39 protein-coding genes and 2 pseudogenes are annotated in these 57,671 nt (G+C 72.5%); 17 read left to right on the plus strand and 24 right to left on the minus strand.

Going from position 1 to position 57,671, the window contains the following annotated elements; all coding sequences use genetic code 11:
• Nucleotides 1–3,294: hypothetical protein (locus A3IC_RS0123235; RefSeq protein WP_020552459.1), on the minus strand; the 3,294-nt coding region annotated here is incomplete at its 3' end.
• 180 nt (nt 3,295–3,474) lie between these two features.
• On the opposite strand from A3IC_RS0123235, the gene A3IC_RS0123240 reads away from it, so the two are divergent.
• On the plus strand, nt 3,475–4,320 hold the full coding sequence (locus A3IC_RS0123240) for a hypothetical protein (RefSeq protein ID WP_020552460.1): 846 nt from the start codon (nt 3,475–3,477) through the stop codon (nt 4,318–4,320).
• A gap of 102 nt (nt 4,321–4,422) precedes the next feature.
• A complete protein-coding gene (locus A3IC_RS0123245; protein ID WP_020552461.1) occupies nt 4,423–4,725 on the plus strand; it encodes a hypothetical protein in 303 nt (100 codons plus the stop codon).
• Between the two features lie 82 nt (nt 4,726–4,807).
• Here A3IC_RS0123245 and A3IC_RS0123250 read toward each other — a convergent pair whose 3' ends face one another.
• The 4 genes and pseudogenes from A3IC_RS0123250 to A3IC_RS56085 form a co-directional block, all read right to left on the minus strand.
• Nucleotides 4,808–9,466, minus strand: a complete 4,659-nt coding sequence (locus A3IC_RS0123250) for an FtsK/SpoIIIE domain-containing protein (RefSeq protein WP_020552462.1) — start codon at nt 9,464–9,466, stop codon at nt 4,808–4,810.
• A 206-nt stretch (nt 9,467–9,672) separates the two neighbouring features.
• Nucleotides 9,673–10,806 carry a hypothetical protein gene (locus A3IC_RS56080; RefSeq protein ID WP_020552463.1) on the minus strand — a complete coding sequence of 378 codons (1,134 nt, stop codon included), beginning with the start codon at nt 10,804–10,806 and terminating at the stop codon, nt 9,673–9,675.
• Nucleotides 10,803–11,330, minus strand: coding sequence for a sigma-70 family RNA polymerase sigma factor (locus A3IC_RS0123260; protein ID WP_020552464.1), 528 nt, complete (start codon nt 11,328–11,330; stop codon nt 10,803–10,805). Before A3IC_RS0123260 ends, A3IC_RS56080 begins: the two co-directional genes overlap by 4 nt.
• 206 nt (nt 11,331–11,536) lie before the next feature.
• A pseudogene (locus A3IC_RS56085) lies at nt 11,537–11,889 on the minus strand (winged helix-turn-helix transcriptional regulator).
• A gap of 184 nt (nt 11,890–12,073) precedes the next feature.
• On the opposite strand from A3IC_RS56085, the gene A3IC_RS0123270 reads away from it, so the two are divergent.
• Nucleotides 12,074–13,003 carry an alcohol dehydrogenase catalytic domain-containing protein gene (locus tag A3IC_RS0123270; protein ID WP_020552466.1) on the plus strand — a complete coding sequence of 310 codons (930 nt, stop codon included), beginning with the start codon at nt 12,074–12,076 and terminating at the stop codon, nt 13,001–13,003.
• A gap of 75 nt (nt 13,004–13,078) precedes the next feature.
• On the opposite strand, the gene A3IC_RS0123275 is transcribed toward A3IC_RS0123270, so the two are convergent.
• Both A3IC_RS0123275 and A3IC_RS0123280 read right to left on the minus strand, forming a co-directional pair.
• Nucleotides 13,079–13,897: a DUF2127 domain-containing protein gene (locus tag A3IC_RS0123275; RefSeq protein WP_020552467.1), complete on the minus strand. Its 819-nt coding sequence runs from the start codon at nt 13,895–13,897 to the stop codon at nt 13,079–13,081.
• Nucleotides 13,898–14,010: 113 nt separating this feature from the next.
• The gene (locus tag A3IC_RS0123280) at nt 14,011–14,628 is read right to left on the minus strand and encodes a TetR family transcriptional regulator (RefSeq protein ID WP_020552468.1); all 618 of its coding nucleotides are present in this window, start codon (nt 14,626–14,628) and stop codon (nt 14,011–14,013) included.
• Between the two features lie 133 nt (nt 14,629–14,761).
• Between A3IC_RS0123280 and A3IC_RS0123285 the strand changes: the two genes are divergently transcribed.
• Together A3IC_RS0123285 and A3IC_RS0123290 are read left to right on the plus strand one after the other, a co-directional pair.
• Nucleotides 14,762–15,940 (plus strand): thiolase family protein, encoded by a 1,179-nt coding sequence (locus A3IC_RS0123285; RefSeq protein ID WP_020552469.1) that lies wholly within the window; start codon nt 14,762–14,764, stop codon nt 15,938–15,940.
• A 115-nt stretch (nt 15,941–16,055) separates the two neighbouring features.
• Nucleotides 16,056–16,817 (plus strand): 3-hydroxyacyl-CoA dehydrogenase, encoded by a 762-nt coding sequence (locus A3IC_RS0123290; RefSeq protein ID WP_020552470.1) that lies wholly within the window; start codon nt 16,056–16,058, stop codon nt 16,815–16,817.
• A 122-nt stretch (nt 16,818–16,939) separates the two neighbouring features.
• Here A3IC_RS0123290 and A3IC_RS0123295 read toward each other — a convergent pair whose 3' ends face one another.
• Nucleotides 16,940–17,602 carry a TetR/AcrR family transcriptional regulator gene (locus tag A3IC_RS0123295; RefSeq protein ID WP_020552471.1) on the minus strand — a complete coding sequence of 221 codons (663 nt, stop codon included), beginning with the start codon at nt 17,600–17,602 and terminating at the stop codon, nt 16,940–16,942.
• A 190-nt stretch (nt 17,603–17,792) separates the two neighbouring features.
• The gene (locus A3IC_RS62550; RefSeq protein ID WP_026218626.1) at nt 17,793–19,805 is read right to left on the minus strand and encodes a hypothetical protein; all 2,013 of its coding nucleotides are present in this window, start codon (nt 19,803–19,805) and stop codon (nt 17,793–17,795) included.
• A gap of 470 nt (nt 19,806–20,275) precedes the next feature.
• Between A3IC_RS62550 and A3IC_RS62555 the strand changes: the two genes are divergently transcribed.
• A complete protein-coding gene (locus A3IC_RS62555) occupies nt 20,276–21,259 on the plus strand; it encodes a GntR family transcriptional regulator (RefSeq protein WP_158696068.1) in 984 nt (327 codons plus the stop codon).
• An 83-nt stretch (nt 21,260–21,342) separates the two neighbouring features.
• Here the strand turns inward: A3IC_RS62555 and A3IC_RS62560 are convergent, their stop codons facing one another.
• Together A3IC_RS62560 and A3IC_RS0123320 are read right to left on the minus strand one after the other, a co-directional pair.
• Entirely contained in the window at nt 21,343–22,074 is a 732-nt protein-coding gene (locus A3IC_RS62560) for a GntR family transcriptional regulator (RefSeq protein ID WP_020552474.1), read from the minus strand.
• Between the two features lie 119 nt (nt 22,075–22,193).
• The gene (locus A3IC_RS0123320; protein WP_052173735.1) at nt 22,194–23,726 is read right to left on the minus strand and encodes an ArnT family glycosyltransferase; all 1,533 of its coding nucleotides are present in this window, start codon (nt 23,724–23,726) and stop codon (nt 22,194–22,196) included.
• 136 nt (nt 23,727–23,862) lie between these two features.
• Between A3IC_RS0123320 and A3IC_RS71235 the strand changes: the two genes are divergently transcribed.
• The gene (locus A3IC_RS71235; RefSeq protein ID WP_020552476.1) at nt 23,863–24,201 is read left to right on the plus strand and encodes a DUF5360 family protein; all 339 of its coding nucleotides are present in this window, start codon (nt 23,863–23,865) and stop codon (nt 24,199–24,201) included.
• 92 nt (nt 24,202–24,293) lie between these two features.
• Nucleotides 24,294–24,776 carry a peroxiredoxin gene (locus tag A3IC_RS0123330; protein ID WP_020552477.1) on the plus strand — a complete coding sequence of 161 codons (483 nt, stop codon included), beginning with the start codon at nt 24,294–24,296 and terminating at the stop codon, nt 24,774–24,776.
• 21 nt (nt 24,777–24,797) lie between these two features.
• On the opposite strand, the gene A3IC_RS62565 is transcribed toward A3IC_RS0123330, so the two are convergent.
• Nucleotides 24,798–25,718, minus strand: a complete 921-nt coding sequence (locus A3IC_RS62565) for a S1 family peptidase (protein WP_158696070.1) — start codon at nt 25,716–25,718, stop codon at nt 24,798–24,800.
• Between the two features lie 300 nt (nt 25,719–26,018).
• On the opposite strand from A3IC_RS62565, the gene A3IC_RS0123340 reads away from it, so the two are divergent.
• Together A3IC_RS0123340 and fes are read left to right on the plus strand one after the other, a co-directional pair.
• On the plus strand, nt 26,019–27,050 hold the full coding sequence (locus A3IC_RS0123340; protein ID WP_026218629.1) for an ABC transporter substrate-binding protein: 1,032 nt from the start codon (nt 26,019–26,021) through the stop codon (nt 27,048–27,050).
• A gap of 188 nt (nt 27,051–27,238) precedes the next feature.
• Nucleotides 27,239–28,462 carry an enterochelin esterase gene (fes, locus tag A3IC_RS0123345; RefSeq protein WP_020552480.1) on the plus strand — a complete coding sequence of 408 codons (1,224 nt, stop codon included), beginning with the start codon at nt 27,239–27,241 and terminating at the stop codon, nt 28,460–28,462.
• Here the strand turns inward: fes and A3IC_RS0123350 are convergent.
• The 3 genes from A3IC_RS0123350 to A3IC_RS71240 are packed head-to-tail and all read right to left on the minus strand — an operon-like array spanning nt 28,442 to nt 37,669.
• Complete coding sequence (locus A3IC_RS0123350) at nt 28,442–29,965, minus strand: DHA2 family efflux MFS transporter permease subunit (protein WP_052173743.1); 1,524 nt, start codon at nt 29,963–29,965, stop codon at nt 28,442–28,444. The genes fes and A3IC_RS0123350 overlap by 21 nt on opposite strands.
• 56 nt (nt 29,966–30,021) lie before the next feature.
• On the minus strand, nt 30,022–30,237 hold the full coding sequence (locus tag A3IC_RS0123355; RefSeq protein ID WP_020552482.1) for an MbtH family protein: 216 nt from the start codon (nt 30,235–30,237) through the stop codon (nt 30,022–30,024).
• Complete coding sequence (locus tag A3IC_RS71240; RefSeq protein WP_020552483.1) at nt 30,224–37,669, minus strand: amino acid adenylation domain-containing protein; 7,446 nt, start codon at nt 37,667–37,669, stop codon at nt 30,224–30,226. The genes A3IC_RS0123355 and A3IC_RS71240 overlap by 14 nt, the downstream gene beginning before the upstream one ends.
• Nucleotides 37,670–37,811: 142 nt before the next feature.
• On the opposite strand from A3IC_RS71240, the gene A3IC_RS0123365 reads away from it, so the two are divergent.
• The 3 genes from A3IC_RS0123365 (at nt 37,812) to A3IC_RS0123375 (ending at nt 41,751) form a co-directional block, all read left to right on the plus strand.
• The gene (locus A3IC_RS0123365; protein ID WP_020552484.1) at nt 37,812–38,993 is read left to right on the plus strand and encodes an amidohydrolase; all 1,182 of its coding nucleotides are present in this window, start codon (nt 37,812–37,814) and stop codon (nt 38,991–38,993) included.
• A 274-nt stretch (nt 38,994–39,267) separates the two neighbouring features.
• Nucleotides 39,268–40,500 carry a serine hydrolase domain-containing protein gene (locus A3IC_RS0123370; RefSeq protein ID WP_245599380.1) on the plus strand — a complete coding sequence of 411 codons (1,233 nt, stop codon included), beginning with the start codon at nt 39,268–39,270 and terminating at the stop codon, nt 40,498–40,500.
• A gap of 51 nt (nt 40,501–40,551) precedes the next feature.
• Nucleotides 40,552–41,751 carry a serine hydrolase domain-containing protein gene (locus A3IC_RS0123375; protein ID WP_026218632.1) on the plus strand — a complete coding sequence of 400 codons (1,200 nt, stop codon included), beginning with the start codon at nt 40,552–40,554 and terminating at the stop codon, nt 41,749–41,751.
• A 99-nt stretch (nt 41,752–41,850) separates the two neighbouring features.
• Here the strand turns inward: A3IC_RS0123375 and A3IC_RS72630 are convergent, their stop codons facing one another.
• From A3IC_RS72630 to A3IC_RS0123395, 5 genes and pseudogenes are all read right to left on the minus strand, one after another.
• Nucleotides 41,851–42,081 carry a phosphopantetheine-binding protein gene (locus A3IC_RS72630; protein WP_281174508.1) on the minus strand — a complete coding sequence of 77 codons (231 nt, stop codon included), beginning with the start codon at nt 42,079–42,081 and terminating at the stop codon, nt 41,851–41,853.
• A gap of 9 nt (nt 42,082–42,090) precedes the next feature.
• Nucleotides 42,091–42,720, minus strand: a pseudogene (locus A3IC_RS0123380) (isochorismatase family protein); the annotation flags it as partial.
• Between the two features lie 41 nt (nt 42,721–42,761).
• On the minus strand, nt 42,762–44,399 hold the full coding sequence (locus tag A3IC_RS0123385; protein ID WP_020552488.1) for a (2,3-dihydroxybenzoyl)adenylate synthase: 1,638 nt from the start codon (nt 44,397–44,399) through the stop codon (nt 42,762–42,764).
• The gene (gene dhbC / locus A3IC_RS0123390) at nt 44,396–45,583 is read right to left on the minus strand and encodes an isochorismate synthase DhbC (RefSeq protein ID WP_026218633.1); all 1,188 of its coding nucleotides are present in this window, start codon (nt 45,581–45,583) and stop codon (nt 44,396–44,398) included. Before dhbC ends, A3IC_RS0123385 begins: the two co-directional genes overlap by 4 nt.
• A gap of 152 nt (nt 45,584–45,735) precedes the next feature.
• Entirely contained in the window at nt 45,736–46,515 is a 780-nt protein-coding gene (locus tag A3IC_RS0123395; RefSeq protein WP_106668989.1) for a 2,3-dihydro-2,3-dihydroxybenzoate dehydrogenase, read from the minus strand.
• A 249-nt stretch (nt 46,516–46,764) separates the two neighbouring features.
• Between A3IC_RS0123395 and fhuB the strand changes: the two genes are divergently transcribed.
• Nucleotides 46,765–49,032 carry a Fe(3+)-hydroxamate ABC transporter permease FhuB gene (gene fhuB / locus A3IC_RS0123400; protein ID WP_020552491.1) on the plus strand — a complete coding sequence of 756 codons (2,268 nt, stop codon included), beginning with the start codon at nt 46,765–46,767 and terminating at the stop codon, nt 49,030–49,032.
• 196 nt (nt 49,033–49,228) lie between these two features.
• On the plus strand, nt 49,229–50,122 hold the full coding sequence (locus tag A3IC_RS0123405) for a SigB/SigF/SigG family RNA polymerase sigma factor (RefSeq protein WP_020552492.1): 894 nt from the start codon (nt 49,229–49,231) through the stop codon (nt 50,120–50,122).
• 127 nt (nt 50,123–50,249) lie between these two features.
• On the opposite strand, the gene A3IC_RS0123410 is transcribed toward A3IC_RS0123405, so the two are convergent.
• On the minus strand, nt 50,250–50,684 hold the full coding sequence (locus A3IC_RS0123410) for an SRPBCC family protein (RefSeq protein WP_020552493.1): 435 nt from the start codon (nt 50,682–50,684) through the stop codon (nt 50,250–50,252).
• 420 nt (nt 50,685–51,104) lie between these two features.
• Here A3IC_RS0123410 and secA2 point away from each other — a divergent pair, with 420 nt between their 5' ends.
• The gene (gene secA2, locus A3IC_RS56125; RefSeq protein ID WP_020552494.1) at nt 51,105–53,453 is read left to right on the plus strand and encodes an accessory Sec system translocase SecA2; all 2,349 of its coding nucleotides are present in this window, start codon (nt 51,105–51,107) and stop codon (nt 53,451–53,453) included.
• 164 nt (nt 53,454–53,617) lie between these two features.
• The gene (locus A3IC_RS0123420) at nt 53,618–53,995 is read left to right on the plus strand and encodes an RNA-binding S4 domain-containing protein (protein WP_020552495.1); all 378 of its coding nucleotides are present in this window, start codon (nt 53,618–53,620) and stop codon (nt 53,993–53,995) included.
• 51 nt (nt 53,996–54,046) lie between these two features.
• On the opposite strand, the gene A3IC_RS0123425 is transcribed toward A3IC_RS0123420, so the two are convergent.
• The 3 genes from A3IC_RS0123425 to A3IC_RS56135 all read right to left on the minus strand — a co-directional run bounded on the left by A3IC_RS0123425 (nt 54,047) and on the right by A3IC_RS56135 (nt 57,528).
• On the minus strand, nt 54,047–55,669 hold the full coding sequence (locus A3IC_RS0123425; protein ID WP_020552496.1) for an APC family permease: 1,623 nt from the start codon (nt 55,667–55,669) through the stop codon (nt 54,047–54,049).
• Between the two features lie 419 nt (nt 55,670–56,088).
• Entirely contained in the window at nt 56,089–56,853 is a 765-nt protein-coding gene (locus A3IC_RS56130) for a TetR/AcrR family transcriptional regulator (RefSeq protein WP_020552497.1), read from the minus strand.
• A 12-nt stretch (nt 56,854–56,865) separates the two neighbouring features.
• Nucleotides 56,866–57,528, minus strand: coding sequence for a GNAT family N-acetyltransferase (locus A3IC_RS56135; protein ID WP_052173737.1), 663 nt, complete (start codon nt 57,526–57,528; stop codon nt 56,866–56,868).
• Nucleotides 57,529–57,671: the final 143 nt, after the last annotated feature.

Genomic DNA, 57,671 nt, shown 5'->3' on the forward strand with positions numbered 1-57,671 from the left:
GATCGCGGTGACGTCGACGCCGGCGACGGGGTTGCCGTGCAGGTCGGTCAGGAGGGGGCCGTGCTCGCCGGGGACGACGAAGTGGGCTTCGCCGGCGCCCTGGAGGGCGAGGCCGTGTTCGGCGACGCCGCCGTCGGCGCCGTACCGGATGGACCGGCCGGTGGCCGGATCGGTGACCCGGTAGCCGTTCTCGATCGTGACGAGGGTGCGGTCGGTGATCGGCTTGCCGTGGGCGTTGGTCAGGACCGGGGGTCGGAGGTCGCCGTGCGCCACCACGAAGTGCGGTGCGCCGGTCCCGCCCAGGGCGATGCCCTGCTCGGCGATCGCCCCGTTGGCGCGGTAGCGGATGGTGTGGCCGCCGGCGGTGTCGGTGACCCGGTAGCCGCCCCGCACCACGGTGACGTCCATACCGGCGACGGGGTTGCCGTGTACGTCGGTGAGGGTGGGGCCGGTGCCGTTGTCGACGACGAATCGGGGCTCGCCGGGTGAGCGGAGCGCGAGACCTTCGTCGGCGATGCTCCCGTTGTGGTCGTATCGGATGGAGCGGCCGGTCGCGGGATCGGTGACCCGGTGGCCGTCGTTCACCGTCGTGCGGATGGCCGCACCGTCGAGCCCGGTCGAGTCGAGGCCGACATGCATGACGGTGACCGCGGTCGGCGGCGGGATGCTCCCGGCGACCGAAGTCGTCGGCAGCGACTGGGCCCCGCCGCCCACCTCGTGCCCACTGCCGCCGACCAGCCTCGGGCGCTCCAACAAGCTCTCCGCCTGCGCCTGGGCCAGGCCGCGGTCGATCCGGGCCGGGTCCACGCCGAGTCGGTCGAGCCGGGTGAGCGCCGTCTCCACCTTGGTCGAGGCGTGGTCCACCGCGAGCCGGGCGTCGCGCTCGAACGGGGACGGCTTGGAGGACCCGCCCGGACGGACCTCGAGGTCGTGCAACACCTGCTGGGCCCGGCCCAGTTCGGTCCGCGCCGAGGCCAGGTCGCGCCAGGCCTCGACGCGGCCGGTCCGCAGCGGATCGTCGGCTTTGCCGAAGAGCGCGCCGATCCGGTCCGCGTCGCGCTGCCACAGCTGTTCGAGCTGGGTCGGGGAGAGCCGGTTGGCCGGGCCGGTCAGGCCGCCGCCGTGGGTCGGGGGCGACGGCGCGACGGCGACCTGGTTCGCGGTCGGCGTGCCGGGCCGCAGGTCGCCGCCGCCGGGGCCGTGCGGCGGCGGGGCGGGGGGCAGTGCACCGGCGTTGGCGGGCGAGTCCAGGCGCAGCGGCGTCTTCGGGCCGTGGTCGAGCAGGTTGAGCGCGTTGCCTGCGTGGTCCGGGACCAGGGCGGCGGGCGGCGGGCCGCCCGCCAGGGCCGTCGGGGACGGCGCGGACTGGCCCGTCGACGTGCCGAACTCGGTCGGCTTGAGCTCCACGTGCGGGCCGGGCGTGCCGTGACCGGGCAGGCCCGGTGCGGTCAGGCCGTGGTTGGTCAGGCCCGAGCCGGGCAGGCCCGGTGCGGTCAGGCCGTGGTTGGTCAGGCTCGGGTTGGCGAGGTGCCCGATGCCGGATCCGCCGCCCGGGCCGCCGCCGGTGAGCAGGCTGGGCGTGTTCGGGCGGTGGCCGGCGCCGGTCTGCACCAGGTCGAGCGCGGACAGCGAGGTCAGGCTCGGGGTGTGGGCGACCGACGGCAGCGCGCCGTTGGCGGGCAGCGCGTGCAGCGTGGTCGCGGGCGCGTTGTTCGGGGTGAACCGGCCGATCGAGTCGACCCCGGGCAGGTGGTCCACCTTGCCGGCCATCGCGGGTGTGGGCAGCTTGGCCCAGTCTCCGATCTGCGTCAGCTTCATGTCGCGCATGCCGATGTCCACGAGGGCGTCCATCCGGCGTACCGCGTCCGGCGCGAACTGCATCACCTCACCGAAGGAGGTGGGGATGTGCAGGCCGGCGGGGGAGGTGACGGTCAGGTTCGTCGTCGGCAGGTCCAGGGCGTGCATCCGGAGTTCGTCGGCGCCGAACCCGGACCAGTCGCCGGCCCGGATCCGGGCCAGGTCGTCCACCGGCATCGCGGGCAGCGCGCCCGCGCCGTGCAGTGGCGGCGGGGTCGGGATCTGGCTCAGGCCGCGGCCGCCCGCGGCAAGAAGCGGCCCGCCGTAGCGGAACCTGCCCAGCACGCCGCGCTCGTAGAAGCCGATCTGCAACGCGCGCTTGAGCCCGAAGCGACTGATCTCGGCCGCGTCCACCGGCAGGATCAGCCGCAGCCACTTACCGCCGCCCAGTTCGGACTTGAGGAACTTCCAGGTGCTACCCGCGGCTCCCTTGATCAGGCCCGGCAGTCCGCGGAACAGGGCAGGTATCGCCTTGAAGCCGTTGATCACCGCCAGGCCGCCCTTGCCGAGCGTGGAGCCGACCCAGGACGGCAGCTTCAGCGCGGCCGCGCCCACCCACAGGGCGCCCGTCTTGACCCAGCCGCCCGCGAGTCGGGCGAAGTCCTTCAGACCCGGGATGAACGCGAACGAGCGGAACGCACCCGCCCCGAAAGCGCCCTTGAGGGCACCCCACGCGCCCTTGCCGAAGGTCTTGAGGCCGTTCCAGAGGAACTTCGCGCCGTCCTTGAACAGCTTGAGCAGGTTGAGGCCCTTGGTGGTCGGCGCGATGATCCCCAGCCCGGCCAGGAACAGGTCGAGCAGCCCGGCCTTGCCCTGCGCGACGTCCACCGCGGTCTTGACGAACAGGGCCAGGTTGACCCCGATCGCGAGCAGCGCGAGCGGGCCGCCCAACAGCAGCGCGGGCAGGATCAGGATGATCGCCAGCCAGTTGAACGCCTCCCAGAACAGGTCGCAGTTCGACACCGGCTGCTTGATTCCGGCGGCCGCGCTGTTGACCACCTTCGCGGTGGCCTCGGCCTGGGTGCGCTGGGTGGTGCCCGCGGTGCGCGCGGTCGTTCCGTAGGTGGCCCGCCGCGGATCCTCCAGGGGCAGGTCCCGACCGTGCGACAACGCCGTGTCGGCGACCTGCTGTTGGGCCTCCATCACGCCCAGGTACGCGCGCATCGACTTGGCCGAGTTCTCGAACGCGTCGGCGATGCTCTGCACGAACTCGCGGAGCGGGCCGCTGATCTTTTCCCGTAGCGCGTCGGCGGTCTGCCCGACGAAGGCGCCGTCGCCGGTCTTGTCCAGGACCGCGTCCAACGCGTCGTCGATCTCCCGGGCGACCCGACCCAGACTGTCCATCGAGGTGATCAGCGTGCGTAGCCGGACGGGATCGCCTGGCGTGGGATCGGTGCTCAGGCCGATCGCGTTCCAGTCGGTGGGGCGATTGCCCATGACCCGTCTTCTCCTCGCCATGCTCGCCGGACCTCGCCCGGACCACGCCCGGACCACGCCCGGGCCACCCGGTCGGTTCACCGAAGGCGGGGATTGCCTCGGTGAACCGACCGGGTGGCCCGGGCGTGGTCACGGCGACGGATCCGGTCGGGGGGTCCGCGATGCCCGACGGGAGCGGACGTGATCGAATTCGCGCTGGATTACAGCACGCTGAGCGAGGCCAAGAAGGACATGCACGACCTCGCCGATCGGATCTCGCCCACCCTCAAGTCCAGCGACTTCGCGACCCTGGGCCAGGGCGGCTACACCGACGCCCAGGCGGTGTTCGGCGACCAGACGCTGACCGGTGCGTTCCGCAGCCTGTACCGGCTGTCCGCGGGCCCGATGACCCGCGCCGAGGATCTGCTCAAGAAGCTCGGCGACTGCTTCGGCACGGTCGGCGACGCCTACTTCAACGCCGACGCGCAGATCACCGAGGGCCTGGGCGTGATGGGCGCGACGATGGGCCTGGAGGAGTGGCGGAACAAGGTCGCTGCCTGGAAGTACAAGCAGGACCACATCGACGAGTGCGGCAAGCCCGGCCCGGACGGCAGTCTCCCGGAGTTCTGCAAGGCCCAGGACCCCGGCGACAAGCCGCCGCTGGACCAGGTGATCACCACGCCCAACGGCGGTCGGATCGAGACCCACCTGACCCTGGACGAGCACGGGAATGTGATCAAGGAGGAGACCAAGGTCGTCAGCAACGGCCAGACCTACACCTCGGTCACCACCTACGACTCCAGCCGGTTGAACTACACCACCGTCTCCACCGCGGCCGACGGCGGTGTGACCACCACCGAGACGCACCTGAACGCGGACGGCGGCGGTACGCAGAAGGTGGTCGACTCCGAGGGCAAGACGCACACCTACACGCGCACCGACGGCAAGCACGAGTGGGTGGACACCACACCCAAGCCGCCGGAGAAGCCCGTCCCGCCCGGTGGCGGCGGTGGCGGTGGCGGCGGGCGCGTCCCGCGCCGCGACTGAGCCGCCCGGGTAACCCCTGAACCGCCCCCGAAACCCCCACAGCACCCCGACACCCGGTTCCGCCGCACCCCGCGGCGAGCCCGATCTCCCCTGGAGGAACCCATGGCCGCCGATATCGCACTCGACTTCACCCGGATCGACGAGGTCGCGGGCAAGCTCACCAAGGCGCGCGAGACGATCACCCCGATGATCAAGACCCTGCTCACCGACGTGAACGGGCTGCTCGACAACGGCATGGTCTTCAAGGAGTCGAGCCCGGCCATGCGCGACGCGTACGCGAAGTTCGACACCAGCCTGACCGCCGCCATCGACGGCATCCAGATCTTCTCCGACATGTTCGCCAAGATTCGTGTCCAGATGCACGACATGGACGTCGAGATGGCGAAGAACCTCAAGAAGAACTGAGCCTTCGCGCACCACGATTCGGGCCGCCTCCCCACCGGGGAAGCGGCCCGAAATCGTTCGCCCGATCCAGGTTTTCGTCCGGCTACTCGGCAGCCCGCAACACCGTCAGCGGAACCTGTACCGCCATCGGGAGACCGCCCGGACCGGCGGTCCACGCCCGGCCGGGCACGGGCGGCGCCGAGCGCACCACGTTCGTCGGCAGTCGCACGCCGATCATGTCGCCCTCGTGCATGTTCTTCGGCGCGAGCAGGATCCCGTGCCGGCTGCCGCGTCGGGCGGCGGTGAGCCAACTGCCCATCGCCACCTGGAGGGCGTCGTAGGAACCCGCGTACAGCAGCCCCTGGCCGCGGTCCCGCCCCGCGATCGCCAGGTCCCGCAGGACCCGGTCGGCCGCGGGCATGCCGAGCAGTTCGGCGTCGTCGACGACCACCACGCGCGGACCGGACAGCTCGTCCAGGGCGCGTTCGACGTCCTCGGCGGAGGGGTCCTCCTCGGACAGCAGTCGCACCTGCGGGTGTTGCGCCAGAGCGCGCAGCGGCGATTCCCGCGGCGTCAGCACGACCAGCGAGGTGCCGCCCGCCAGCAGCGACACCGACAACGACGCGAGGCTGGTGCTGCGTCCGGTCCCGGAGGGACCGATCACGCAGAACACCGACTTGACGGTGAAGTCCACTCCGATCGGCTCGGCGCTGTCGCCGCCGATGCCCAACAGCCCCCACATCGGGCGACGCTGCCCGGCCGGCACCTGCTCGTACGCGCCGGCGAACTCGACCACGCGCGGCAGCGTCGGGATCCGTACCGGCGTCCGCTCGCTCGGCACCCTCGCGTCGCGGCGGCTCGCCTCGGCGCCGATCCGGCGCAGCGCCTCGGCCTGCTCCTGCCCGCTCGGGTCGGCCGCGAGCAGCACGACCTGGCTCTCCGTCTGGGACAACACGTGCCAGCCGCGGCCGGGCGGGATCACCGCCGGGACCTTGCGCAGCGGCATGCCGACCATCTGGTAGTCGGTCCGGTCGGATTGGCGCAGCAGCAGCTTGTGGTCGTTGTGCGCGGCCAACCGGCCACTGAGCAGCGCCCGTTCGGATGTGGCCACGATGTGGATGCCGGCCGCCGCGCCCTCGCGCAGCAGTCGCATCACGTCGTCCACGAGCCTGCCGCCGTCGTGGTCGTCGAGCAGTCCCACCAGCGCGTCCCAGCCGTCCAGCAGGACCACGATGTGCGCGGGTCGCTCGGCCGCCGGAAGCATCCGGCGCAGCTCCACCAGCCCGGCGGCGTTGTGCACGCTGCACCGTTCCTGACGCTCGGTCAACTCGCGCACCAGGCGGCCGAGGAGTCGCCCCATCCGTTCCATGTCGTGCCGCGAGACCACCGCGCCGCAATGCGGCAGGGTCTCCAGGGCGGCCAACCCACCGCCGCCCGCGTCGATCCCGTACAGGTGCACGTCGGCGCAACTCGCCGTGGCCGCCGCGGCGCCCGCGATGGTGCGCAGCACCTGGGTGCGGCCCGAGCGCGGTGAGCCGATCACGTACAGGTGGCCGAACGTGGCCAGGTCCAGCGTGGTCACCCGCTGCTCCTGGAGTTGCGGGATGTCCTCCAGCGCGTAGGGGATGGGCGGCGGCGAGGTGTCGGGCCCGCCGGTCGAGGCCCGTTCCACCGGCGGCAGGTCGTCCAGCAGCACCCGTTCGGCCAGTGCCGGCAACCAGGGGCTGGGCTGCGGGGTGTAGTCCGGCAGCGTCTCGGCGGCCTCGCGCAGGGCCGACACCAGGGCGTTGAGGTCGGTCGGATTGGGCGCTTCCACGGTGTCCGGGCCCTCGTCGACGGTCGGCAGGGACACGGGGCGGCCCAGGCCGGACAGGGTCAACTCGGTGGCCCGCACCGAGCGGCTCGCCCCGGCCGCGGGGCCACTGCCGGGGATCGGTCGCTCGGCGCCCACCCAGGCGGCCTGGAACGGCACGGCGGCATTGGGCCCGGTGCGGATCAGCGCCCGGCCCGGGGTGCCGGCCGAGATGTGCACGGCCTCGGCGGTGTCGATGATGTCCTGGCTCTCGCCGGCGTCGGTCACCCGCAGGGCGATTCGCAGGTTGGTGTTCGCCCGGATGTCGCCGGTGACCACCCCGGCCGGTCGCTGAGTGGCCAGCACCAGGTGGATGCCGAGCGAGCGGCCACGCTGGGCGATGTTGATCAGCCCCGCGACGAAGTCGGGCACCTCGCGGACCAGGGTGGCGAACTCGTCGATCACCAGGATCAGTCGGGGCAGTGGTGCCAGTGTGGGGTCGGCGGTGCGCTTGCCCCGGTACTCGGGATGGTCCTTGGCCCCGACTTGCGCCAGCAGGTGTTCGCGGCGCCGCAGTTCCGCGGCGAGCGAGTCCAGCGCCCGGGTCGCCAGGTGTTCGTCCAGGTCGGTGACCATGCCCAGGGTGTGCGGGAGTTCGGCGCACTCGCTGAACGCGCTGCCGCCCTTGTAGTCGACCAGGACGAAGGTCAGCTCGTCCGGACGGTTGGCCACCGCGAGCGCCGCCACGAAGCTTTGCAGCAACTCGGACTTGCCCGAGCCGGTGGTGCCCGCGATCAGGCCGTGGGGGCCGTCGCGTACCAGGTCGATGCGCAGCGGCCCGTCGTACCCGGCGCCCAGGGTGAACGTGGTCGAGGCCGGTCGGCGGGCCCAACGGGCCAGGAAATCCGCCGCCTTGGGGGGCTCGGCGTCGACCAGGTCGAGCAGCTTGACGGTTTGCGGCAGGCCGCTGTCGTGTTCGGGGCTGACGTCGCGCAACGGCGCGAGGGAGCGGGCCAACTGCTCGCACCAGGACGCGTCGACGTGGTCGGCGCGCACGTCCACGACGTCGGGCAGTCCGGTCTGGCGCACCGTCAGGTGTCGGCCCGTGGCCAGCACGACGGCGGTGCACTCCTCGGGCAGCAGTCGCTCCTGTTCGTCCAGGCAGACGCTGAACACCCGGGCCGCCGGGCCCTCGGTGAGCACCTGGACCATGCCGGGCACCTCGCGCAACTGCCGGGCGCCGTCCGCGATCACCACGATGTCCGGGCCGCTGAACATGGCCTGGCCCATCGACGAGCCCATGCTGCGCTGTCGGCCCTGGATCTGCGCGACCAGTTCGGAGATCCGGTTGGCGGTGGACTCCGGGTCGGTGCCGAGCAGTACGACTGCCGCGGCCGAGCCGGACTGCGGGCGCAGATGCGGCAACCAGCGCACCCAGGCCCAGTCGGCGGCCCGATCGGGGCCGGTCAGCACCACCACGCGCAGGTCGCGCGGGCTGTGCAGGACCGCGGACTGGATCACCAGCCAGCGGGCCAACGCCTGGATCGGTTCGCCGGGGCCGGCCACCCCGAGCACGCCGTGGTCGGCGATCTCGATGCCGATCGGGGTGTCCGGCAACGTCCAACGGGCGGTGCGGTGATGCTCGTCCCGGGCCGGGTCCTCGACCTCCTTGACCGACGGCTGGTCCACCGTGCCGATGCGCAACACCAGGTGGTCGGCGTCGCGTCGGCGCCGCTCCCACAACCGGCTGCCCGGCCCGGTCGCGATCAGCGCGACCGCGGCCGGGTCGGGGCCGACCTCGCCGCGGACGATGCGCTCGCGTCGTACGGCGGTGCGGATGTCGTCGTGCAGGACGCGCAGTCGGCGCCGGTACTGCACCCCGTCGAGCATGTGTTTGACCCGATTGCCGCGGCGGCCGGAGATCCAGTTCGCGATCGCCATGAACGGGCTCATGATGCAGAAGATCAGATAGAAGTACGACTTGAAGAACGCGACCATCGCCAGGCCCATCACCAGCGGGGCGATCATCACCAGCAGCGGGAACGGCAACCGGTTCGGCTCCACCGGCGGCGAGGGCAGCCGGATCTTCTCCGCGTCCAGGTGCGGGGCGATCCGGGGCGGCCGGTTGTAGTCCAGGCCGATGCCGTCGTCGGAGGGCGTGACGTCGGCGTCCGCCTCGACGGGGCCGGACAGCCGCAGCAGGGACGGGCCGACGACCAGGTCGGACTCGTGCGGCCAGGGGGTGCCCGGCGGTGCGGGGGCGCGGACCGCGGGCTCCTTCGGCGGGGCGATCCGGGCACTGTCCCGCTCGACCTTGCGGTCCGCCTCGCGTTCGTCCTCCAGGACGCGTTCCTCGTGCTTGCGGGGCAGTGCCGCGGCGGCGGTGATCGCGTCGGTCGGCGGCGGTGCGACCTCGCGGCCGTGCACCGCGTCGTCGTCGGGGACGGTGCGGTGCCAGTACGCCGAGCCGTCGGGGCAGACCGTCACCCACAACCCGCGCGCCGGAACGCCGGCGACCGGCAGCCGGATCGCGCATCCCTCGTCGGCGCCGATCTCGTGGCTGCCGGGGCCCAACGGCCAGATCCGACCGGTGTACGGGCCGGACACCGCGTGCACCTGGACCAGTGTCTGCGGATCGAAGGGATGCCGGGGAGCACACACCCGGTCGGGCTCGGCGGGCGGTGCGCCCAGGCCGAGGACGGTGGCCTCGCGGATGCCGGAGACGGTCAGCGGAGCGTGCGGGTCCAGCGCGGTCTCGCCGAGGTAGAGCGTCTGTCCGCCGGCCGGCGCGTCGCCGTCGAGGAACGCGCTCAGCTCGGCGGGGCGCCCCTCGGGGTCGGCCTCCACGGGCGCGGCCGGTCGGCGCAGGGCGGTCGCGAGGTCCGCCACGATGCTCCCGGGCGGGAGGTCCACGAGATGGTCGCGGCGTAGGCCGTCCACGGCGTCCACGGTGGTGACGGTGAGTCTCACGTTGGCGTGCTCCTGGGGGTGGGCGGGGATTCGGGCCGGGGGTGCGGCCTGGGGGTGGGCGAGGGTGCGGCCCGCGGGTGGTCGGGTTCCGGGCCGGAACGCGTCCCGGGGCGGGGCGTGGATCGGCCGAAGCGCGGCCCGGGGTGGGAAGCGGGCAAACGCCGGACGGGCCGATCAACGGCCCGTCCGGCGTGTGGGAAGCGGGATCACACGTCGACGGAGACGCCGCTCGGCTTGTCGGTGTCGGCGGGCTCGTCGAGGTCGTCGTGCGGGACCGGCGGGACGGGCTCGGTCGCGGTCGCGCCCTGGGTCGAACCCGGCGCCGGGGCCGGGGCCGCGCCCGAATCCGGATCCAGGTCCGGGTCGGCCACGATCGGGGCCGGGTGCGCGGCGTCCTCCGTGGACCACGGCGGCAGTTGCCACACCGTGGCGGCGACCGCGCGCGGCAGCGGCCGCGCGTCCACCCGCAACGGGGTGCCGTGCACGAGCAGGGCGCCGGTGGGGGACACCGCCAACAGCCGGGCGTGGCCACGCGGTGAACCCAGGGTAAGCACCGACACCGGTGAGGCGGCGGGCACATCGGGGGTCTCCGCGCACACCACGACCTGCGGGTGGCGGCGGCTCGACGCGGCGGTGGTCGCGAGCGCGAACGCCTCGGCGGTGGTCGGCCCGGCGTGCCGCGGGTGGATGCCGTCCGCGACGGTGACCGCGCCGGCCGGCAGCCGGGCGTCGAGCTGGGCCGCGAGGGCCTGCACGGTGGCCCGCGCGCCGCGCCGCTCGCCGGACACCGCCAGTACGCGGGGGCCGGTCAACAGGTCGAGGAAGACCACCGCGTCCTGCCGGGCGCCGACCGCGACCAGCAACGGGGCGGGGCCGGTGCCCGCTTCCAGGTCGGTACGCGCGATCCACCACAACCGGGGGTCGAGTTCGTCGACCGCCCACGGCTCGGCGGGCTCGGGCAGATCCGACCCGCCTGCGACCAGCACGCCCACCACGTCCCGCTCCACCAGCGCGCCGTACGCACGCGCACCGGCCGACACCTCGGCCGCGAGCCGGAGCGCGTGCTCGGCGTCGGCCCAGGTGTTCGGCTCGCGCAGCGCCCGCACCAGCAGTCGGCGGCGCCGCCGATACCGGGTGAACGCGGTGACCGGCTCGGCGAACGCGGCCACCGTGAGCGCGAGTTCCCGGCGCAGCCGGCGGCGGACGAAGCGCCATCCGCCGCGCCGCATCGCGGCCCAGTGGGCGAGGGCGAACACGAGGATGACGATCCCCGTGTAGCCGAGCAGGGTCGTCAAGTCCTGTCCGGCGACCTGCATGGCGAGGTCCTCGGAGCCTGTCATCCGCTCTCCTCGATCGCGGCGGGCTCCCGACGGATGGCCGCGATCCCGTGGTAGGTACGAGACTTGACCGTCCCGCGCGGTATCCCCAGGGCGCGGGCGACGTCCGCGCCGCTGCGATCGAGCAGGTGTACCTGGGCGAGCGCCTCGCGGTGCGGCGCGGCCAGTGCGCGCAACGCCCCCACGAGCACGCAGCGATCCACGATCGTCGCGGCCGGATCGGGCACCGTCGGCAACCCGGCGAACTCGCTCGGGTCGATGCCCACCGGCAGCGACCGGTTGCGCCGCCGGGCGTCCACGGCCAGATTGCGGGCGACCCGGAACAGCCACATCCGGATCGGCCGGCCGTCCCAGTCCAGCCGGTCCGCGGCCTCCCAGGCTCGTAACAGCGTTTCCTGGACCACGTCTTCGACGGTGTGCAGGTCGGCGCCCAGGATGCCGCTCACATACCTGCGCAACGGCGTGCTCTCCGCCATCAGCAGTTCGATCCGCCGTTCGCGCTCGTGGGTCTCACGGCCAGGCGACACGACTGGGCTCCTCGGAAGTTCGGCCGGCGTCCGTTCCGCCGGTCAAGATCACGATATGGAGCCGGAAACACCCTCGGCGGGCCGGAAAATGAACAGTCGGCGATCTTCTGGCGGACCTCCGGTGACCCGAGGTCGTGCGGCCCGAACGTACGAACGCGAGTGGGTCGAGGCCCGTGTGTGTGGGCGATCGGCCGGGCCGGGTGCGGTCAGCCGACCGCCGACGGGCGCTCCGCGTCGTAGCGCTCGCGTGCCCGGTCCACCTCGGGGACGTGCTGCTCGGCCCAGGACTTGATGGCCGGCATCAGTGGGAGCAGGCTCGCGCCCAGCGGGGCCGGCGCGTAGTCGACCCGGACCGGGACGGACGGTGTGACGGTGCGGGTGACCAGGCCGTCGCGTTCGAGGTTGCGCGGGGTCTGGGTGAGCATCTTCCGGCTGACCCCGGCCACGCGGCGGGACAGGTCGCTGTAGCGCTGCGGGCCGTCGGCCGGCGCGTTCACGCGCGGCTCACCCATGTGTCGCTGATCCCGTCCAACAGCCGCCGGGCCGGGCAGTCGGCCATGTACGCGTCGAACGCGGTGCGGGCCTGGGCGCGACGCTCGGCCGCGGTACGGGTCGGCCTGGCTCTCCTACGGGTGTGTTACACACTCTGGGGTACGTACTTACCAATGGAGAGTAGCTCTTCGTAGGTTGGCGGTCGAGGGGCCGGGAGGGCCGGCCCGAACGCAGAGCGTGGGAGTGGTGTCATGCGTGCGGTGATCGCCCGAGCCGGATCGTCCGTGGTCGAGGTCGTGGATGCGCCCGACCGCGAACCGGGACCGGGCCGGGTGCGCATCCGGGTCGCGGCGGCGACGGTGAACCCGGTGGATTCGATGGTGCTGGACGGCGCGCCGGTGCGCTTCGGACTGGTGCGCGCGCGCGAGGTGTTCGGCCTGGGCTGGGACGTCGCCGGCGAGGTGGCCGGCGTCGGTGCGGGGGTCACCGGGTTCGCGGTCGGCGACGCGGTGCTCGGGCTGCGTGATCGGTTGGACGTACGGGCGGGCGCACACGCCGAGTTCGTGGTGTTGGACGCGGACGCGGTCGGGGCGCTGCCGGCCGGCCTGGATGCGGTCGCGGCGGCGACGATCCCGTTGAACGGGCTGACAGCGTGGCAGGGACTGGACCTGCTCGACCTGTCGGCCGGGGACACCCTGGTGGTGACCGGGGCGGCGGGCGCGGTGGGCGGGTTCGCGGTCGAACTCGCGGCGGCGCGCGGGGTTCGCGTGGTGGCGGTCGCGGGCGCCGCCGACGAGGACTTCGTCCGCGGCGTCGGGGCCGAGTGGTTCGCCCCTCGCGGCCCGGAACTCGCGGACCGGATCCGGGCGATGGTGCCGGGCGGTGCGGACGCGGCGCTGGACGCGGCGATGCTCGGCCCGGACGCGCTGGACGCGGTGCGCGGCGGCGGGGCGTTCGTGGTGGTCAACGCGGGCGCGGCGCCGCCGGCACTGCGCGGGATCCGGGTGCACCACCTCTGGGTGCGCGCGGACGGCGCGCGGTTGGCCGAACTCGCGGCGCTGGCCGAAAAGGGCGCGTTGACCCTGCGGGTGGCCGGGGTGCTCGCGCTCGCGGACGCGACCGAGGCATTCGCCCGGCTGGGGGAGGGCGGGCTGCGCGGGCGGCTGGTGCTGGTGCCGTGAGGCACGGCCCGGGCGCCGGCAGCCGAACGTGCGGACGGCGCCCGGGGTTTCACGGTAGGGGTTCGGGCGGATCGATCAGGGTGTGCGCGCGTGCCGCGTCTTGGGCGGGTGCACGTGTTCCTCCCACGGTTGCCGCGGCGGCCCGGGGTGGATCGCCTCGTCGATCTCCAGCAGGGATTCGCTGTGCCGTTCGCGTTCGAACGCCTCGGCGCCGCCGCGGACCCCGAACAGCCGCTTCGCGACGATGATGTAGACGACCGCGAGGATGTTCAGAACGAGGGTGGCCACCTTGAACGGGCTCACGTGCTCGCGCATCTCGTAGCCCTCCAGCGGCAGGAACGCCGCGGTGGCGACCACCGTGAGGTATTCCGCCCAGCGCTCGAGCAGCCACAGGCCGACCGCCTCGACGATCTCGATCACCGCGTAGACGACCATCGCGATGGCGACCCAGACCAGCGTCGAGTGCTTGTAGTCGAACGTCTTGCGGATCGAGTCGACGATCGGCGAGTGGTCCAGGTCGTAGTGGAAATGCTCGGCCACCGGCCGGAACACGGTCAGGTCGTCTTCGAACAACCTGCGGACCGAGTCCTGCGAATTGCTGAATCGCCAGACCGCGTAGGCCGCGAGCAGGATCAGCACGCCGCGTGCGGCCCGCTCGACGGCCAGGAAGCGCAGGATCAACACGTCGCGCAGGGCTCGCCCGCGCATCACCGTCGGCGCGTCGGCGGCCGGGCCGCGGCCCTTGACCTCGCCCAGCACGTAGTCGCCGCAGCGTAGGCAGCGCCACGCCTCGCCGACCGGCGTGCTCGCGTGCAGTCGGTCGCGCAACGCGGGTTCGTCGGGAGCGTACGTCTCGTGTCCGCGCCGGGCGCAGGTCCGTCGATTCCAGTCCACGCCGCGAAGTTACGGCCCGCGGGTCCGATTCCGTCCGGGATTGAACCGGGTTCGCATCAAGGATTGGTCATCGAAGCGTGAAATGCCGGCCCCAGGACCCGCGCGGGGCCGGATCAGGCCGGGCCGCGGTCGGTCAGCACGGTGTCCAGGTACGTCGCCCACTGCCGGATGATCGCCCGCCGGCGCGCCTGATCGTCGGTGAGCAGTTCCCTGATGCCCAGCCCGCGGGCGAGGCTCAGCACCCCCTCCACGGCGGCCGGCACCCCGGGGCGGGAGACGTCGGCGCCGAGCAGGTCGACCGCCACGTCGTACATCGCGGCGCACAGTCGCCGATCCAGCGGCAGCACTTTGGCCCGCAGCGTGTCGTCCTGCGCCGCGGCCACCCACAGATTGAGTGCGGCCCGGTAGAGCGTGCCCCGGAACATCGACACGAGCGCGTCGACCACCGCCTCGGTGTGTTCGGGGCCGGGCGGGATCCGGGCCCCGTCCAGCCGTATCCGGGCGAACAGGTCCCCGGTCATGTGATCGATCGCGGCGGTGAACAGATCCTCGCGAGTGGGGAAGTGGTGCTGCACCGCACCCCGGGAGACGCCCGCACGCTCGGCGACCACGGTCACGGTGCCGCCGAGCCAGCCGACCTCGGCCAGCACCTCGACGGCGGTGTCCAGAAGTTTTGCTCGGGTGACGCGACTGCGGTGCTGGCGTGGTTCGCGTACGGGTGCGCTGGTCACGGACCTCAGCCTAGTGCTGCGACCGGGGGTGCCCGCCTGTGCCGGGGTCGCTGCTTGACAGGGGTTGCACCGGAGGGTCGAATGTCTTTAGCGAACGTTCAGTAACCTTGCGGATCCGAGGAGACGAATCCCCATGACCACAGCCGTCATCGTCGACGCGGTGCGGACCGCCTCCGGCAAGGGCAAGCCCGGCGGTGCGCTCTTCGGCACCCACCCGGTGGACCTGCTCGCCCACACGCTGCGCGCCCTGGTCGAGCGCAACGGTCTCGACCCGGCGCTGGTCGAGGACGTGATCGCGGGCTGTGTGTCCCAGGCAGGCGACCAGTCGCTGAACATCGCGCGCAACGCGGTGCTCGCCGCCGGATTCCCGGAGAGCGTCCCGGCGACGACCGTGGACCGGCAGTGCGGATCCAGCCAGCAGGCCGCGCACTTCGCCGCGCAGGGCGTGATCGCCGGCGCGTACGACATCGTGATCGCGGGCGGCGTCGAGTCGATGAGCCGGGTGCCGATGGGCTTCGCCGCGCGCGGGGGCGATCCGTTCGGCGAACTGCTCGGCAGGCGCTACCCCGAGGGGCTGATCCCGCAGGGCTACTCGGCCGAGTTGATCGCGGCCCGATGGAACCTGGACCGTGAGGCGCTCGACCGGTTCTCCGCCCGCTCGCACCGGCTCGCCGCACAGGCCGGCGCCGAGGGCGCGTTCGACCGGGAGATCGTGCCGATCACACTCGCGGGCGGTGAGCACCGGGTGGACGAGACGGTACGGCCGGCCACCACCGAGGAGGGCCTGGCCGGGCTCAAGCCCGCGTTCGTGGACGAGGGCATGGGTGCGCGCTTCCCGGAGATCGACTGGCGGATCACCCCGGGCAACTCGTCGCCGCTGACCGACGGCGCCTCCGCCGCGCTGATCATGAGCGAGGAGCGCGCGACCGCGCTCGGGCTGACCCCGCGTGCCCGCTTCCACACGTTCGCGGTGACCGGCGACGACCCGATGCTGATGCTGACCGGGATCATCCCGGCCACCCGCAAGGTGCTCGAACGGGCCGGCCTGGGCATCGACGACATCGACGCGTTCGAGGTCAACGAGGCGTTCGCGTCGGTGCCGTTGGCGTGGGCCGCGGAGGTGGGCGCCGACTTGGAGAAGGTGAACCGGCGCGGTGGTGCGATCGCGATCGGGCACCCGCTCGGCGCGTCCGGCGGGCGGCTGTTGAGCACGCTGCTGGGCGTGCTGGAGTCCACGGGCGGCCGGTACGGCCTGCAGACGATGTGCGAGGGCGGCGGGATGGCCAACGCGATGATCATCGAACGCCTCTGAGGCTTCCTGCCTGCCGCGATTGTTTTTCGGTCGCCCCGGTCTTCCGGTGGTTCGACCCGTCTTGCCGGTTCACCTCAATTGTCTGGTTCGCTCGGATCGTTACGGAGACACATAGATGCGCATCGAAGGCACCACCGCCCTGATCACCGGCGGCGCCTCGGGCCTGGGCCTGGCCACCGCCGAACTGCTCGTCGCGAAGGGCGCGTCCGTCGTGCTCTTCGACCTGCCCTCGTCGCAGGGCAAGGAGGTCGCCGAACGGCTCGGTGAGCGGGCCGTGTTCGTACCCGGCGACGTCACTCGGGAGGACGAGGTACGGGCGGCGGTGGACGCGGCGGACGCGGACGGCACGCTGGCGATCACGGTCAACTGCGCGGGCGTGGCCAACGCGGCCCGTACGGTGGGGCGGCAGGGCGCCTTCCCGTTGGACCTGTTCGCGCGCGTGGTCAACGTCAACCTGATCGGCACGTTCAACGTGCTGCGGCTGGCGGCGGAGCGCATGGTCGGGCACGAGCCGGTGGACGGCGAGCGCGGCGTGATCGTCAACACCGCGTCGGTCGCGGCCTTCGACGGGCAGATCGGGCAGGCCGCGTACAGCGCGTCCAAGGGCGGCATCGCGGCGATGACGCTGCCCATCGCACGGGACATGGCCGGTCTGGCGGTGCGGGTGATGACGATCGCGCCCGGCCTGTTCGAGACGCCGCTGCTCGGGGCGCTTCCGGAGGCCGCGCGCGCCTCGCTCGGCGCGCAGGTGCCGCATCCGAGTCGGTTGGGGCGGCCGGCGGAGTATGCGTCGCTGGTTGCGCACATCGTGGAGAACCAGATGCTCAATGGCGAGGTGATTCGGTTGGACGGCGCGATCAGGATGGCGCCGAAGTAGTCGCCGGGCGCTGTGTCTTTCGGCCTCGAACGCGACCCGGCCTCCGACCGAGGCGGCCGCAAGCGCCGGCCGGGCCGGGTCGGGTTCGGCCGGCCTCGGCCGGCGGCTGGGCCGAGGTGGCCTCAGGCGCCGGCCGGGCCGGGTTTGGGGAGGCCGGGTGTGTGGCCGACTGTGGCCAGGGAGATGGTTACGTAGCGGTTGGCGATTTGTTGGGGGGTCAAGGGGCCCGTGGGGCGGTACCAGTTGGCGACGGCCTGGCAGCAGGTGATCACGGCGCGGCCGGCGTCGACCGGGTACGGGGTGGTGAACTCGCCCAGGGCCACGCCGTCTCGTACCGCGTCGTGCATCAGCGCTTCGAGTTCGTCGCGCATCGCGACGTAGCGGGCCCGGTTGTCGGGTTCGAGGCTGCGCATCTCGGTGTCCAGGAAGGCCAGCGGCGCGCGGTTCGCCATGTACAGCACGATGCACTCGACCAGTGCGGCGAACCGCGCGGTGGGCGCGTCGTCGGCCTCGGCCAGAGCGCCCCGGCAACGACCGAGCGCCGCGTTCATCGAGCCGATCAGCAACTCGACCAGCAGCGCCTGCTTGTTCTGGTAGTGGTAGTACAGCGCCGGCACCGTCACGCCCACCCGACGGGCGATGTCGCGCACCGTCGTGCCGTGATACCCGTGCTCGTCGAACGCGGCGAGCGAGGCGGCCAGGATAGGCGGCAGCAGCAGCGGGTCGTACGCGCGCCAGTCGGTGTGGCCGTCGGCGCGCAGGTCCGCCGCGAGTGGCTCCGCCATGGGGTCCGGCTCCTGTTTCCGCACACGGGCTCCGGCCGTTCCGGGGCACATCGTCTTGGTTGTCGCCATTGTGGTCGTCGGCAGTCTAACGATCGCTCGCTCGGCAACCCCGGTGCCGGGCGCGCCCGGATGCCACCGACCCGAGCCCGCCCCGAACTCGACCGCGCGGCACCGTACTTCGTGCCGCCGCTCAGCCGCCGATCTGTTGCAGGGTCTTGACCAGTTCGGCGAAGCCGATGCCGACCTCGTCCAGGACGCGCAGCAGGGCCGGCGGCGGGTCGCCGATCTGCCGGTTGAGCGGACCCACCCGGCCCGGGACGCTCGCCAGGTCGCCGCCGCGGAAGCGCGACTCGGGGTCGGCCGGCGGACGTATCTGGTAGCTGCGCCAGTTCCGGGCGGGCCAGTTCAGCAGCGTCAGGTCGGGCGCGTGCCAGGCCATGAAGGCCCAGCGGCGCTCGTTGCCGGCCTGGATCAGTACCGGCTCGCCGTACTGCGCCAGGCGGGTCGCGGCCACCGCCGCGATCGGGACCGGGTTGCCGAACGAGCCGGTGATCCGCCAGATCCCGTCCTCGATGCCGGCGACCCAGCCGTGTGCGGCGAACTCCTCGATCGCGTCGGCGTACGGGCCGTCCTCGGCGGGGGCCGTGGGGAACGGCTCGGGGTCCCCGTGGGACGGGACGTACAGCGGCGCCGGCGTCGGAGTCGGCGCGGGCGGCGCGCTCGGGGCCGGAGTCGGCGCCGGCGGACGCGGTGCCGGTGCGGCCGGCGGCGTGGGCGCGGCCTCGACCGGGCGCGGCGTGACGACCGGTCGCGGCGCGACCGCGGGCGTCGGTGCGGGTGCCGCGGGCCGCGGGGCGGGCGTGGGCTCCGGGCGCGGGGCGAGCCGCGTGTCGCTCGGCCGCGCGGCGGTGGCCGGGCTGTACGCGAAGACCGGAGCGGAGTACACCACGCTGCCGTCGGCGCGGGTGGTGCTGCCGCGCACGACCGGACCCAGGCCCGCGGCGGGCGGGAAGCCGGCGCTCGACGCACCGCTCGGGATGGTGCCCAACTCCCGCCAGGAGCCCGGCGATCCGTCGGTGGAAGTGCTCACCGTGACCGGCTCGCGGGCGGCCTCGGCGAGCACCACGTGCAGCCCCGCGCCGTCCGCCCGCGCGCCGAGCAGCACGAGTTCGGCGCCCGCCGCGACACCGCGCAGCGCGTCCAGGCCGGCGGGCGAGGTGGTTCGGCCGTCGCCGAGCGACAACACCGGACCGCCGGCGGTGCGCACCGCGAGGTCCAGACCGCCGCCGGCCGCCGCGGTGCCGGCGAACCCGGCCCGGGTCAGGTCGGCGTTGCCGGTCAGCGCGAACCACCGGTCGCCGATCCGCCACTGTGCGAACCGGCCGTGTACCAGCCGCTGTTCGGGAAGCACGAGTACGTCGGCGGGACGACCGCCGAGCGCGGAGCGCAGCAGTGCGCCGGTGTGGCCCGACCAGTTCTCGTGCACACCGAGCAGCACCCGCGCGGGGGCCAGACGCGCGATCAGCTCGCGCAGCGTGTCGCCCGCCGGATCCACGGCCGGCGCGTACACGTGCAGCTCCTCCACCGGGCCGGCCGGCACCTGGTCCAGCAGCGAGCGGTCGAGATTGTCCAGCAGCCGCGCGTCGGGACCGGGCGTCTCGTCGGCCAGGATGTGCCGCTCGGTCAGCAGCATGGCTATCTCGCGCAGGTGGTCGCCGGCCCACGGGGCCATCTCGACCCCGTCCAGCTCGGGCAGCTTGTCCAGCCAGTCGGCCACGTCGGCCGGCAGCGCGTTGGACGCGTCGTCCTCGGTCTCGACCACCGTCCACAACCGGTCGTCGCCGGCCCAGCCGGGCAGCGCCGGGGTGCCGCCGCCGATCGCGATCCGGCTCGCGTGCTCGCCGAGCAGTACGACCAGCTTGGCGCGCAGCCCACCGGGACACACGGTGGGCGCGTAGAGGTAGTCACGGCCGGCGCCGCGCACCTGGCGTGGGTCGTGCGCCTCCTGCGCGGCGTCCCCGAAGATCGCGACGCGAGCGGAGAGGTCGCGGGCGAGGGGGACGGCGACGCGCTCCAGGAAGGGCAGGTCGACGTTCAGGCCGAGGAACAGGGCCTCGTGCAGGGCGGCGCCGTCGGTGCGCTCGTGCCATTCCCGCAGGAGCGTGACGGGGGATGCGGATCGGGTGTGCTGCGACGCGGTCATATGTCGATGTCCAAGGTCGTTCGTCCCGAGGGGATGGCGTGCGGGTGCGGCTCGCGGATGCGATCCGTGGAGCCGTCGACACGGTTCCGATGGTAGGCCCGGTCGCGGGTCGGAGGAGGAGGGCCGACCACCGAACGGGCGCGCCCCGGATCGGCGCCGGTCGGCGTGCGGGCCGCGCGGGTCATCCGAAACCACCTTCCTCGTCGCGAGGATCATCGCAGGAGTCGGCGGTGGCGATGGCAAAGGTCCCACCTCGTGGGCACCATCCGGGGGCGGAGCGCTCCCGCATCCTTGTCGCCGACCCGGCTGCCTGAGATATTAGTCCCTTCCGGCATAGGAGTGTCCGGCCGCGCCGGGGCGAATGCGTGGGTCGCCCCGTCCCGCGAACCGGTCGCGGCACCGACTTGCCGATCTTCGCCGATCCTCGTCGGCGACCCCGGACGCGGCCGGGATCCGAGGAGAATCCGGACATGACGCCGAGCCTGACAGCGCGCACCAAGAGCCGGACCGCCCTCGCCCGAGAGGCGATCCGAGGCCGCATCCTGCGCTTGGAGATGGCGCCGGGGACGGTGTTCAGCGAAGGGGATCTGGCGACCGCTCTGGGCATGGGCAAGACGCCGGTGCGCGAGGCGCTCAACCTGCTCATCCACGAGAGCCTGGTCGCGGTCGCGCCGCACTCGGGCTACCTGGTCATGCCGGTCACCCTGCGCGACATCCGGGAACTGCTCGAACTGCGTCTCACGGTCGAGACGTTGGCGGCCCGACTGGCGGCCGGCCGGCGCGATGCGGAGGGGCTGCGCGGGTTGGACGAGGCGGCGCGGGCGTGGCGGCGTACGGCTATGGGCGGGGCCTCGACGGCGGGTCGGGCGTCCGGTCCGGGGCACGGCTCCGGTCCCGGTCCGGCTCACGGCTCGGGTTCGGCTCCGGGTTCGGCTCTCGCGCGGGTGGCGGGTTCGGTACCGGATCCGGCTCACGGCTCGGTACCGGGTTTGCCGCCGGGGTCGGCTCTCGGCTCGGCTTCGGGTGCGGCGCTCCGGCCGGCGGGGGCCGGGGTACGTACCCGAGCCGGTGTCGCGTCCGTGCCGCTGGGGTGGCTCGGGTTCGGCGCCGCGCTCGCCGAGCGGGCCGGCAACGGGCGGGCCGTCGAGATAGAGGAATACGTGCTGCGCCACCAACTGCGACACCTGTGCCTGGCCGTCGCACTCGGCGAGCCGACCTGGCCGGCGCCCGACCACGGGCCACTGAGCGCCGCCTTGGCGGCGGGTGACCAGGACGCCGCGGCCGCCGCCGTCGAGTACGGCATTCGAGCGCTGGGCGCGGCCGTGTTCGGCGCGCTGGTGCCTCCGGTCGCCGCGCACCTGGGCCGCACGCACGGCAACGGATGCGACGCCGACCTCCCGGCCGACCTGCTCGACCTGGACCTGGGCACCCTGCTCCGCGCCGCCGCGACCTGACCCGCCCGCTGCGCGCCGCCGCGGGCCGAGCCGGTTGCCCGGGTCGGCGCTGCGCACGGGCGCCTACGGCGACCGGGGCCCTGTCACGGTCCGGGTGCGGGGCCTGCGATGTTCACGTCGAGTAGGGCGTCGCTGGACAGGAGGGTGTCCAGTACTCGTTCGCGGCATTCGGTGAGGCGGGTGTGTACCGCGCGTCGGGCCCCATCCGAGGCGCCTGCCGCGAGGGCGTCCAGGAGCGGCGTGTCGTCGCCCGCGATCGAGCGTGGGTGCGGCCCGTCGGCGGCCACGCACAGCCGGAGCAGCCGGTGGTGTGCGTGCAGGGTCGCGCCCAGCGCGCGGCGCAGGTGCCGATTGCCTGCCAGCTCGCCGAGCAGCAGATGCAGCCGGGTGTACCGGTCCAGCCACGCGTCCGGGCCCTCGACCGGCCCCGCGCTCCGCACCCACGCGCCCTCGCGGGCCACCGGCGCGACGACCTCGGCCGGCCGCCGGGCCACCGCCGCCGCCGCGTCCTGCTCCAGCGCCCGATGCAGGTCGAACAACTCGCGCGCGGAGCGCAGGGTGACCCGGGAGACCCGGTAGCCGCTGCGCGGGATGACCTCGACGAAGCCGTCCTCGGCGAGCAGGGCGAGCGCCTCGTGCACGGGTGTCTTGCTCATGCCCAGCTCGCCGGCCACCGCCTTCTCGGTGAATCGTGCGCCGGGGGCGAGTTCCAGGTGCAGCACCCGACGCCGGACCTCCCGGTACGCCGAGCCGGTCAGCGACCCGGGCCGGCCCTCGCCGCCGGTGCGATAGCCGGGCGGACTCGCATTCGCCATGACACTCCTCTCATCGCGCACTGTCCGGCCGCGACTCGGGGCGCGGCGCGTCGATACGTGGGCCGGGGCCGACCGGGCCGACCGGGGCGACCGGGATGTGGCGGGTCGGCCCGGGCCGGTCAGTAGAAGTGCCGCAGTTCGGGCCACAGCCGCGACCAGGGCTTGGCCGTGCCCGCGCACAGTTCGACCATCGCGTGCTGCTCCTCGTTGTCGACGCCCTCCCCGTTGTCCACTCGGGTGACCAGCCGACAGCCGATGAAGTCCCGGCGCCCGGCCGAGACTTCGCCCTCGTGAACGATCACCACCGGACCGTCGGCGCGATCCGGCGGCGGGCCCCAGTCGGCGAAGGACATGTGGCCCGAATACGGCTTCGGCAGCCCTCGGGCCGGGCCGTACCGGTCGAGCGCGCCCGCCTCGCCGTAGTTGCCCGCGAACAGCACTGCCCGATCCCGCTGTTCGGGCGGGATCCGGGCCCAGGCCACCGCCGCCGCGTCGGCCAGTTCGGGCCAGCCGATCTGCTCGCCCTGCTCCGGGTTGATCGAGTTCACCGCGTTCACCCGGCCGGCCGGCAGCAGCGGCAGTGAGATCACCGCGCTGGTGACGGTGGCGACCACGAGCATCGAGCCGACCGGCACCCGCCGACCGGGTCGGGACGCGGCCCAGCGCACGGTCGGCTCGCAGCCGGCCGCGACAAGCACCAGGAGCAGCGGCAGCGCGTAGTACGACTTGCCGCCCGAGCCGATCACCAGGACGCACAGGGTCAGGTACCCGGGCAGTATCGAGCGAGCCCAGCCAATCTGCTCCGAACGCCACAGCCGCACCCCGCCGGCCACCCATATCGGCACGAACAGCGGTGACAGGTAAGCGATTTGCAGCGGAACGAACATGATCCGGTTCTCGATACCGTCGTCCGTGCTGATCCCGCCGGCGACGGTGAACTGCGGCCAGCCGTGGCCCGCCTGCCAGATCAGGCCGGGGGCGCTGAGCAGGACCGCGATCGCGATGCCCGCACCGAGCAGCCGGCCGCGCAGCACCTCGCGTGGACCGACCGCGAGCAGGCCGACCAGCAGGGCCACCACGAGATAGCCGACCAGGTACTTGTTCAGCATCGCGCCGCCGACGGCCGCTCCCACCGCGAGCCACCAACGCCCGTCGCCGGTGCGCAGCAGGCGCAGCAGGAACCACGCCACCATGAGCCAGGCGAGGATGTCCAGCGTCGCGGTGGACCACAGGTGACCGACGCCGAGCACGATTCCGGAGGTGGCCGCGCAGGCCGCGGCGAGCAGCTGGCCGGCCCGGCCGGAACCGAACTCCCGTGCTATCAGCGCGACGACCAGGACGGTCGCCGCACATGCGAGCGCGGCGAATATCCGCAGATCCTGCGGCTCGTCCCCGAACAACTCGCCGGACGCGCGGGCGAGCAGCGGAGTGAGCGGGGGTTGGTCGACGTAGCCCCACGCGAGATGCCGACCGGCCACCACGAAGTACAGCTCGTCGCGATGGAAGCCGTAGCGCGCGGACAGCGCCGCCTGCACCGCGAAGACCGCGATCATGATCAGCGCGATCGGCCGCTTCGCGAGCGGCGGCAGGGCGGGCGGTACGGGAGCGGGCAGCAGCGGCTCGGTCGACGTGCGTTTCTCCACACGGCTCATTACGTCATGGTGCCGGATCCGGGGCCGGTACGGCAGAGACTCGCGCGCGGGTCCACACAACGAGTCGGGACTCCCCTGTGAGGAAGGGCGGAACACCCGATGCCGAGCACGCGCGGCCGGCCGATCCGCTGCTACGGTGATTCCCGACCGTCCGGACGATTTCCGAGCGGACCCGGGGGCGCGCCGATGCGCGATCGACTACTGGAACCACTCGTTCGTGCCGCTCGACCTCGCGGCGGCGGTGACCGGACTGGCCGCGGTGCGCCCGGGCCGGCGGACCGCGACCGGGTATAGCCATCCGCTGATGCTGATTTCGCTCGTCCTGACCGGCACCGCCGGCCTCCAGGCCGTCGCGTTCTGGGCGTTGCGCGGCGACTTCGCGCTCGAATGGTGGGCGCCGAACCTGTTCCTGCTGCTGTTCCCGCTACCCGCGATCACGGTGCTGGTGCGGCGGTTGGCGCGCGTCCGGCCCTGAGCGAGGTCCGGCCCCGGCGATACGGGTAACGTCGTGGTGCGAAGCGTGGCCGGCTTCGCACCGCCACCCCACCCGCCCGAGGAGCCCACGACGTGTCCAAGACCCCCGAGATCGGCGCACCGGCACCGGACTTCACCCTCGACGCGGTACACCTGAGCGACGGCGAGGCGCGCCGCGAGGCGCTGACCCTGTCCGCGCAGCGCGGTCGTCCGCTCGTGCTGGCCTTCTACCCCGGCGACGACACGGCGGTGTGCACGAAGCAACTGTGCTCGTATTCCTCCGGCTTCGAACAATTCACCGACTTGGACGCCGCCGTCTGGGGGATCAGCCCGCAGGACCTGGACAGTCACGAGAAGTTCGCCCGCAAGCACGGCCTGCGCATGCCGCTGCTCGCCGACACCGATCACAGCGTGGTCCGGTCCTACGGCATCGGCCTGGGCAACAACGCGCTGCGCCGCGCCGTCTTCATCATCGACGCCGAGGGCATCCTGCGCTGGAAACACGTGGCCCTGGTCGGCCTCACCTACCGAGGCGTGGACACCCTGACCGCCCAGCTGAAGCTTCTGCGCGGCTGAGCCGCAGCGCCCGAACCGACGTCAAAAGTCCAGTGGTTGGATGAAGGTGGGGGCGCCTTGGGGTGGGCCGCCGCTGATCAGGCCGACTCCGGTGGGGCCGATGTGGACCGGGCCGCCGGAGTCGCCGGCGGCGCCGGACTGGGTGCTGCGCGCCAGGCCGGTGACCGCGCCCTCGGGGTAGTTCACGGTGACATCGGTGGCGTCGATGGTGCCGCACCGGGTGCCGCTGGAGGCACCGGTGGCGCAGACCCGGTCGCGGAGCCGAGGTCGGGCGAAGCCGGTGATCGCGGTGGTGGAGTCGCCGTCGACGATGTCGGCGGTCAGGGTCAGGCCCTCGGCCGCGGGGATGACCGCCCAGTCGGCACCGGGGAAGCGGGACTGGTCGACGGTGCCGACCAGGGCGCCGGTGCCGTCGTACCAGGTGGGCGCGTCCCGGGCGCAATGGCCCGCCGTGCCGGTCGTGTTCGGGCGGTAGCCGTTGAAGCCGGCGGTGCAGATGAGCACCGTGCCGGTGAGCCCGCTGTAGATCGCGCTGCCGCCGTGGAATCCGCTCGCGGCGTGGGAGTTCGGGTCGGCGGCCGGTCCTTTGGCCACCCGCGATCGGATCGCCGCGTCGAGTTCGACGATCTTCACCAGCGCGGGCATCAACCGGGCAGTGTTCAGGAAGGCCGAAGTGGCCGGGTCGGCGGCGCCGCGCAGGGTGGCGATCGTGAGTGTGCAGCGCTGGTGATCGATGTACCAGTACTGGCTGTTGCCGGCCCGGCCGTCCAGGGCCAGCCCGTCCAACCGGTGCCGGAGCACGCGCAGTTCGTCCAACCGGTCGACGAGGCAGCCGCCGCCGGCGGTCGGCCCGGACGCGGCCGGGCCGACCTGCGTGGTCAGGACGAGCACGGCCGCTGCGGCCATCGACAACATCGAACGCGTCACGGTGGTCCGCTTCATGCCGGACACCGTACGGACCGGCCTCCGGCGTCCGGCGGTCGATCGGGCCGGGGTCACCCGAACGAGCGGATGCGATCCGCCGCACGCGCGCCGCGCCCGTTCGCGAGCGTCGCCGCGATCGCGCCGCCGTCCGCGATTCCCGCGCGCCGCGCCGTCGCGGCCGGGCGTGACGTGCGCCACCCGGGCGGATGGCAACCCGTACCGTCTTGCGCAACTCATGGAAGGTAAGGCTAACCTAAGCACGACCCCGGGGGCGTGCCGAACCCCGGTCCCCGTCCGTACTCGTGCCCGGAGTCCCACATGCCCTCATCTCATCGCTCGCTCACGACCGCCCGGCGGCGCGTGGTTCGGCTGCTCGCCGTGGCGGGGGCCGCCGGTCTGCTGCTCACCGGGTGCGGTTCCGACTCCGACTCCGAGTCCGACGCCAAGCCCGCCGCGAACCAGGGCAGCGGCGCGCCGGCCGGCGGCGACTCGGCCGGCGGCACCCGCACCGTCAAGGACGCGACCGGCACCGCGGTCCAGGTGCCGGCCGGCCCCAAGCGCGTCGTGGTGCTCACCCAGGAGGACCTGGACGCGGTGCTGGCGCTCGGTATCAAGCCGGTCGGCATCACCAACGGCCAGGGCCTGGACAAGCCGCCCGCCTACCTGGCCGACAAGGTCAAGGGCATCGAGGTGGTCGGCAACCTGCTCCAGCCGGTGATGGACAAGGTGATCGCGGCCAAGCCGGATCTGATCCTGGCCGGCGACATGCAGGACGAGCAGGTGCTCAAGCAGCTGCGCAAGATCACGCCGGCGACGCTGGTCACGATGGCCCCCACCGACGACTGGAAGTTGTCCTTCCGCGGCATCGGCAACGCGGTCAACAAGCTGGACCAGGCGAACAAGGTGATCACCGACTACGAGGCCAAGGCCAAGAAGACCGGCGAGGATCTGACCGCGAACAAGGGCGCCGCGGTGAGCATCGTGCGCTGGAACCCGAACGGCCCGAGCTGGATGGAGAAGCGTCAGTTCGCCAGTGGCGTCGCACTCGACATGGGGCTGACCCGGCCCAAGGCGCAGGACAAGGACGGCAACGCGCACACTCCCGCGCTGAGTTTGGAGAAGATCGCCGAGATCGACGGCGACTGGCTGTTCCTGGGCACGCTCACCGCGGACGGGGCGAGCGCGCTCAAGGAGGTCCAGGAGAAGCCGGCGTACAAGGAGTTGAACGCGGTCAAGAAGAACCGCGTGGTCACCGTGGACGGTTCGGTGTGGTCCACCCGGGGCGGTCCACTGGCCGCCGACGTGGTGCTCGGCGACATCGCCAAGGCGCTGTCCGCGACCTCCTCCTGACCCGTCGTCATCGGCGGCGACCGGCCCCGGGACGCCTCGTGCGTCCCGGGGCCGGGCTGTTGCGGGACCCGGAACGCCGTGCGTCGGGCCCGCCATCCGGACGGCCCCGGTTCGCCCCCGGACTCCGGCGCCCCGATTCGACCCGTACCCGATCGACCCTTTCGTCTTCGCGCAGAAAGCCGAACATCATGGACACCCCGATCCTGCGGGCGCTGACCGAGGCGGTCACCGCCGGACGAGCCGATGCCGGCGCCGAGTTCTGGGCCCGGGTCGAGGCCGTCGGTGCTCCGCTGGTCGAGCCGGACCCGGCCGACTCCGGGCAGCGCCTGGTCACCTTCGTGTGGCGGGACGACCCGGCCGCGCCCGCCGGCGATGTGCTCGCGCTGCTGCACACGTTCACCGATCGGGACCGGCACGCGGGCGACCTGACGCCGCATCTGATGCGCCGACTGCCCGGGACCGACGTGTGGGCGCTCACCCATCGGCTGCCCGCCGACCTGCGTGCGTCGTACCAGTTCTTCGTCGGTACCGGTGCGCGCGAGCAGATCCTGCGCACCGATCGTGCCGCCTGGCTGGGCGTACTGGACGGCGCGGTGCCCGACCCGTACAACCACGCGCCGACGCTGGCCGCGCGAGACGGTCGCAATCCGTCCTCGGTGCTGGCGCTGCCGGACGCGCCCGCCCAGCCGTGGGTGCGCCGGCGGCCGGGCGTACCGCGCGGGTCGCGCCTGGACACGACGGTGGACGGGCGCCGGGTGAGCGTGCTGCTGCCCGCCGGTATCCGGCGAGAGCCCTGTCGGGTGGCGGTGTTGCTGGACGGCGAGGTCTGGGGGTCGGTACTCGACATCGGCGACACGCTGGACAACCTGCACGCCGAAGGCCGGATCCCGCCGACCGTCGCGCTGCTCGTGGACACCATGGGGCGGGATCGGCGGATCGCCGATCTCACGTGCAGCGAGCAATTCGTGGACTGGCTGGCGGACGTGTTGTTGCCGTGGGCCGGTCGGCGGTACGGGGTGGACCCGGATCCCGCGCACACCGTGGTCGTCGGGCAGAGCGCGGGCGGCCTGACCGCCGCGTTCGCGGCCCTGCGTCGGCCGGATCGGTTCGGCAACGTGCTGTCCCAGTCCGGGTCGTTCTGGTGGCCGGACCCGGACGAGAACAACGACGGACCCGAGTGGTTGACCCGGCGGTTCGCGGCGACCCAGCGGCTGCCGATCCGGTTCCACCTGGAGGTGGGGCTGCTGGAATGGATGCTGGTCGCCGAGAACCGGCGCCTGCGCGATGTGCTCCTCGAACGCGGCTATCCGCTCACCTACACCGAGTTCGACGGCGGCCACGACTACGCCTGCTGGCGCGGCGGGCTCGCCGTCGGACTCGTCGGCCTGCTGTCAGCCTCGGCCGGGAGTTGAGGCACCGGCCGGTTCGGCGCGACTGGCCTCGGTGTCCGGATACGCGGAACCGGTGCGGTCCGCAACGGCGTTCGCGTCGGTCGCATCCGTCCGCAGCGTGTCGGCGTCGGCCGGGTCCGTGCGGGCCGCCTCGGGCTCGTCGTCCCCGAACGGTGGCGGAGCCGGCGCCTCGCGCGGCAGCCGCAGCGCGAACACCGCGCCGAGTGCGACCAGTGCGGCGGTGACCCAGATCGCCGCGCGGTACGGCCCCGGTGAACTCGCGCCGTGGCCCGACCCGCCGCCCGCCTCGATCACCGCGGCGCCGGCTGCGATCCCGAGCGAGCCGCCGAGGGTGCGCACGATGGTGAACAGGGCCATCGCGTGTCCCATGTCCGGCGGTTCGATCTCGCCGAAGCCGGCGATCTGCACGGTCAGTACCGCGGTGCCGAGCACCAGCCCGACACAGAACATCAACACCCGTACCGCCCACGCGTTGTCGGCGACCCCGGGCAGGGCCAGCGCGCCGAACACGAGTGCGGCCGCCACCAACGCGGGCGTGGCCAGTCGCCGCGGGCCGAGCCGGGGCAGCAGCCGGTCGACCACCTGGGATGCGAACATCAACCCGACCGCCTCGGGGAAGACCCCCAGGCCCGCGTCCAGTGCGGAGGCTCCGAGCGCTGCCTGATAGAGCAGCGGGAAGACGAACAGCACGCCCATCAGCCCGGCCGAGGTGACCAGGGCCAGTGCGGTCGCCGAGCCGAAGGCCCGGTCGCTCAGCAACCGAAGCCGCAACAGCGGTTCGGCCGCGCGCAGTTGGTGGGCGATCGCGATGCCCAGCAGGACCAGGCCGAGGATCCCGCAGACCGCGATGGCGGGCGTACTCCAGCCCTGCGACGGGCCGAAGCCCAGCGCGTAGGTAAGCAGCGCCAGCGTCGGCGTGGTGAGCCACAGGCCGGTCCGGTCGAACGGCCCCACCACTCCCGCCCGGTACTCGCGCAGCCCGAACACACCGAGCAACACGGCGGCCGTGCCGATCGGCACATTGACCAGGAACAACCAGTGCCAGGACAGGTGTTCGGTCAGGAAGCCGCCCAGCGGCGGGCCCAACGCGGGCATCAGCGCGGTCGGCACGATCAGCCACTTGGCCAGCCGCATGCGCTCGTGCGGCGCGAACGCGGTGAACAGGATGGTCATCCCGACCGGCGTCAACAGACCCCCGGCCAGGCCCTGTACGACGCGCGCCAGGACCAGTGAGACCAGGTTCCCGGACAGCCCGCACGCGGCCGAGGCAGCGGTGAACACGGCGAGCGAACCGAGGAAGATCCGCTTGGTGCCGAAGCGGTCGCTCAACCGACCGGCGACCGGCAGCGCGGCCACCAGGGCGACCAGGAACGCGATCTCGACCGTGTTCGCGGCCACCGCGGGCCGATCGAAGTCCTCGGCGATGGTCAGCAGAGCCGGGTTGACGATCGTCGAGTCCAGGCCGTTCATGCACATCGCTGCGGTGTGGACGACGATCACGATCCATCCGGCGGCGCGTTTCGCGTTCGCCGGCGGAGCGGGTTCGAGGTGTCGCGCGGTCACCGTGCGGCCGGGCTCAGGTCGGTCCAGTGCTCGGTGATCCAGTCCAGCGCCACCGAGCGCGCACACGGCCCGTGCACGCCGGCCCAGCCGTCCGGCACGGCGGCGAAGCCCGGCCACAGCGAGTGCTGCCCGAGGTCGTTCACCAGAACCAGGAACTCGCCCGTGTCGTCGTCGAACGGATTCGTCGGGGTGTCGTGGTCACGGGAGGTCATGGGAGGGGCTCTCCAACTCGGTGAGGCGGTCCCGGACCACACGCGCGATCCGCGCGATCGGGCCGGGCAGGGTCATGTCCTTGTGCGAGCAGGCCACGTTCGTGGTGTCGATCCGCCCGGTCACGTACGGGGCCCAGGTGTCGGGGGTGAGGGTCTCGTCGATGGTGTCGACGGTGGCCCGGAAGAACAGCACGTCGCCGCGGAACACCCGGTGGTCGAAGGCGCGGACGAGGTGGTTGGTGTTGAGGTAGATGTCGTTGAGTGCCTCGATCGTGGCCCCGTCCAGTCCGGCCAGCGGGCTGCCCTCGCGGCGCAACACCGTGATCACCTCCGCGAGTTCCAACGGCGCGCCGGCCAGGCTCTCCGGTCCGTAGCCGCCCATGGTGAGCAGCGCCTCCAGCGCCTCCGCGAGATCGGGCACCGGCAGCTCGCGAAAACCCTCGGCCGGATACGCGTCCAGGATCGCGAGCACCTCCACCTCGAACCCCAGGTCCTGGAGCCGGGTCGCCATCGCATGCGCGATGATTCCGCCGGTCGACCAGCCGAGCAGCCGGTAGGGGCCGTCTCCGTGCACCTCGCGCAGCCGGTCGACATAGTGCGCGGCCAACTCCTCCAGCGTCCGAGGCAGCGGCTCGCCGGCGGTCGCCGGGCCGACGCCCTGGGCCTGGAGGCCGTACAGGGGCACGTCCGCGGGCAGGTTCCGGATCAGGCCCGCGTAGCACCAGGAGAGGCCGCCGGCCGGATGCACGCAGAACAGTGGTGCCCGGTCGGCCGGGCCGGCCGGACGCAGCGGAAGCAGCACGTCCAGCGCGTCGGTGCGATCCGTTGCCTCCAGCGCGGCGTCCAGGCCGGCGGCGGTGGGAGCCCGGAAGATCGTGCCGATGCCCACGTCCGCGCCCAGTGCGGACTTGATCCGCCCGGCGAGTCGGACCGCCAGCAGCGAATGGCCGCCCAGATCGAAGAAGTTGTCGTGCACGCCGACGGTGGGAACCCCGAGTACGTCGGCGATCAGCGCGCACAGTCGCTCCTCGCGCGGTCCACGCGGGGCGCGACCGGCGCCGGTCGAGGCGGTGTGGTCCGGGCGGGGCAGCGCCTTGCGGTCCAGCTTGCCGTTCGCGGTCAGCGGCAGTCGCTCGACCACGACCACGGCCGACGGAACCATGTGCGTGGGCAGAGTCGCGGCGGCGTGTTCGCGCAGTGCGGGCCCGTCGACGTCCGAGCCGGCGACCACATAGCCCACCAGTCGTTTGTCTCCGGGAGTGTCCTCACGCAACACCACAGCCGCATCCAAGACTTTCGGATGTGCGGCCAAAACGGCCTCGATCTCGCCGAGTTCGACCCGGAAGCCGCGAATCTTGACCTGCTGGTCGGCCCGACCGAGGTAGTCCAGCGTGCCGTCCGCGCGGCGCCGCGCAAGGTCGCCGGAGCGGTACATCCGGGCCCCGCGCTCGCCGAACCGGGCCGCGTGCGGATCGGCCACGAACCGGCCCGCGGTCAGCGCGTGCCGACCCAGATAGCCACGCGCGAGGCCCTCGCCGGCGACGTACATCTCCCCGGTCACCCCGGGCGGGACCGGCTGGAGCCGGTGGTCCAGAACGTATACGCGCAGGTCCGGGATGTTCACCCCGATCGTGCTCGCGGACCCGGCGGCGGCCGAGGCGCGGTCCAGCGGGTGGTAGGAGACGTGCACCGTGGTCTCGGTGATGCCGTACATGTTCACCAGGCGCGGCGCGTCGTCGGCGTGCCGCTCGTACCAGTCGGCCAGCCGCGCCGGCTCCAGCGCCTCCCCGCCGAACACCACGTAACGCAAAGCCAGCTCGCGTCCTGGCCGGTCCCGGTCGGCGGCCACCAACTGGTGGAACGCGGAGGGGGTCTGGTTGAGCACGGTGACCCGCTCGCGGGCGAGCAGGTCGAGGAACTCGCCCGGATCGCGGCTGACCAGGTGCGGCACCACGACCAGCCGGCCGCCGAACAGCAGCGCGCCCCAGAGCTCCCAGACCGAGAAGTCGAACGCGTAGGAGTGGAACAGGGTCCACACGTCGTCCGGACCGAAGCCGAACCAGTGGTCGGTCGCGGTGAACAGTCGGGCCACGTTGTGGTGGGTGACCGGTACACCCTTGGGTCGGCCGGTGGAGCCGGAGGTGTAGATCACATAGATCGGATCGCTCGCCCGCAGCGGGCGCTTGCGCTGGTGCTGACCCAGGTCGGAACTCGGGTAGGCGTCCGCGTCCCTGCCGTCCACCACGATTCGGGGCAGGTCGTGCGCGGGCAACCGGCGTTCGGTGGCGGAGTCGGTCAGCAGGACGACGGGCGCGGCGTCGTCGAGCATGTAGGCGAGCCGATCGGCCGGGTAGTCCGGGTCGAGTGGCAGGTAGGCGGCGCCCGCCTTGGCGACCGCGAGCAGGGCCACGACCAGCTCGGGCGAGCGCGGCAGGGCGAGCGCGACGATGTCGCCGGGGCCGATGTCGCGGGCGACCAGCAGCCGGGCCAGGCGGTTGGCCCGCGCGGACAGTTCGGCATGGCTCAGCGACGGGCCCGCGCAGCTGACCGCGATGCGCTCGGGGTGGGTACGGGCGGCCTGTTCGTAGCGGGCGACCAGGGTGGCCGACGCGGTCGCGGTCGCGGTGGGTCCGGCGTTCCACTCGACGAGCGCGCGGTGCCGCTCGGGTTCGTCGAGCAGCGGCAGCGTGTCGATCGGCGCGTCCGGATCGGCGACGGCGGCGGTGAGCAGTGCGGTGAGTCGACGGGACAGGCCGAGCACGCCGGCCCGATCGAACAGGTCGGTGCGGAATTCGACGAACCCGCCGATTCCGCGCCCGGGTTGCTCACCCACGTTCAGCGTGAGGTCGAACTTGGCCGTCCCCGACGGCACGGCGGTCATCCGCGCGGTCAGCGGACCGAGCGCGAACTCGGCGTCGGGCAGCGACTGCCACGCGATCAGCACCTGGAACAGTGGGTGCCGGCCCAGTGAACGCGGCGGGTTGAGCTCGTCCACGACCCGGTCGAACGGCACGTCGGCGTGGTCGTACCCGGCCAGGGTCGCGGTGCGCACCCGGTCCAGCAGGGTACGGAAGCTCGGCGCACCGGAGGTGTCGGCGCGCAGCACCAGGGTGTTCACGAAGAACCCGACCAGGTCGGCGGTGGCGTCGTCGTCGCGGCCCGCGACCGGGATGCCCAGCGGGATGTCGGTACCGCAACCATGCCGGGTGAGCAGCGCGGCCAGCGCGGCCTGAACGGCCATGAACACGCTGGTGCCGGTCGATCGGGCCAGCTCGGCCAGATCCGCGTGCGCGGTGGCATCGAGGTGGAACGGCACGGTGTCGCCCGCGTAGGACGCCACCTGGGGACGCGGCCGGTCGGTGGGCAAGGCGAGTTCGTCCGGCAGACCGGCGAGGGTGCGCTTCCAGAAGTCGAGTTGCCGGGCGGCCAGGGGAGTGGGCGCCGCCGCGGTGCCCAGCAACCGGGCCTGCCATGCGACGTGGTCCGGGTAGCGCACCGACAGCGGCGCGAACGCCGGCTCGCGACCGCCGACCCGGGCCGCGTAGGCGGTGGCCAGGTCGCGCGCGAGCGGTGTGGTGGACGCGCCGTCGCCGGCTATGTGGTGCAGCAGCAGGACCAGCGTGTGGGTGTGCTCGTCGGTGCGGAACAGCGTGCAGCGCAGGGGCGGTTCGACCGCGAGGTCGAAGCGGTACCGCACGGCGTCGACGATCGAGTCGCCCGGGGCCGCGAGACGCAGTTCGGGCCGGGCCCGATCGACGGTCAGGACTCGCTGATAGGGCTCGCCCGGCTCGCTCACCACGGCCGGGGCGTGCGCCTGACCCGCGGCGTGCGCTTGGTCGCCCATGGCGCTTGCCGAGCCGGGTGCGATCTCCGGAGCCGCCGAGCTCGCCTTGTCGGCTCCGCCTGCCTTGTTCGCGTTGCGCGCCTCGCCCGCACCACCCGGGTCGCTTGCCCCGCGTGCGCCGCTCGCCTCGTCGCCGAGCATCGGGTAGACGGTGCGCAGCGTCTCGTGGCGCGTCACCAGGTCGACCAGCGCACGTTCGAGCGCGGTGTGCTCCAGCGGGCCGGTCAGGGTCAGCACGAGCGGGATGTTGTAGGTGGGGCTCGGTCCTTCGAGCCGGTACATGAACCACAGCCGCTGCTGCGCGGGGGACAGCGGCAGCCGGTCGGTGGGGTGCGCCACCGGTTCCAGTACCGGGCGTGGTTGTGGCGCGGCGCCGGCCCGGACGAGTTCGGCCAGGCCCGCCGGGGTCGGCCGGCGGAACACGTCCGCCAGGCCGATCGGCGCCTCGAAGCTCTCCCGGGCCCGAGCGGCCAGTCGCGCGGCGAGCAGCGAATGGCCGCCCAGGTCGAAGAAGTCGGCGTCCCGGGCCGGTTGTTCGGTCAATTCCAGGACGGCCGCGAACAGATCGCAGAGGATCTCCTCGTGCAGTCCGCGCGGTCCCTCCCGCAAACCGGGCGCGCTCGGCGCCGGGTCCGGCAGCGCGCGCTGGTCGATCTTGTCGTTGGCGGTGCGCGGCAGCGCGGGCAGTACCAGGACCGCGGCCGGGACCATGTGCTCGGGCAACTCGGCGGCAAGGTGGGCTCGAAGCGCCTCGGGAGCCGGGCCGCGGCCGGCGACCGGGACGGCGTAGCCCAGCAGCCGTTTGCCGTGCGCCGCGTCCCGGGCGATCACCGCGGCTTGGGCAACGTCCGGATGGGCGGCCAACACCGCCTGGATCTCACCCGGTTCGATTCGGAAGCCGCGGATCTTGACCTGCTCGTCGGCCCGGCCGAGCAGTTCGAGCGTGCCGTCCGCGCGGCGCCGGGCCAGGTCGCCGGTGCGATACATCCGGGCGCCCGGATCGCCGTGCAGGGCACCGAACGGGTCGGCCACGAACCGTTCCGCGGTCAGATCGGGGCGGTTCAGGTAGCCGCGGGCCAGGCAGGCGCCGGCGATGTGCAGTTCGCCGGTGACGCCGACCGGGGTGGGGCGCAACGAGCCGTCCAGGACGTAGGCGCGCGAGGCACGCACCGGTCCGCCGACGCCGTCCGGACCCCAGAAGTAGGCGTCGACGGTGGTTTCGGTGGGGCCGTACAGGTTGATCGGTCGGCTGCCCGGGATCGCGGCCAGCCGCTGCCACAGCGGCTCGGCGACGCTCTCGCCGCCGACCACCAGCACAGCGGGGTGATGCCGGTCGGGCGCGTCCAGGCCCTCGGCGAGCAGCGCCTCGGCGTAGGTGGGCGTCACGTCCAGGTAGTCGATCCGATGTTCGTGCAGATAGCCGAGCAGGGCGAGGGGATCGCGGTAGCCGGCGTCGTCCAGCAGGTGCAGCTCGTGGCCGTGCACCATCCACAACACCGGGTCCCACGAGGCGTCGAACGCGAACGACGCGCTGTGCGCGATCCGCAGCCGGGTGCGGCCGGTGCGCTCGACGGTGGGGGCGATGTGGTCGGTGCCGTGGCTCGCGTACAGGTTGGCGAGCGAGGCGTGGGTGACCGCGACGCCCTTGGGCCGGCCGGTCGAGCCGGAGGTGTGGATCACGTATGCGCTCTGCCGCGGGTGGGGCGGTTGCGGGGCGCGATCGGGGTGCGCGGCCAGTCGGGTGCGGGTGGCCGGATCGTCCAGCAACACGGTGTGGATGGTGTGCGCGGGCAGGTCGGCGACGGTGTCGGCGGTGCCGATCAGGCAACCCGGCGCGGTGTCGGCCAGCACGTCGCGGATCCGTCGGGCCGGGTGGCCCAGATCGAGGAACTGGCAGACGCCGCCCGCCTTGAGCACGGCGAGCAGGGCGAGCACGGTGTCCGCGCCGCGGTGCAGCGCGACGGCGACCGGGACCTCGGCGGTCACACCGATGGCGATCAGCTCGTGGGCGAGCCGGTTGGCGGCCGATTCGATCTCGGCGAAGGTGCGCGCGTCGGCGCCGGACCGGACCGCGATCGTGTCCGGGGTGCGGGCGGCCTGGCGCGAGTACAGCTCGGGCAGGGTGGTGTCGACCGGCGGTTCGGCGCGGCCGGCGGTGGCCTGCTCGACCTCGGCGGGGGTGAGCAGGTCGATCCGGCCGATCGGCCGCTCGGGCGTGGTGTGCAGCAGGTCGACGAGCGCGTCGAGGTAGCGCAGCAGCCCGAGTTCGTGATCGGCCAGGGCGGCGGCCGAGTAGCGGGCGGGATGGGCGTCCAGGTCGATTCGCAGGCCGCCGTCGGCGGTCGGTGCCACGCCGATGGCGAGGTCGTCCACCGGGCCGGCGGCCAGGTTGTGCACTCGGCCGACCGCTTCGCCCAGGTTCAGGTCGCCTTCGAACGCCTTGATGTTGACCATCGGCCCGTACAGCGGCCGGGCCCGGCCGGTGGCGCCGAGTTCGCGGAGCAAATCCTCCTGGCGGAACCGCTGGTGGCGGCGCACCGCGCGCAGTTCGAGCACGACTCGGCGGAGCAACTCGGGTGCGGTGTCCCGGGGTTGCACGCGCACTCGCAACGGCAGGATGTTGACCGTCATCGCCGGGGTGCGCAGGGCGGTGCGGCTGCGTCGATTGAGCAGCGGGAGGCCGAGCACGATCTCCCGGGCGCCGGCGGTGCGGTGCAGATAGCCGGCGGTGGCCGCGATGAGCAGTTCGGCCCACGTGGCCCGGGCGATCGAGGCGGCCTCGGTGAGTCGCGCGGCGCGGCCGGGCGTGAGTTCGACGCTGCGGCGCAGGATCGGGCCCGTGGGCAGGGGAGTTGCCGGCGCTCGGGACAGGGTGACCGGCTCGGGACGATCGGCGAGGTGGTCGAGCCAGAACGCGCGATCGGTGTCGTACGCTTCGCTCCCTCGGTAGTCGGCCTCCTCCGCGACCAACTCGCGCAGGGTGCCGAACGGGTTGGGGGTGGGCCGGTCATGGCGGGTGAAGGCGGTGTACGACTCGGCGACGCGGCGGCCGATCAGGGTGAGCGCGTACGCGTCCACCGCGACGTGATGGACGCGCCGGTACCACCAGTGCAGTTCGTCGGCGAGGCGGAACACGGCGTGGGTGACCAGCGGCCCGGTGATCGGGTCGACGGGCCGGGCCAGGTCCGCGCGCAGCCACGCGTCGGCCTCGGCTTCCGGGTCCTGCGCGCCGCGCAGGTCGAGGAGATGCACCGGGTGCTCGTGGTCGCTCACGCGTTGCGTCGGGGTGCCGTCGGTGCCCGCCACCACCAGCACGCGCAGCGTCTCGGCCTCGGCACCGACCAGGCGCAGCGCCCGCGCGAACAGGTCGGCGTCCAGAGGGCCGCGGATCACGACCCGGTCGCCGGTGTTGTAGCCCGGATCGTCCGGCATCAGGGCCTGCGCGTAGACGATGCCGGCCTGGGCGGCGAGCAGGGGCAGTCGGGCGACGTCGGTGCCGGCGCGGGCCGGGGTGGGCACGTCGGGCTCGGCCGGCTCGGCGGCCTCTGCGGGATCCGGGACGGTGGTCTCGGCCTGGTGGTGACGCATGGTGTGGAGACTCCCGGGACGCGACGACGACGGGCGGCACGTACCGGCCCCGGCACGTGAAGTTAGGTAAGCCTAAGCTATCTTCCGGAGGTTCGTCAGGGTGCCCCCGGGACGAAGAAATCTCGATGAAGCGGAGCGGAACATGAGCGTGGCCGACGTTGCGGACCGACCGGCCTCGGATGCCGACCGGGCCGCGATCCGCGATCGGGTCCGGGCGAACCGGGACGAACTGCTCGCGCTGAGCCGGCGCATCCACGCCCATCCGGAGCCGGCGTTCGCCGAACACCGGGCCGCCGCGTGGTGCGCCGATCTGCTGCGCGCCCACGGCTACGCGGTCACCGCACCCGCGTACGGCCTGGACACGGCCTTCGTCGCGAGCATCGGATCGGGCCCGATCACCGTCGCGATCGCCTGCGAGTACGACGCGCTGCCCGGGATGGGCCACGCGTGCGGACACAACCTGATCGCGGCCGCCGGTGTCGGCGCGGCCCTCGCGCTCGGGCCCGCCGCGGATCGGCTCGGGCTCACCGTGCGCGTGGTCGGCACCCCGGCCGAGGAGCGCGGCGCGGGCAAGGCGTTGCTGCTGGACGCGGGCGCGTTCGACGGCGTGGACGCGGCGATGATGGTGCACCCGTGCCCGTTCGAGGTGGCCGAGTTCCGCTCCTTCGCGCTCGGCACGCTGTCCGTGGAGTACCTCGGCACCGCCGCGCACCCGAGCCTGAATCCGCACGAAGGCCGCAGTGCCGCCGATGCGCTGACGGTCGCTCAGGTCGCGTTGGGCCTGCTGGGGCGGCAGTTGCCCGCGGACTGGCGCGTGCACGGCATCACCACGGCGGCCGGCACCTCGCCCAACGCGGTGCCGGACCGGGCCACCGCCGAATACGAGCTGCGCACCACCGACGCGGCCCACCTCGCCGAACTGCGCACCCGCGTCGAGGCATGCTTTCGCGCCGGCGCCCTGGCCATCGGCTGCGAGGTCCGGCTGACCCGCCCGGAGCCGGACTACCTCGACTTCCGCACCGATCCCACCCTGATCGCGCTGTGGCGAGCCAACGCACGGGAGTTGGGCCGTCCGGAGCCGATCGAGCGACCCCCCTTCGCATGCACCGACATGGGCAACGTCTCACACGCCATCCCCACCATCCACCCGGTCCTGGACATCACCGGCGGCACATGCGGCCCGCACGAGCCGGCCTTCGCCGAGGCCGCCATCTCCCCGGCCGCCGACCGCGCCATCCTCGACGGCGCCACCGCCATGGCCTGGACCGCCGCGGACTACGCCCTGCTACGCCGAGACGGCGGAGCGGACGCCACGGAGGGATAGGGACTCCGGAGCGGGGACTCCGGGCAGTGGCATCGCCCCGGCCGGTCGGCCCCGACGGGCCGCCGGCTCCCGGCGCCCCACCGCCCCTGCGCCACGTCCGCCCACTTCTGCCCCGGACCGACGTCTCGGGCGCGCCGGCGCCCCGTCGGTTCGGTTTTCCACACCCCTGCCGCACCGGGTCGCACGACCCCGTTTTCGGGTGTTCACACGGTAGTTGGCCGGCAGGGACGCGCGGGATGGTGGGCCGGTATCAGTGCACCCTTGAGGAGTCGTCGTGTCCGCACACGTGGTCCATGTCCCCGGCAGCCCGTTCCCGCTGAGCCGCCGTCGGTGTTGCGCGCTGGCGGTGGCGCTCGCCGGATCGGCGGTCGCGGTGGGTACGCCGGCCGCCGCCGCCGAGCATCGGGCGCCCACCCGAGAGCGGTTGCGCCGCGAGGCGGAGCAGTTGCTTCGGGACGGCAGTTACGTGAACGCCGCGATCCTGGCGCGCGACGGGCGCGAGTGCGCCGAGGGGTACGCGGGGCCCGCCGACCTGCGCACCGGGCGGCCCGTACCGCGTGACGGGCAGGTGCGGATCGGCAGTGCGACCAAGACGTTCGTGGCCACCGTCGTACTGCAACTGGTCGCCGAGGGAAGGTTGTCGCTGACCGACCCGGTGGACACGTGGTTGCCCGGGGTGGTCGCCGGCAACGGGAACGACGGCCGGCGGGTGACGGTGCGCCACCTGCTCCAGCACACCAGCGGCCTGCACAACTACTCGAACGAGCTGCCGGACACCGCCGCGGGCTTCGAGCAGGCTCGGCTGCGCAGCAGCGATCCGCACCGGCTGGTGGCGGGCGCGATGCGGTTCGCGCCGAGCTTCGCGCCCGCCGACCCGGCGGACCCGGCGCCGAACTGGGAGTACTCGAACACCAATTACGTGCTCGCCGGGATGATCGTCCGCCGCGTCACCGGGCGTTCCTGGGCGGAGGAGGTACACAGCCGCGTGGTTCGCCCGCTCGGCTTGGCCGACACCTACGCACCCGGCGACGATCCGACGCTGCGCGCCCCGTACGCCCACTCCTATCACCGCTTCGCCGACCGGGACGCCTGGGTGGACACGACCATCCGCAACATGACCTGGGGCGACGCCGCCGGCGAGCTGATCAGCACCCACGCCGACCTGGACCGCTTCTTCACCGCGCTGCTGCGAGGCCGGTTGTTGCCGCCCGCACAACTCGCCCGGATGTGCGACACCGTGCCGATGCCGGCCGACTTCGAGCAGGTCATGCCGGGAGTGCGCTACGGGCTCGGGTTGATGCGCCAACCGCTGCCCGGTGGCGGCCTTCGCTGGGGACACGGCGGCGACATCGAGGGCACGAAGATCCGGATGGGGGTCACCGGGGACGGCCGGCGCAGCGCCGTGATCGTGGTCAACGGCACCTACGCGGACGACGAACACGAGCTGCCCGCCGAGGTGTCCGTGCAGCGGCTGACCGACCGACTGCTCGCTCCCGGGGCGTCCTGAGCAGGTCGGCACGCGCCCCGAGGCCATCGCCCATGCGGAGAGGAACCCGCCATGAACTTACCCACCCGACCGCCCCGTTCGAGGCTCCGTGCCGCGTGCCTCCTCGCCGCCGGCGTCGTGCTCGCCGGCACCACGGCGGCCGCGCCGAACAAAACGCCCGACCCGCCCGCGTCCCGCCTCCAGCGCGACACCGACGCGATCCGTGCCGCCGGCGCGATCGGCGTCACCGTGCGCTACACCGCACCGGACACGGTCCGCACCACCCGCAGCGGCGAGGCCGAGTTGCGCACCGGCCGACCGTTGTCCCGCGACGGCCACTACCGGATCGGCAGCACCACCAAGACGTTCGTCGCCACCGTCACCCTGCAACTGGTGGCCGAGGGCAGGCTGCGGTTGGACGAACCGATCGAGACCTGGCTGCCGGGAGTGGTGCGCGGCAACGGCAACGACGGCCGCCGGATCACCCTGCGGCAGTTGCTCCAGCACACCAGCGGCATCCCGGGCTACACCGCCGTCCCGGCAGCCGTCCCGGGCCTGTACTCCGCACGCGGCTATCGGGAGAACCGTTTCCGGCACTATCCGCCCGAAGAACTGGTCGGCGCCGCACTCACGCTGCCGAGTCGGTTCGAACCGGGCACCGCGTGGGCCTATTCGAACACCAACTTCGTGCTCGTGGGCATGATCGTCGACCGGGTGACGGGCCGGTCGTGGGGCGAGGAGGTGCGTGACCGGATCCTGCGACCGCTCGGCCTGCACGACACCCGCGTCCCGGGCGACGATCCCTACCTGCCCCGCCCGCACGCCCAGGCCCAGCACACCTTCGCCGGCGACGACCGGCCCACCGACACGACCGTGCTCAACCACACCGTGGCCGACGCGTCGGGCGCGATGTACGGAACGCCGAGCGACATCGACCGGTTCTTCGTCGCGCTGCTCTCCGGGCGGCTGCTCGGCCCCGCCGAACTCGCCGAGATGCGACGCACCCGCCCGATTCCGGACGAGCCCGGGCGCGGCTACGGCCTGGGCCTGGAGACCACCGAGCTGAGCTGCGGCGGGCGCTACTGGCACCACGGCGGCGACGATCTCGGCTTCTCCAGCGAGAACGGCGTCACGGCCGATGGTCGGCGCGCCGTCCTGGTCGTGAAGAACGGCGTCGACGAGAACGACGAGGCGGGCGGCGCACGGGTGGACGCGGCGACCAGGGCACTGATCGACCACGCCCTGTGCGCGCCGAATCCGTCCCGCCCGTGAACCCCGGGATCGCTCTCGCCCGTGAGCCCCGGGATCGCTCTCGCCCGTGAATCCCGGGATTCGCCCCGCCCGTGAACCCCGGTCCCGGCCGGCCGTCGACTACCGCTCGGGCGAGAGCAGTTCGGCCCACCCCTCCAGGGTCGGCCGCTCCGCGAGGTCGGCGAAGTCGACGGTGACGCCGTGCTCGCGGGTCCAGCGTTCCACCAGGGCCATCACCCGCACCGAGTCGAGGCCGTAGTCGACCAGGTTCTCGTCGTCGGGGATGTCCGCCGGATCCTCGCCGAGGATGTCGGCGACGTCGGTGCGAATCACTTCGAGGGTCAGCGCCATGTCCGTCCGCTTCCCCGTGAACAGCGACTCGGTGTCGGTGACCACCGCGCAGTTCGCGGCGGCCCAGCGCAGGGCCATCCGGTGGTTGTCCGAGGTGAAGTCGGCCACCGCGTCGGCCACCACGAACGCCTGGATGTCCTGCATCCACGCGTCACACGCGGTGGTCATCACGCCGATGTGCGCGTACACCCCGACGAGCACCAGTTGGTCGCGGCCGAGTTCGCGCATCCACTCGCCCAGCTCGGTGCGGACGAAGGCGCTGTACTTCCACTTGGTCAGCACGGTGTCGGCCGGACCCGGGGCGACGGCCGGTGCGATCGCCGCCTCATGCGGGTCGTCGGGCAGTCCCGGGCCCCAGAAGTCCTTTTGCAGGCCGCGCTGTTCCGCGGTCTGGCCGCCGGGCTGCGCGGAGTAGACCACCGGCACACCGAGCCGGCCGCAGTCGTCCTTGAGTCGGGCGACGTTCGCCAGCAACTCGGTGACCGGTGAGGCGTCCGGTGTGAAGGCGGACAGGAAGTAGTTCTGCAGGTCGTGCACCAGCAGCACGGCACGGGCCGGGTCGACGACCCAGTCGACCCGGTTGGTCGGCAGCTCGGTCGGGCCCGGCATCGGATACGGAGCGATTTTCGGCAGTGCCATGACGGCCTTTCCAGACGGTGGTGGAGGATGAATCGCCCGAATCAATCGGCTTTCCGGGCCAATCCCGCGGCGATCGCCGCGCGCAGGTCCTTCTTGCTGACCTTGCCGACGCCCGTATACGGGAACGTCTCGACGAACTCGACATGGTCGGGCACCTTGTAGCCGGCCAGACCGCGTTCGCGCACGAAGCGGCGGATGGCCACCGGCCTCAGCGGCTCGGCCCCGGCGCGCAGGATCACGTAGGCGCACGTACGTTCGCCCAGGTAGGTGTCCGGTACCGCGACCACGGCCGCGTCGTGCACGGAGGGGTGGGCGAGGATGTGGTTCTCCACCTCCTCGGCCGCGACCTTCTCGCCGCCGCGGTTGATCTGGTCCTTGGCCCGGCCCTCGACCACCAGGTGGCCCGAGGGGAGTCGGCGGACCACGTCTCCGGTGCGGTAGAAGCCGTCCTCGGTGAACGATCTCGCGTTGTGCTCGGGCGCGTTCCAGTAGCCGCGGATCGTGTACGGCCCTCGGGTGAGCAGGTGGCCGGTGGCGCCCTCGGGCAGTCGCGTGTCGGCGTCGTCGACGATTCGGATCTCGTCGTCCGGCGAGATCGGTCGGCCCTGCGAGGTGACGATCAGCTCGTTCGGGTCGTCCAGCCGGGTGTAGTTGACCAGGCCCTCCGCCATCCCGAACACCTGCTGGAGCGTACAGCCGATCGTGGGGGTGACCCGACGGGCCGCCTCCTCGCTGAACTTCGCGCCGCCGACCAGCAGGACGCGCAGGCTGCTCAGGTCGAAGCCGCCGCGCTCGGCCGCCTCGATCCAGGCCAGTGCCAGCGGCGGAACCACCCCGGTGATGGTCACCCGTTCGCGCTCGATCAGGGCGAACGCGACGTCGGGGGTGGGTCGGGGGCACAGCACCACGCGGGCGCCGGCGTACAGCGCGCCGAGCGTGCCGGGTGAACTGAGCGGGAAGTTGTGTGCGGCGGGCAGCGCGCACAGGTACACGCTGTCCGCGTCCACCGCGCAGATCTCGTTGGAGCCGCGCAGCGAGTAGATGTAGTCGTCGTGCGTACGCGGGATCAGCTTGGGCACGCCGGTACTGCCACCGGACAGTTGCAGGAAGGCGAGTTCGGCCGGGCAGGGCGGGTCGGTGACTTCCACCGGGTCGAGTTCGACGTCGCTCAGCGCGGTGTGTTCACCGGGGTCGCCCACCACCAGGACGTGCTTCAGCGCGGGCAGGTCGGCACGCACCTTGCTCGCGAGCGCCCGATGGTCGAAGCCCTCGGACACGTCGGGGATCACATAGGCGACGGCCTCGGTGAACGCGCAGAAGTAGGCGATCTCGGTCTCGCGGTGGGCGGGCAGCGCGAAGACCGGCAGCGCACCGATTCGGAACAGCGCGAAGACCAGGGCGAAGAACTCGGCCACGTTCGGCAGTTGCACCACGACCCGGTCGCCTTTGCCGATCCCGCGAGCGAGCAGCCCGGCGGCGAGTCGGTCGGCCCGGTTGTCCAGGTCCGCGTAGCTCCAGCGGCGGTCGCCGTCCACGATCGCGATCCGGTCGGGGTGCGCGGTGGCGCGCTCGCGCAGCATGCCGCCGAACGTCTCGCCGCGCCAGTACCCGGCGGCCCGGTAGCGTTCGGCGAACCCGGTGGGCCAGGTGGGCGCGGGTACGGAGCTCGGGGCGCTCACGAGCGGCCCGCCACGGCGTGCAGGAAGGTGCGGAACTTCGCGTCGGTCTCCGCGATCTCGGCTTCCGGCGTGGATGCCGCCACGATGCCGGCGCCGGCGTACAGCCGCAGGGTGTCCGCGTCCGCCTCGGCGCAGCGGATGGTGACGACCCATTCGCCGTCGCCGTCCGCGTCGCCCCAGCCGACCATGCCGGTGTACAGGCCCCGGTCGAACGGTTCCAGGTCGGCGATGGTGTGGCGGGCGGTCGCGGTCGGGGTGCCGCACACGGCCGGGGTCGGGTGCAGCGCGCAGGCCAACTCCAGTGCGGAGGCCGGGTCCTGGGCCGGCAGCGTGCCGGTGACGGTGGTGGACAGGTGCCACATCGCGGCGGTGCAGACCAGGGTCGGCCGTTCGGGCACCTCCAGGGTCTCGCAGAACGGCGCGAGCGCGGCGCGCACCGCGGCCACCACGACGGCGTGTTCGTGCAGATCCTTATCGGATTCGAGCAGGCCGGTCGCGCGGCGCACGTCCTCGGCCAGATCGGCGCTGCGTTTGGCGGAGCCGGCCAGCGGGTTGGCCAGCACGTGCCGGCCGGCGCGCGAGACGAGCAGTTCCGGACTGGCGCCGATCAGCGTGCTGCCGGCTCGTACTCCCGGCACCGCGAAGGTGTAGCCCTGCGGGTCGCGACGGGCGAGGCGCTGCAACAGCAGTGGTATGTCCGGCGGTTCGGCCGAACGCAGTTCCAGGGTGCGGGCCAGCACCACCTTGTCCAGCGTGCCGGCGCGCATCCGCCGGACCGCCTCGGCCACGCCCGTTCCGTATGCCTCGGGCGCGGGCACCGGTCGGATGTCCCATGCGGTCGCGGTCGGTTCGGGAGCGGCCAGCGCGATCAGCGGATCGGCGGACAGCGGCGGTCCCCAGCCGGCCGCCTCCGGGACCACCAGCGCGGCACGCTCGCCCTGATCGAAGGGGACGGCGCCGAGCACGACCGGGCCACGCCCGCCGACCGGGCTCGCCGCAGCCAGCGTCTCCGTCACCCGAGTGGCCAACGGCCGTTCGTCGTGCCCGACTTCCGCTTGTGTGCCGTGCGCGAGCAGGGTGCGCGTCGGCGACGCGAAGAAGCGCGCGCTGCCGGGTCGATACGCGTCGAGCAGCGCGGTCGCCGCGCCCACTGTGGCGAGGCCGGTGGCTTCTGGGGTGGTCACCTGAGGCTCCTTTGATTCTCCGGCGGGGTGCTGCGGAGGCCGTGCGGCGGCTCGATCGACGAGCCGAGTCGAACCGGTGCGGTGCGGGGATGGCGTCCGCCGAGCCGGGCGGGACGGTGTGGGTCGGGCCCGGCGAAGGTGCTGAGGGTCCGTCACACGTGCAGCGTCGCGCCGCCGTCGACGTACATGTTGTGCATGGTGATCTGCCGGGCCCGGTCCGAGGCGAGGAAGACGACCGCCTCGGCGATGTCGGCGGGGTCGGCGATCCGGCCCAGCGGGATCCCGGTGCGGTAGCTGGCGAGGTCGCCGTCGAGGACCCGCCGCGGTGCGTCCGCGTCGGTCCACAGGGCGCGTTGCATGGGGGTGTCGGTGGAGCCGGGCGAGACCACGTTGCAGCGCACGCCGCTGCGCGCGAGTTCCAGGCCCAGACACATCGTGAACATGGTCGCGGCGGCCTTGGACGCCGCGTACGCCGCCATTCCGGTGCGCGGGATGCCGGCCGCGTTGGAGCCCACCGTGACGATGCTGCCCGCACCGCGTCCGGCCATCGGGCCGGCCACCGCGCGGCTGGTGTGGAAGACCCCGGTGCTGTTGACCGCGAACGTGTCCGCCCAGGCGCGGTCGGTGAGTTCGGCCACCGGCGAGGTGTGCAGCACGCCCGCGACGTTGACCAGGATGGCGATCGGTCCCAGGTGGCGCTCGATCGCGGCCACGGTGGCGGTGACCGCCGGGCCGTCGGTGACGTCCAGCGGGTAGGCGACCACCGCATCGGTGTCGTCGTCGGCCATCAGGCTCTTGACGCCGACCGGGTCGCGGTCGGTGGCGGCGACGATCGCGCCGTGGTCGACGAGGGCCCGGACGACGGCGGCACCGATGCCTTGCGCGGCGCCGGTGACCACCGCGACGCGGCCGGCGAGGTCTGATGGGTGCACGAAAATCCCCTCGGCGAACACCACTCCGGAGTCGGAGTTTAGGTGAGCCTAACCTAACCTCATGCCGCTGGTCGATGGTGCGCGGGGGCGCGGTTGAATCACCCGATCCCGGGCGGGTGGCGGGATTTCGCGCCCGAAGTTCCTTCCGTTCGGCGCCCTCGGGTGTCGCCCGAGGCGTCGCCGGTCCACGAGGGCGATCTCCCCCGAAGGTTCTCGAAGGGCCTTGAAGGATTAGGTTAGCCTCACCTTATGACTGTGCATCAGCCGATTCCGCGAAACTCGGCGGGCCTTCCGAGCGATCCCGCCGACGCGACGCCGGGGCCCTCGGACGAACGCCCCGACGCCCTGTCGAGGAATCCGCACGGCCGGCGCACGGTGCTCTTCTCGGGGATCGCGCTGATCGCCACGGTGCTGGTGCTGGCCGGCGTCTCGCTCTCGGTGGGCGCCGGCGAAGTCGGCGTCGGCGGCGCGTTCGACTACCTCTTCGACCGGGGCGGCGCGCGCTCGGACACCCATCTGACCCTGGTCATCCGCGATCTGCGGCTTCCCCGCACGCTGACCGCGCTGCTCGCCGGCGCCGCACTGGGCGTGGCCGGCTGCCTGCTCCAGACGGTCACCCGCAACCCGCTCGCCGAAACCGGCCTGCTCGGCGTCAACGCGGGCGCCTCGCTGGGCGTCGTGCTGGGCATCACGCTGGTCGGCGTGCAGACCGGATACGGCTATCTGCTCTGGGCGTTCGCGGGTTCGGCCGTCGCGGGACTGCTCGTGCTGCTGATCTCCGGGCAGCGGGGCGGCGGTTCGCCGATGCGGCTGGTTCTGGCGGGCGCGGCGCTGAGCGCGACATTCGGCGGCGTCACCAACGTGCTGATCGTGAACTCGACCGAGGCGTACGACACTTTCCGCTTCTGGGTGCTCGGCTCGCTGGCCGGTATCCAGGGCTTCGAATCGCTGGGCAGCCTGGCCCCGGTGCTCGCGGTCGGCTTCGCGATCGCGCTGCTGACCTCCCGCTCGTTGTCCGCACTGGTGCTCGGCGACGACCTCGCCCGCAGCCTCGGCCATCGCCCCGCGCCGACCCGGGTCCTGGTCGCCCTGGCGGTAACCCTGCTCACCGCGTCCTCGGTCGCCCTGGTCGGCCCGATCTCCTTCCTCGGCCTGCTCGCCGGCTTCCTCGCCCGCACCCTGGTCGGCCCGCGGGTCCCGGCCCAGTTGTGCTTCGCGGCCCTGATCGGCGCGGCCGTACTGACCGCCGCCGACGTCGCGGCACGGGTGGTCTCCCGGCCGTTCGAGGCGCCGGTGTCGGTGATCGTCGCGCTGATCGGCGCGCCGCTGCTGATCGGCGTGGTCCGCTCCCGGCGGCTGGGCGCGCTGGGCCTGACCGACCCGGCCACCGCCGAGCCGGCCACACGCGCGGGCAATGGTCGCTCGCCGCTTCGACGGCTGGGGCCCGCCGTCGCCGCCCGAGTGCCGCGCCGGCTGCGCACGATGCCCGAACACCTGGTGCTGCGCCGCGGCGCGCTGTCCCTGCTGTTGCCCAGCCGGGCCGTGCTGACCACCATCGTGCTGGCCGTCGCCCTGCTCGGCGCGATCGTGCTGTCCGTGTACTCCGGGCAACGCGAACTGGGCCTGGTCCGCACCTTCAACGCGGTCTTCGGCCACGGCGACCACTTCGACGTGCTGCTGGTCCGCGAGTTCCGGCTCGGTCGCATCATCGCCGGGGTGGCGGCGGGCGCGGCGCTGGGCGTCGCGGGCTGCCTGACCCAGACCCTGGCCCGAAACCGGCTGGCCACCCCGGAGTTGCTGGGCGTCAACGACGGCGCGACCGCGGCCGTGCTGATCTCCGTCTCGTTCAGCGCAAGCGGGACCTTCGGCGCGTGGTGGGCCGGGCCGATCGGCGCGATGGTCGCCGTCCTGGTGGTCACCGCGGTCGCCGGCGGCCTGGGCCAACGCGGCTACCGGGTCCTGGTGGTGGGCCTGGCGCTGTCCGCGCTCGCGTCGGCGATCACCCAGGTGGTGCTGGCCCGACGCTCGCTCAACTCGGCGAGCGCGCTGTACGTGTGGAGTTCGGGCAGCCTGAACGGGCGCGGCTACGACGTGGCCGGGCCGGTACTGATCGGGTTGGCCGTGCTGGTCCCGCTCGCGCTCGTGCTCGGCCGCAAGCTGGACGTGTTGCGCTTCGACGACTCCACGGCTGCCTCGCTGGGCGTGGACCCGGCCCGGATCCGGCTGATCTGCCTGATCGCCGCGGTGTGTCTGGCCGGACTGGCGGTCGGGATCTGTGGGCCGGTGGGCTTCGTCGCGCTGGCCGCGCCGGTGATAGCCGGCCGGCTGGCCGGACCGCTGCGGGTGCCGATCCTGGGCTCGATGCTGGTCGGCGCGATCCTGATCGTGCTGGCCGACATGCTCGGCCGCATCCTGCTGGACGGAGCGGAGATTCCGGTCGGTGTGGTCAGTACGGTGCTCGGCGGCCCGTTCCTGCTGTGGGTGCTGCTGGGACGATCGAGCGCGACGCGCGCCTAGGGCGGCCTGCGGACGCGCCCGTGCCGCGATCCGGCGGTGCTCGGGCCTGTTCGGGCTTTCGGACGTGCACGGACATGCACGAGCGTGCTTGCGCGGCAAGAAGTTACTGCAAACGGGTGTACACCCAAAGGGGCGGGGCACTATGCCCGGGCACCGAACACCACGCACCGCGTACGACCAAGAGGGGAAGCCGACCATGAACCCGAGCGCCACGACCGCTTCCACCGCCGCCGTGGAGGCTGCTCACGCCGCTCTGCCCGGCGCGCCGTCGGCGGCGGCCGAACCGCCGGTGGTCGAAATGCCGACCGTCGAAGACATGGCGGAGGTCACCGCGAGCGACGCGCGAGCGATGTCCAAGGTGCTCTTCGACCGGCTCAAGGTGTTGGAGGAAGGCACGCACGAGTACCAGTACGTGCGCAACACCCTGATCGAACTCAACATCCCCCTCGTCCGGTTCGTCGCCGCGCGCTATCGCTCGCGGCACGAGTCCACCGAGGAGATGGTGCAGGTCGGCACGATCGGCCTGATCAAGGCCATCGACCGGTTCGACGCGGCGTTCGGGACCGAGTTCCCCACTTTCGCAATCCCCACCATATCGGGCGAAATCAAGCGTTTCTTCCGGGACACCAGCTGGGCCGTGCACGTGCCGCGCCGACTTCAGGAACTGCGCCTGGAACTGGCCCGCGCCCGGGACGCCTTCACGTGCGAGTTCGACCGGGAGCCGACGCCCGCGGAGTTGGCCGAACGGCTCGGCATCAGCGTCGAGGAGGTCACCGAGGGGCTGACCGCCGCCGCCGGCTACTCGGCCGCCTCGCTGGACGCGCCGGCCGGGGACGACGGTCCCGCCGAGAGCTACGCCGTGCGGTCCTCGTTCGTCGATCCCGGCTACGAGATCGCGGAGAATCTGCATGTGCTCAAGCCGCTGCTGTCGGCGCTGCCGCAGCGCGACCGGGACATCGTGTCGATGCGGTTCGGCGAGGAGCTGACCCAGGCTCAGATCGGCGAACGGCTCGGGATTTCCCAGATGCACGTGTCCCGCCTGCTCAGTCGCATCCTGACCCGGCTGCGCACGGAACTGTTGGCCGACTGACCGGCCGCGGCCGCGGGCCCGGGACGCCGTCGGGCGTTGATCGGGCCCGCGGCGAGGCGGGTCGGGCTCGGCGTTCGGGCCCGAACGCCGAGCGGGCCCGGGGCGTCGTTCGGGCCGAGAGTGCCGGTCAGACCCGGGGGGTCGGTAGAGCCGCCGCGTGACTCAGGAGGCCGGCCATCGCCTCCGGGAAGTCGGCCGTGATGGCCGGACCCAACTCCGGACCCACCTCGTCGGCCGCCGCGCCGGTGATCTCCAGGCGGTGTGTCACCCGCGCGCCACCGGCGGGCAGGCGGGTCAGCGTGTGCGCGAAGCGCAGCACCACGCCGCCGAACTCGGTCTCGTCCGCGTAGCGCGCATGCTCCTCGATCTCCACGATCCGCGAGCGGATCGGCTCCTGACCACTGGGAGTCATCGAGACGTGCGAACCGACCTCGAACGGGCCCTCCAGGGAGACCGCCTCCATCGAGGTGTCCCACTGCGCCCAGTTGTCGAGGTCCTTGAGGACGGCCCAGATCGCCTCGACGCCGACCGCGGTCTCGACCGTGTGCTCGTGAGTCCACATGATGTGCCTGCTTCCGGTTCGTTCGGTTCGCTGGTCGCTGTTTGCTGGGACGATTTAACCTATGCAGAGATTATCTGTGCAACGACTATCCCGCAAGGACCTCCGAGTCGACGGCTCCGGTGTCGGCGGCGTCGGGAACAGGGTCGGATCCCGCTTCGTTGTTCGATCGGCTGCCCCGGTCGAGCTCTCGGGCCGGGTTGCGCGCTCGGGTCGGGGACGGGCCGAGGTGGTGGTGCTCGGGGACGTGGTGCACGGGGTACGGGGTGCGGACGCACGTCGCATGTCGTGCGTCGCGTGGCGCCCGGCGTGCCAGACGTCGACGACACGGGTGTGCACGCGCCCGCGGAAGTGGAGGCCCCAGTGGGCTCGTCCGGTGCTCTCACCCGGTCCGTACGTCGCTTCCTGGGCAGACCCGGAACGGTGGGCTCGACCGGCCTTCGCCCGCTGGTCCGGCGCGCGGGAGAGCGGGAACCGGCCCTGCGCGAACTGACCGACGCGGAGCTGGGCGCGGCGGTGGACGCGCTGCGGACCCGGATCGAGGCGAAGGGCGGGGCCGAACCGAGAGGCCGGGCCGAAGCGAGGGGTGAGGTCGGGACGCGGAAGGCGTCGGCGGCGCCCTGGGACGACGACGCCCTGGTCGAACTGTGCGCGCTGGGCCGCGAGGCCGCCTTCCGCGCCTTGGGCGAACGTGCCTTCGACGTACAACTCCTGGGCGTGTTGGGCCTGTTGCGCGGCACGGTGGTGGAGATGGCCACCGGCGAGGGCAAGACCCTGGTCGGCGCGCTGGCCGCGGCCGGTTTCGCGGTCCAGGGTCGGCGCGTGCACGTGTTGTCGGTCAACGACTACCTGGCCCGCCGCGACGCCGAGTGGATGCGGCCCGTCTATGAACTCCTGGGCGTACAGGCCGGTTACGTGACCCAGGAATCCACGCACGCGGAGCGGCGGGCCGCATACGCCCGGGACGTCGTACACGTCGCGGTCGGCGAGGTGGGCTTCGACACGCTGCGGGACCGGTTGCGCACCGCCGCCTCGGAGTTGGTGCTGCCCGAGCCGGACGTGGCCATCGTCGACGAGGCCGACGCGGTACTGATCGACGAGGCCCGGATTCCGCTCGTCCTGGCCGGCGGGGTGGCCGCGGGCTCGGACGAGGCGGAGGCCGCCCGGGTGGTCGAGGGCCTGGTCGACGGCCTGCACTTCGAGGCCGAGACGGACGGGATGACCGTGCACCTCACCGACGCCGGCGTGACCGAGGTGGAACGCGCCTTGGGCGTGGACAACCTCTTCGCGCTCGGAATGGACACCCGGCTCTCGCAGATCAACGTCGCGCTGTACGCGAGCGTGCTGCTGCGCCGCGACGTGGACTACCTGGTCCGGGACGGCCGGATCCGCCTGGTCGACGCCAACCGCGGCCGGCTGGCACAGCGCCAACGCTGGCCGGACGGGCTGCACGCGGCGGTGGAGGCCAAGGAGGGCCTGGTCGTCGGGCCGCGCGGTGAGGTGCTGGACCAGTTGATCGTCCAGGACCTGATCGGCGGATACCCGACCGTTGCCGGGATGACCGGTACCGCCGTGATCGTGGCCGAGCAACTCCGCGAGTTCTACCGCCTGGAGACCGGTGACCTGCCGCCGAACGTGCCGTGCGTGCGGGTCGACGAGCCGGACCGGCTGTACGACAGCGAAGCATCGCGCGACGCCGCGCTGATCGACCTGGTCGAGCGCACCCATGCCACCGGTCGGCCGATCCTGGTGGGCACCCGCGATGTCGCCAAGTCCGAGCAAATCGGGGTGGTGCTCAGGGAGTTGGGCTTGCGCTGCGCGGTGCTCAACGCCCGGGACGACAGCCGGGAGGCGGCGATCATCGCCGATGCGGGAGCGGTCGGGGCGATCACCGTGTCCACCCAGATGGCCGGGCGCGGCACGGACATCCGTCTCGGCGGCAGGGACGGGAAGGACCACGAACGGGTCACCGAACTCGGCGGGTTGCTCGTCGTCGGCGTCGGCAGGTATCCCACCCGCCGGCTGGACGACCAGCTTCGTGGCCGGGCCGGCCGGCAGGGCGACCCGGGTACTTCGGTCTTCCTGACCAGCCTGGACGACGAATCGATCACCCGGCACGCGTTCGACCCGCCGCCGCGGTCCGCCCGGGTGGAGGACGACGGGCGGATCCGTGACGCGTCGGTACGGCGCTATGTCGAGCAGGCCCAGCGGGTGGCCGAGGGCGCGTTGCTCGACGGGCACCGCACCACGTGGCGATACAACCGGCAACTCCGGCTCCAGCGCGAGGAGGTGCTCGACCTGCGCCGCCGCGTGCTGCACGACGACGAGGCGGCCCGGCTCCTGGCCGAGCTGCGTCCCGAGCGTTGGGCCGAACTCCTGGACGAGGTCGGCGAATCGGTCCTGGCCGAGGCCGCCCGACAACTCTTCCTCTACGACCTCGACGCGGCCTGGAGCGAGCACCTGGCCCGCACCGCCGACCTCCGCGAGGGCATCCACCTGCGCGCCCTCGGACGGCAGAACCCGATCGACGCCTTCCATGCCGAGACGCAACGCGCCTTCGTCGCGCTGATCGAGCGCGCCCAAGCCGCCGCGGCCGACCACCTGGACACCGCCCACATCACCGGATCCGGCCTGGACACCGAACAATCCGACGTTCAACGCCCCACCTCGACCTGGACCTACATGGTCCGCGACCACCCCTTCACCGCGATGGACGAGCCGTTCCTGACCACGATCGGCAAACGACTCCGCACCGCGGGTCGGGAGGGGTGACGGGGAGCGGGAGTCGCGGCGTGGTCCCCTCCTCGGCGACCGGTCGGCTCGGTGTGATCACGGGCGTCGAGGCCGTGGGCCGGTCCCGACATTCGGCGAGCCCCGGCGGGGCCGCCGGCGTCGCCGTCGGTCGAGGCCACCGGGTGCGGTATTAGAGTCGGGTCATGGCAACGACAGACGAGGGGACCGTACGCGTCGACAGCTGGATCTGGTCCGTGCGCCTGACCAAGACCCGCTCGCTGGCCGCCGCGGCGTGCAAGGCCGGGCATGTACGGGTCAACGGCGACAAGGTGAAGCCGGCCCAGTCGATCAGGATCGGCGACGAGGTGCGGCTGCGCCAGGACGGCCACGAGCGGATCGTCGTGGTCAAACGCATCGTCCGCAAGCGGGTCGGCCCGCCGGTGGCCGCGGAGTGTCTGACCGACAACAGCCCCCCGCCGCCCCCACGCGACGAGGCGGTCGTGGTGGCCCGGCGCGATCGAGGCACCGGCCGCCCGACCAAGCGCGACCGTCGTGTGCTGGAGCAGTTTCGCGAGCGCTGAGCGATGGTGGGCCCGGCCGTCGGTGTCGGGCCGGGCCCACCCCGGTCGAGGTCAGGACTCGACCGGACCGCCGGCCTCGGTGGATCCGGTCGACGGCCCCACCGGCGTGGTCAGCGGCTCCCGGACGGCCACCGCGCGAGGCAGTGTCTCGCCGCGGAAGAACGCCGGCTGCACGAACCGGTAGATCAGCATCAGCACCGCGCCCAGCAGCAGCGCGCCGATCCCGGTCAGGAACACCCCGCCCAGTTGCCAGTGCGGTGGGAACGGCAGGGTCCAGTAGGTCGTGCCGTAGTCCTTGTCCGCGTACACGATGCACGCGTCGATGAAGAAGTACAGGAGCAGCGCCCCGCCCAGGCCCGGCATGATGCCCCTGGTGATCAGATCGCGTCGGCTGCGGGTGAGTACGCGCCGGTAGAACCACACGCACGCGAAGCCGGTGATGCCGTAGTAGAACGCGATGGCCAGGCCGATCGACCCGATCGAGTCGGTGAGCACGTTGGTACTGACCCGGGTGATCGCGACGTAGAAGGCCACCGAGGCGATGCCCATCCCGACCGTTGACCACGTCGGCACCAGGTTCCGAGTGTGCACGCGGGCGAAGTTCTCCGGGATGGCCCGGTGCGCGGCCATCGACAGCGCGGTGCGCGCGGTCGGCAGGATCGTGGTCTGGGTGGACGCGGCCGACGAGGTGAGCACCATGAACACGAGCAGTTTGGCCATGAACCAGCCGAACCCCTCGGTGCCGAACACGCTCGACCCGAGACTGGACAGTACGTCCCCGGAGTTGTCCGGATTGGCCAGCCCGTTGCCGGTGTCGCCGGCGCCCGCGAAGGACAGCGCCGAGGTGCTGATCAGTACGTAGATAAGCAGCAGGAGCACGGTCGAGATCACCGCGGCCCGACCCGGAGTGTGCTTGGCGTCCGCGGTCTCCTCGTTGATCGAGACGGCGGTGTCCCAGCCCCAGTAGATGAAGACCGCGGCCAGTACGCCCTTGGTCAGCGCGTCGATCGAGTCGATCTCGAAGGGGTTGAACCAGGACCAGCCGATGTGTACCGAGCCGTCCGGGGCGTTGCCGAGGTAGACCTTCCACAGTGCGGTCAGGCCGAGGGCGATCAGCACCACGACCTCGATGGTCAGCAGTACCTTCTGGAGGTTGGCCGACAGTTCGATGCCGACGTAGCAGATCCAGGTCATCAGCACGATCCACACGACACCGGCGAACGTCGTCCAGAACGTGTCGTCGGCGAGGCCGTAGGCGCCGATCAACTGGAAGCCGTACTCACCGGCGATCTGCGCGAGATTGGCCATCACGATGACGTCCGCGACGATGATGGCCCAGCCGCCCATCCAGCCGGTCATCGGCCCGAATGTGCGCGATCCCCAGGTGAACGTGGTGCCGCAGTCCGGGGTGTCCTCGTTGAGTTCCTTGTAGCCGTAGGCGATCAGGAACATCGGGATGAAGGCCAGGACCATCACGATCGGCGATTGCAGGCCGACGCCCGCGACGATGATGCCCAGCGTCGCGGCGATGCTGTAGGCCGGTGCGGTGGAGGCGAGTCCGATCACCACGCTGGAGGCGAGCCCCAGCGCGCCGGTCTTGAGGCCCTTCTCGCCGGCTGCGCGACGCAGCGGCGGTTCGGACGAGGGGGGTCTTGAGGGGTCGATGGTGGCCATGGCGAACCGTCCTGTCCTAGACGGGTGGTTTCTACCCGTTCGACCGAAAACGGACCATCGGAAGCAGGCCATCAGATTAGACCTGCCGGTAACCCGACCGGCAGCCCCGACGCCCGGGAAAACCAAGGAATCCGGGCGATGACAGGTACCCGGGCCGGGCCCGCCCACTGCACCGTCGCAGGGTGCGACGGAACGGTCACGTCGCAGCGCGACGGTGGGTGGGCCACCGGCCACCGGCCATCGGTCACCGGTCGGCCGCGCGGATGCCGGGGCGGATGCCGGGGCGGCGAGGCGGGGCGAGGTGCGGTACGGGCGGTGCCGTACGGGTGACGCGGCCCCGTCGGAGGTCCGCCGGACTGCCGCGTCACCGAGTTCACTTCGCGCCACACCGGCGGCGGACAAGCCACTTCGACGCGGAGTCAGACAGCCAGGTCGCGCAGATAGGCATGAACGATGCGCTTGGCTTGAGCCAGCAGTCGGGGGTCGCCGTTCGGCGCGCTGCGGAATGCCAGTTGGAGTACCGCGTCGGCCGCGTGCACACCCGCGCGGGCGGCGACCGCCACGTCCGGGCCGTCCGGCAAGACCTTTTGGGCGACCAGGATGCGTCGGATACCGTCCGCGACGAGGTCGTTGTTGGCGTCGTCGAGGCGCAGCAGTTCCGGGGTGAGCCGGCGGCCCGCGCGGATGGCGAGGTAGCCGGGGTTCTCCCGGTAGAGCTGGACGTAGTTGTCGAAGACGATGTCGATCAGCTCGGGCCAAGGCGCTTGGCCGGCACGGTCGATGAGTTCGTCCATCGCCGTCGCGAAGGCCCCCATGTGGTGGCGGGTGACGGCGGCGAGTACGGCGGGCTTGTCCTCGAAGAATTGGTACAGGGTCCCGCTGGGAACCCCCGCCTGGGCCGCCAGGCGGCGCATGGTCAGCCCTTCGACGCCGTCCGCGGCGAGGATGTCCGTGGCGGCGGCGAAGATCGCGTCCACGCGGGCGCGGCTGCGCGCCTGCTGCGGCTTCTTGCGCAGGCCGTCGACCGTCCCGGCGGGTGCGCTGTTCTGCTTCATCCACTCCTGCCCTCCGCCGCGATTCGGGAGCCGTCGCTCGGCCCGGGCCGGCGGCGCCGTCGCCGACTCGACCGTCGGTTCGGGGTAGCCGCGCAGCGCGCGCCAATCCCGTACGCGCTGTTCCCTCATGGCGCGGCTCCGTCAATCCACAGGGCCGGACAGCGCTTCGAGGCGCTTGCGCAGCCGTTGTCGGACGTCGGGCCAGCGCGCGGCGCGGACGGCGTACATCGCGGAGTCGCGCAGCGTGCCGTCGAGCCGACGCTCGTAGCAGCGCAGGGTGCCCTCGTACTCGGCGCCGATACCGGTGATCGCCCGCCGCGAGCGTTCGTTCCGCACGTCCGTGCGGAACTGCACCCGCCCGCAACCCAGCGTTTCGAAGGCGTGGCGCAGCAGCAACAGCTTGGCCTCCGGGTTGACGGCGCTGCCCCAGACCGCAGGGCTGTACGCGGTGGCCCCGATCTCCAGCCGGGCATCGCGCACGGATACTTCCTGGTACGAGGTCATGCCGATCACGGAGCCGGGTGGAACATCCAGCCGCGAGTCGGCGGCCACGACGATCCAGAGCTTGCGCAGCGGGTCGTCGTTCATCAGGCGCAGACCGGCCTCGGCCTCCTCGACACCGCGCGGTCGAGGCGCGCCGAAGTGCGTCCAGACCTCGGCGGCGGCCAGGGCGTGGAACAGCCCGGGGGCGTGTTCCTCGGGTACTGCGGCGACAAGTCGGACGTGGCTTCCGACGAGTTCTGCGTCCGAGGGTCCGGGCCAGGTCATCGGCCCCCAGGGAGCCTCGGCAGGTACGACGGGCATACGGGTTCCTTCGCGGGAGGGCGGGGACCGGTGCGGCGGCGCAGGAAAGATGAACATGTGTCGCGTTCATCTTCTTAGCGGAGATCACGAGGTTCCGTCAACGCTTCCGCGCAGACCGCACCGGCATGCACGGTCGGGCACAA

This window comes from Embleya scabrispora DSM 41855, from assembly GCF_000372745.1.
Taxonomy (GTDB): domain Bacteria; phylum Actinomycetota; class Actinomycetes; order Streptomycetales; family Streptomycetaceae; genus Embleya; species Embleya scabrispora.

What these genes read in the sequence shown, in the direction of transcription:
- A3IC_RS0123245 (WP_020552461.1), top strand. Translation starts at nt 4,423, where the DNA reads ATGGCCGCCGATATCGCACTCGACTTCACCCGGATCGACGAGGTCGCG.
- A3IC_RS56080 (WP_020552463.1), bottom strand. Translation starts at nt 10,806, where the DNA reads ATGACAGGCTCCGAGGACCTCGCCATGCAGGTCGCCGGACAGGACTTG.
- A3IC_RS0123270 (WP_020552466.1), top strand. Translation starts at nt 12,074, where the DNA reads ATGCGTGCGGTGATCGCCCGAGCCGGATCGTCCGTGGTCGAGGTCGTG.
- A3IC_RS0123285 (WP_020552469.1), top strand. Translation starts at nt 14,762, where the DNA reads ATGACCACAGCCGTCATCGTCGACGCGGTGCGGACCGCCTCCGGCAAG.
- A3IC_RS0123290 (WP_020552470.1), top strand. Translation starts at nt 16,056, where the DNA reads ATGCGCATCGAAGGCACCACCGCCCTGATCACCGGCGGCGCCTCGGGC.
- A3IC_RS0123295 (WP_020552471.1), bottom strand. Translation starts at nt 17,602, where the DNA reads ATGGCGGAGCCACTCGCGGCGGACCTGCGCGCCGACGGCCACACCGAC.
- A3IC_RS62550 (WP_026218626.1), bottom strand. Translation starts at nt 19,805, where the DNA reads ATGACCGCGTCGCAGCACACCCGATCCGCATCCCCCGTCACGCTCCTG.
- A3IC_RS62555 (WP_158696068.1), top strand. Translation starts at nt 20,276, where the DNA reads ATGACGCCGAGCCTGACAGCGCGCACCAAGAGCCGGACCGCCCTCGCC.
- A3IC_RS62560 (WP_020552474.1), bottom strand. Translation starts at nt 22,074, where the DNA reads ATGGCGAATGCGAGTCCGCCCGGCTATCGCACCGGCGGCGAGGGCCGG.
- A3IC_RS0123320 (WP_052173735.1), bottom strand. Translation starts at nt 23,726, where the DNA reads ATGAGCCGTGTGGAGAAACGCACGTCGACCGAGCCGCTGCTGCCCGCT.
- A3IC_RS62565 (WP_158696070.1), bottom strand. Translation starts at nt 25,718, where the DNA reads ATGAAGCGGACCACCGTGACGCGTTCGATGTTGTCGATGGCCGCAGCG.
- A3IC_RS0123340 (WP_026218629.1), top strand. Translation starts at nt 26,019, where the DNA reads ATGCCCTCATCTCATCGCTCGCTCACGACCGCCCGGCGGCGCGTGGTT.
- fes (WP_020552480.1), top strand. Translation starts at nt 27,239, where the DNA reads ATGGACACCCCGATCCTGCGGGCGCTGACCGAGGCGGTCACCGCCGGA.
- A3IC_RS0123355 (WP_020552482.1), bottom strand. Translation starts at nt 30,237, where the DNA reads ATGACCTCCCGTGACCACGACACCCCGACGAATCCGTTCGACGACGAC.
- A3IC_RS71240 (WP_020552483.1), bottom strand. Translation starts at nt 37,669, where the DNA reads ATGCGTCACCACCAGGCCGAGACCACCGTCCCGGATCCCGCAGAGGCC.
- A3IC_RS0123365 (WP_020552484.1), top strand. Translation starts at nt 37,812, where the DNA reads ATGAGCGTGGCCGACGTTGCGGACCGACCGGCCTCGGATGCCGACCGG.
- A3IC_RS0123375 (WP_026218632.1), top strand. Translation starts at nt 40,552, where the DNA reads ATGAACTTACCCACCCGACCGCCCCGTTCGAGGCTCCGTGCCGCGTGC.
- A3IC_RS72630 (WP_281174508.1), bottom strand. Translation starts at nt 42,081, where the DNA reads ATGGCGCTGACCCTCGAAGTGATTCGCACCGACGTCGCCGACATCCTC.
- fhuB (WP_020552491.1), top strand. Translation starts at nt 46,765, where the DNA reads ATGACTGTGCATCAGCCGATTCCGCGAAACTCGGCGGGCCTTCCGAGC.
- A3IC_RS0123405 (WP_020552492.1), top strand. Translation starts at nt 49,229, where the DNA reads ATGAACCCGAGCGCCACGACCGCTTCCACCGCCGCCGTGGAGGCTGCT.
- A3IC_RS0123410 (WP_020552493.1), bottom strand. Translation starts at nt 50,684, where the DNA reads ATGTGGACTCACGAGCACACGGTCGAGACCGCGGTCGGCGTCGAGGCG.
- A3IC_RS0123420 (WP_020552495.1), top strand. Translation starts at nt 53,618, where the DNA reads ATGGCAACGACAGACGAGGGGACCGTACGCGTCGACAGCTGGATCTGG.
- A3IC_RS0123425 (WP_020552496.1), bottom strand. Translation starts at nt 55,669, where the DNA reads ATGGCCACCATCGACCCCTCAAGACCCCCCTCGTCCGAACCGCCGCTG.
- A3IC_RS56130 (WP_020552497.1), bottom strand. Translation starts at nt 56,853, where the DNA reads ATGAGGGAACAGCGCGTACGGGATTGGCGCGCGCTGCGCGGCTACCCC.
- A3IC_RS56135 (WP_052173737.1), bottom strand. Translation starts at nt 57,528, where the DNA reads ATGCCCGTCGTACCTGCCGAGGCTCCCTGGGGGCCGATGACCTGGCCC.